Origin of the sequence: Mycobacterium celatum (assembly GCF_002101595.1) — a bacterium.
In the GTDB taxonomy this organism is placed as follows: Bacteria; Actinomycetota; Actinomycetes; order Mycobacteriales; family Mycobacteriaceae; genus Mycobacterium; species Mycobacterium celatum.
Window position 1 is genome coordinate 1 of sequence record NZ_LQOM01000048.1, and the last position, 55,910, is coordinate 55,910.

Sequence of the window (55,910 nt, forward strand, 5' to 3'; positions counted from 1 at the left end):
GGTCGTCGGGGTTGCACATGCCGGGGGCGGCGAAGCGGGCGAACCAGGCGTCGAGGTTGGCGCGCAGTTCGGGGGTGGCGGTCAGTTTGGCGATGCTCATGCCGTCGCGGCGTTGTGGTGCCCAGCTAAAGCCGCGGGCGCGGGCGCGGTCCTGGTCGGAGAATTTGCCGTCGGGGTTGATGGTGATGGCGTAGCGGTCGGCGACTTTGGCCAGCTGGTCGGGGCGCAGTTCGGTGGCTTGGTCGGCCAGAAACGCTTCGGCCTTGGCGATGATGGCCGCTGGGGTGTCGGCGGGCAGGTCGCGGATGAAGGTTTGGATGACGCGTAGGTGGTGGGTGTCGAGTTGGCCGTCGCGCCACATGAGCGCGGTGGCGGGTAGTTCGGGTGGCAGGGTTTGGCCGGTCAGGGTGGTGCGCGGGTTCAGTTGTGCGGCGTCGTGCAGGCGGCGGCGGGCTTGGGCGGGGCTGATGCGTAGCCAGTCGGCGATGACTTTGTGGACGGGCCCGCCGATGTCGGAGCGGTCCTCGTGGGCCAGCCCGGCGATGATGTCGTGGCCGGCCACGGCTTGGCGGCGGGCGGCGGTTTCCAGCCGTTGCAGGGCGCGCAACCGCGTCGCGGGCTCGTAGGTGCCGAAGTTGAGTTCACGGATGCGCGCCACCGCCGCGTCCAGCGCATCGAGCGCTGCAGCCAGCTGCGGCGGATCGGCCACGCATGTCGAACACATATTCGAAACACTACCCACGCCCACCGACACGATCGGGCCAGGAAGGAAGGGCTGTGGATGAAGGTCGAACTGTGGACAACTCGACAAGCGCGGCGCGGCCGTTAACGTCGCCGTGTGAGCGAATGGGATAGAGATTCAGTGAAAGCTCTTCGCGGCGCGGTGTTCAGGCACGACCGGTCCGTTGTGGTCGAATTGGTGTGCGGTCGGCTGGGCGATGACATTTTGCAGTTAGCGGGGTATGGGCTACTCGACGCTGTCGCCCAGGGCGTGGAAGATGCGGATCAACTTGCCGCGGAATGTGCAGCGGCTCTTAGACATCGCGGATGGTAAGGCGACGAGGAGCTCGCCGCCCAGCTTCTGGCAGCTAGCCGCCAAGGTGCGACGCCGCTGCTTCGTCCGCTCTCGGTTGATCTTGATGAGCTGGCGTCATTGCTGGAAGGCGACTTGCTGGGAGGAGGCGGCCGGATTGACCTCCGTACGGGCACCTGCTGGCCGGACAGCCTTGACCACGACAAGGATGACACCGAGGAAGACGAGGACCGCTGGCTTTACGTGGACTGCATCGGCTCGGATGAGGGTTACGGGGACATGGAGCTGTTCATCGGAACGGTCGGCGATCCTGGCATCGCCGACCGCCTTGAGATTGCGATCAGCGGGAAGGGAGCTTTCTGGCGTTGCAAAGACGTGCTGTCGCGGTGGCCCGACGAGCTGCAGCGCTACTTCCTGCTGTCCGACGAGCGCAAGCGGGGGCGCACCCGGGCCTGGCTCGCTGGCAAAGGCTATCGGCGGTCAGCGCAGCTACCCAGTGACATGCCGCGAGCGTGCGTTAAACACGGCTGCCAAGCGGCGTGTCTGGCGGGGACACGCACGCTCGCGGCGAGGGGGACCCCCGTTAGGCTGCACCCATGCGGGTAGGAGTGCTGGGGGCGAAGGGCAAAGTCGGGGCGACGATGGTGCAGGCGGTGCAGGCCGCCGAGGATCTGGTCCTGTCCGCCGAAGTGGACGTCGACGACCCGCTGACCCTCCTGACCGACAGCCAGACCGACGTCGTCATCGACTTCACCCACCCCGATGTCGTGATGGACAACCTGAAGTTCTTGATCGACCACGGGATTCACGCGGTCGTCGGAACCACCGGCTTCACCGACGAACGGCTGCAACAGGTCCGGTCGTGGCTGGCCGCCAAACCGGGCACCGCGGCGATCATCGCGCCCAACTTCGCGATCGGGGCGGTGCTGTGCATGCACTTCGCCAAACAGGCCGCACCATTCTACGAGTCGGTCGAAGTCATCGAACTGCACCATCCGCACAAGGCGGACGCCCCGTCGGGCACCGCGGCGCGCACCGCGCAGCTCATCGCCGAGGCTCGAAAAGACTTGCCGCCCAACCCTGATGCCACCAGCACCAGCCTGCCCGGAGCCCGCGGGGCCGACGTCGACGGCGTGCCGGTGCACTCGGTGCGGCTGGCGGGCTTGGTGGCCCACCAGGAAGTGTTGTTCGGCACCGCCGGCGAGACGTTGACCATCCGCCACGACAGCATCGACCGCAGCTCTTTCGTGCCGGGTGTGCTGTTGGCGGTCCGCCGGGTTGCCGACCACCCGGGTCTGACCGTCGGAATTGAATCCCTGCTCGACCTGCAATGACCAGCGCCGTACGTCTCCAGCTGCTGATCGCGTTCATGTGCGTGGCGCTGCTGGTGTACCTGGTGCTGCTCGGCCGTACCGCTGTGCTGCTGATCGGCTCGGGCCGTGCCGCGGGCGTCATGCTGGGCGCCGCGCTGCTGATATTGCCCGTCATCGGGTTGTGGGCGATGGTGGCGACACTGCGCGCCGGCTTCGCCCACCAGAAGCTCGCCCGGCTGATCGCCGACGACGGGATGGAACTCGACGTCAGCGCGCTGCCGCGGCGACCCTCCGGCCGCATCGACAAAGACGCCGCCGACGCGCTGTTCGACGCGGTCCGCAACGAACCGCACGACGACCCGGACAACTGGCGCCGCTGGTACCGGCTGGCCCGCGCCTACGACTATGCCGGTGACCGCGGCCGCGCACGGGAAGCCATGAAGAAAGCCGTCGAGCTGCAGGCGCACGAATGACCAAGAAACTCTTGGTGATTCACCATACCCCGTCGCCCGCCACGCGCGAGCTGCTCGAAGCCGTGCTCGCAGGGGCCAACGACCCCGAAATCGACGGAGTCGAAGTCGTGGTGCGACCGGCGCTGGCCGGAACCGTCCCGGACATGCTCGACGCCGACGGCTACCTGTTCGGCACGACGGCAAACCTCGGCTACATGTCCGGGGCGCTCAAGCACTTTTTCGACACGGTGTATTACCCGAGCCTGGATCACGTGGCGGGCCGGCCATATGGGCTATGGGTGCACGGAAACAACGACACGGTCGGCGCGACGAACGCGGTGGACAAGGTGGCCACCGGGTTGTCCTTGGCCAAAGCCGCCGACGTGCTCGAGGTCGTCGGCGGAATCGATGCCCCGATTCGCGAGCGGGCTTACGAACTGGGTGGGACCCTGGCTGCGACGCTGATGGAGTGATGTGGCATGACAGTGATCGAGATTCCGCGCAGCCATAACCCGTTCCCGACGACGGGTGTGACCCGGGACCGCAACGGCGTCCCGCACTACGACGAACTGCCGGCCACCCTGCTGGACATGCTCGCCCACCACGTCGAAACCCGGCCGGCCAGCGAGGCCGTGGTCGAACTGGGCAAAGGCCGCCTGACCTACCGCGAGTTGTGGGACGCCGCGGCGCGGGTGGCCGGCGGCCTGCGCGCGGACGGACTGCACCGAGGCGACCGCGTGGCGCTGCGCTACCCGGCCGGCCTCGACTGGGTGCTGGCGTTCTGGGGCACCGTCATGGCCGGCGGGGTAGCGGTCCCGGTGAACACCCGCTCGGCCGAACCGGAGGTCGCGTTCATCCTCTCCGACGCCGGTGCCCGGATTGACCTGGCCGCGGACACACCGCTGCCCGACGGCGAACCCTTTGTGGCACAGGGGCTCGACCTCACCGACGTGGCGGCGCTGTTCTACACCTCGGGCACCACCGGACGGCCCAAAGGCGTGCCCACCACCCACGAGGCGTTTCTGACCAACGCCGAAAACATGGTGCGCTGTGTGGGTCTCGGACGCGACATCGGTGACGAGTTCCGCACCCTCATATCGGTGCCGCTGTTCCATGTGACCGGCTGCAACTCGCAACTGCTTGCCGCCGCGTACGTCGGTGGGGCTTCGGTGATCATGCCCGCACTGGATCTCGCCCGACTGATACAGATATTGCCCGCCGAGCGGATCTCCTCCATGGTGACGGTCCCCGCCGTCTACGCTTTGCTGTTGCGGCACAACGACTTCAAAGACGCCGATGTCTCCAGCGTCCGATGGGTCGGCTACGGGGGCGCGCCCATCGCGCCGTCGTTGGTCAAGGCTGTGAAGAGCGCATTCCCGCAGGCCGAGGTGTTCAACGGGTACGGGATGACCGAAACCGCCTCGCTGATGACGACATTGCCCGACGCCGACGCCGTCGAGCACGCCGACTCGGTCGGATACGCAGTGCCCTCGGTGGACTTAGGCGTTGTCCCGTACGGCGACGACCCGGCGGTGGGGGAGTTGGTGACCCGCGGCGCCAACGTGGCGACGGGCTACTGGAACCGGCCGGAAGCCACTGCCGCCACCATCGTCGACGGCTGGCTGCACACCGGCGACGTGGTTCGGGTCGACGACGCCGGCCGGGTGCACATCGTCGACCGGCTCAAGGACATCATCAACCGCGGCGGCGAGAACGTCTCCAGCGTCGAGGTCGAGGCGGTGCTGCTGTCGGCGCCCGGTGTCGCGGACGCCTGCGTGCTGGCAGTGCCCGACGAAGTCATGGGCGAGAAGGTGGGCGCCGTGCTGTTCGGCGAGCAGATCGACGTGCAGGCGGTGCTGGACCATTGCCGAGGTCAACTCGCCGACTTCAAGATTCCCCAATACGTCACCGTGGTCAACGAAGCGCTGCCGCGTAACGCCGGGGGCAAACTGCTTAAAGGCCAACTGCGCGAACAGGTGCAGTGGGGTCCGGCGCTGCGATGACCCTGCTGGTCGCCAATCGCGGCGAAATCGCACTGCGGATCATCCGCACCGCAACCGAATTGGATATTGCCACCGTCGCGGTATACGCCGAGGACGACGCCGACAGCCCGCATGTGCATGCCGCCGACGAGGCCATCGGCTTGTCCGGTGCAGGCCCAGCCGCATACCTGGATCACGCGGCGATGCTGGCGGCCGCCAAGCAGTGCGGCGCCGAGCTGATTCACCCCGGCTACGGGTTCCTCAGCGAGAACGCGAAATTCGCGCGCGCCTGCGCCGCGGGCGGATACACATTCGTGGGACCGGAGCCCGACGCACTCGAGTTGTGCGGCAACAAGTCAGCCGCACGCCGGGCCGCAGCAGAGTCGGGAATTCCGGTACTGGCGGCCACCGACGGGCCGAGCAGCGTCGAGGACATCCGTGCATTTTTCGCCGAGCAACCGCACGGCGTCGTGATCAAAGCGCTGGCCGGGGGCGGCGGGCGCGGCATGCGTACAGTCCGCGATGCCAGCCAGATCGACGATGCGTACCGCCAGTGTGCCGCCGAGGCTCAACTCGGCTTCGGCGATGCTGCGGTGTTCGCCGAGGCCTTGTTCGACAACGCCCGGCACGTCGAGGTGCAGATCGTCGCGACGCCGGAACGTGCCCTTGCGCTGGGCGACCGGGACTGCAGCATCCAGCGCCGCTACCAGAAGCTTGTCGAAATCGCACCGGCGCAAGGAGTTTCGACGGCGCTACGTCGCGACCTGCACAGCGCCGCAGCGGTCTTGTGCGCCCGGGTTGGCTATCGCGGGCTGGCGACGGTCGAATTCCTGGTCGCGGGCGAGCAGTTCGTGTTCATGGAGGTGAACCCACGAATCCAGGTGGAGCACACAATCACCGAGGAGGTCACCGGGATCGACCTGGTGGCAGTGCAGCTGGGAATCGCTCGTGGTGCGTCGTTTCACCAGCTGCGGCTGCCCGCGGGCATCGTCGCCGACGGCACACGAGTCAGCGGTGCTCCTGCGGCGGTGCGCGGCATCGCGATCCAGACTCGGGTCAACATGGAGACCATCGATACCGACGGGTCGGTCGTGCCCGCGGCGGGCACGCTCACCGTGTTCTCGCCGCCGAGCGGCCCCGGAGTGCGCGTCGACACGTACGGACGGCCCGGGTCGACACCGAGCCCGCGCTACGACTCCCTGCTGGCAAAGGTGATCACCCACGTGCGCGGATCGTCGTTCCCCGCAGCGGTGCGCAAAGCGCAGACAGCGCTGGAGGAGTTCGGTATCGAGGGCATCCGCACCAACATCGGGTTCCTGCGGGAGGTGCTGTCGCACATCGGCGTTCAGTCAGGCGTGGTGACCACTGCATTCGTCGACGAGAACCTGCCTGCCCTGGCCGGGGCTGCGATGTCGCACCACTTCGAAGTTCGCGTCGCACCACTCGAGCTGTACCCAGATGAGGAGGTTCTGCGCGCGCAACTGGCCGGCACCGTCGTCGAGGTAGCGCCCGACGGTGCCGAATTGAGCGCGGGCCAGCAGGTCGTCGTGCTCGAGGCCATGAAGATGCAGCACGTGCTGGCCGCGCCTGATGCGCTGCGCACAGTGCGAAACCTGGTGACGCCGGGGCAGGTCGTCGGAACCGGCGACCCGCTGGTGGTTTTCACCCGCATCGGCGCCGGCGCAACCGCAGAGACCGCCGCCAAACTCGACCTCGACCGCAGCCGCGCCGACCTCGACGAGGTCCGTCGCCGGCACCTGCTCACCCTCGACGAGGGCCGACCGACTGCTGTTGCCAAGCGGCACAAGCAGAATCGCCGCACCGCCCGGGAGAACATCGCCGACCTGGTGGATGCCGGCAGTTTCGTCGAGTACGGCGCTTTGGCGGTCGCCGCGCAGCGCAGCCGGCGCTCCGAAGAGGACCTGATGGTCAACACGCCAGCAGACGGTCTGGTCGCCGGGCTGGCCCGGATCAACGGATTCGAGGCCGCGGTGCTGTCCTACGACTACACCGTGCTCGCCGGGACGCAGGGCATGCGCAACCACGCGAAAACCGACCGTGTCTTCGATCTGGCTGCGCGCAAACGCATTCCGGTGGTGCTGTTCGCCGAAGGCGGCGGCGGCCGGCCCGGCGACACTGACGTCGCAGGAGTTGCAGGCCTGGACGTACCGACCTTCCGCGCCCTGGGCGCGCTGAGCGGACGGGTGCCCCTGGTATCCATCGTCTCCGGACGCTGCTTCGCCGGCAATGCCGCGCTCGCCGGGACCTGCGATGTGATCATCGCGACGCCGGACGCGAACATCGGCATGGGCGGGCCGGCGATGATCGAGGGCGGCGGGCTGGGAGTTTACCGCCCGGAGGACATCGGGCCGATCGACGTGCAGCGGCGCAACGGGGTGGTCGGCCTGGCCGCGCGCGACGAGGCGCACGCCGTGTCGTTGGCCAAGCAGTACCTGTCCTACTTCCAGGGCGGCATCGACGACTGGGAGGCACCCGATCCGCGGCTGACCCGACATGTGGTGCCGGAGAACCGATTACGGGCCTATGACGTGCACCGCGCCATCGAATCGGTTGTCGACGTCGGCTCGGTGCTGGAGCTGCGTCCCGATTATGGCGTCGGCGTGGTCACCGCGCTGGTCCGCGTCGAAGGCATGCCGTACGGGCTGCTGGCCAACAGCAGCCATCATCTCGGCGGGGCTATCGACGCCGAGGCCGCCGACAAGATCGCCGACTTCCTGACCTTGTGCCAATCTTCTGGGCTGCCGATGATCTCGCTGTGCGACACTCCGGGATTCATGGTCGGACCGGATGTTGAAGTCGACGCCGCCGTGCGGCGGATGAGCCGGCTGTTCGTACACGGCGCACGCCTGACCGTGCCGTTCGGAATGATCATCCTGCGCAAGGGTTACGGGCTGGGAGCGATGGCGATGGCCGGCGGCTCCTTTCACGCCCCGGAGTTCACCGTGGCCTGGCCGACCGGGGAGATCGGCGGGATGGGCCTGGAAGGTGCTGTGCGGCTGGGGTTTTCCAAGGAGCTGGCCGCCGTGGCGGATCCCATCGAACGGCAGAAGCTGTTCGACAAGCTGGTCGAGGCCGCGTACCAGCACGGCAAGGCGCTCACCTCGGCCACCACGTTCGAGCTCGACGACGTGATCGACCCGGCCGACTCCCGCGCCTGGATCACCAGGCTGCTGACGAAAGGATCTCTGTGTGAAAGTTGACCAGAAGGTTGCCATCGTCACCGGCGGTGGCGGCGGCATCGGCGGCGCGCTGGCCGTGAAGCTGGCACACGAGGGGGCAAGGGTTGTCGTCGCCGACCTCGATAACGAGGCAGCGCAGGCGGTGGCCGACGAGACCAACGCCGCGCGGTCCGGCGCGGCCATCAGTGCGGGCGCTGACGTGTCAGACACCGCCGAGATCCGGCGGCTGATCGAACTGGCGAAAACCGAATTCGGCCCGGTCGTCCTGTATTTCGCGAACGCCGGCATCACCGGCGCGGCCGGCTTGGACGTCAGCGACGCGGAGTGGGACCGGTCCCTCGACGTCAACGTGCGAGCGCACATCCGGGCCGCGCAACTCCTGGTGCCCGGATGGGTCGAACGTGGCGAGGGTTATTTCGTCAGCACCGCCTCGGCGGCCGGCCTGCTCACCCAACTCGGTTCGGCCACCTACTCGGTCACCAAGCATGCCGCCGTCGGCTTCGCCGAATGGCTGAACATCACCTACGGCGATCAAGGAGTGCGGGTGAGCTGTCTGTGCCCGATGGGCGTCAACACCAAGCTGCTGTACGCCGGCGAGCAGTCCGGCGACCCGCTCGGCGATCTCGCCACGAGGGCCGTCACCGCCGCGGGTGACGTGCTGGAACCGGCCGCCGTCGCCGACGCCGTGCTGGCGGCGATCGACGAGGAGCGGTTCCTGATCCTTCCGCATCCCGAAGTGCTGGACATGTACCGGCAGAAGGGGATTGACTACGACCGCTGGTTGCGCGGCATGCGGCGCTACCAGCGCAGCCTGCAGGGAGAGACACGATGACTCGCGCTGGCGACGATATAACACGCAGCGATGAGGTGGGGGCACCTCCCGCTTGCGGGGAGAGCGGCGCTAATGACTGAAGATTTCACCGGCCGCACGGCGATCGTCACCGGCGCCTCGCGCGGGATCGGGCTGGCGATCGCGCAGCGGCTGGGCGAGGCGGGCGCCAACGTCGTGCTCACTTCCCGCAAACAGGACAGCGCGGACGCCGCGGCCGCACAGGTCGGCGGTAACGCGTTGGGCGTCGGCGCCCATGCGGTCGACGAGGAGGCCGCGCAGCGCTGCGTCGAACTCACCCTCGAGCGGTTCGGCAGCATCGACATCCTGGTCAACAACGCCGGAACCAATCCCGCCTACGGGCCGCTGATCGAGCAGGATCACGCACGTTTCGCCAAGACCTTCGACGTCAACCTGTGGGCGCCGCTGCTGTGGACGTCGCTGGTGGTCACGGCGTGGATGGGCGAGCATGGTGGCGCGGTGGTCAACACCGCCTCGATCGGCGGTCTGCATTTCGGGCCCTACATGGGGATGTACAACGCGACCAAGGCCGCGCTGATCCACGTGACCAAGCAACTGGCGCTGGAACTTTCGCCGAGGGTCCGGGTCAACGCCATCTGCCCGGGCGTGGTGCGCACCCGGCTCGCCGAGGCGCTGTGGAAGGACCACGAGGACCCGCTGTCGGCGTCGATCGCGCTGGGCCGCATCGGCGAACCGGTCGACGTGGCGGGCGCCGTGGCGTTCCTGGTATCCGATGCGGCGAGCTGGATCACCGGCGAAGCCATGGTGATCGACGGCGGGCAGGTGCTCGGCGACGCGTCGGCGTTCCGTAGCTGACGGGAGGCACGATGAGTCTGCAACTGGCACATGAATTTTCGCTGTGGGCAGCGTTGAAGCCACCGGTCGACTTCGGGGCGGGCCCGCTGGGGCGGCGCACCTATTTCGAGGTGACCGGCGGTGGGGCCAGCGGTGAACGCTTCAATGCCACCGCGTTCGGCGGGGGCGGCGACTGGATTCTGCTGGGCCCGGACAACTATGCCCGCCTCGACGTGCGTCTCCAGCTCAAGACCGACGACGGCGCGCTGGTGTTCGTGCAGTACTTCGGGCTGCTCGAGATCAACGCCAAGGTCGCCGAGGTGATGGCCCGCGGCGGCAGCACGGCCTACGAAGACCAGTACTTCCGCACGGCACCGCGACTGGAAACCGGCGACGAGCGCTACGAGTGGGTCAACCACAGCCTGTTCGTCGCCCGCGGTCATTTGCTCGAAGGCCCGAAGGTCGAATACGACGTGTACCGCGTGTTGTGAAAGACGGGGCCGCCGCCGTCACCACTGCAGCCGGCGGGCCACCTCGCCGTAGCGCTCGATCCGCTCCTGATTACCCAGGGCGTTGTAGAGCACCAGCCGGGTGGCGATCCCGGCGTATTTCTCGGTGAGCGCATCGGCCAGGCTGTCCCAGGTCGACTCGGTGGCGAACGCGGCGAGGTGCTCGTCGGTGATCTGGGCCGCCATGCCGGCGAGATCCCCGGCCTTCTGCTTTTCCCGGATCCGCGCGGTGGTGCCCTCGAAGCCGGCCTCGTCCCAGATGAACGCGTAATTGGGCGTGCTTCCGTAGAAGGCCAGGCCTGCTCGCGCGGTTTCTCGTTCTTTGTCGCGCTCCTCATCGCTGTCGCCGACGATCGTCAGCTCCGGCACGATCACGGCGATGTCCGACACGGCGCGCCCGGCCTTTGCCGCTCCCTCGCCGATGCTCGGCAACGCGTGGCGGGTCAGGTAGCCGGGGCCGGCGATCGGATGGATGTGCACACCGTCGGCCACTTCGCCGGCCATCCGCAGCATCCACGGATTCACCGCCGCGATATCCACTTTCGGGTCGGGGGCGTCGATGGGGCCCGGGCTCCATTGCGGAGTGATGAAGTCGAGATCGTAGAACTCGCCGTGGTGATCAAGCCGTCCGGTTCGAAACGCCGCGAAGCACGCCTTGACCGCCAGCACGTAGTCGCGCAGCCGCGGGCCGGGCCGCTCGAACGCCGCGCCGTAGCGCCGCTCGATGTGACGGCGTACCTGGGTGCCCAGCCCCAGCCGGAACTTCCCGCCGGTGGCTTGCTGAAGTTCCCACGCCGTGGTGGCCGTGACGAAGGGACTGCGCGGGAACGCCACCGCCACCCCGGTGGACAACTCGAGCCCGGGCGCGGCCTGCGAGGCCACCGCCGCGTTGAGGTAGGCCGTGCGACCCGTCTCGGTGAACAACAGACCGGAGAACCCGGCGGATTGGGTTCGCCGGGCAAGGTCACCGATCTGGCCCAGCGGCGCGGGGGTCGTCATCGCGTCGACGTGCATGGCGGCGGCTAGAGCTTGGCCCCGAAGAAGTCCCGCATCGCCGTCCAGTGCCGCTCGGCGGCGTCGGCGTCATAGGGCGGGTTGTCCGGCACGGCGAAACCGTGCTCGGCGGGATAGGTCTCGATCGTGTGCTCGACGCCGGCCGCGGTCAGCGCCTTGTCGAGCTGCTCGGCGTGCTCCGCGGTGAACGAGCCGTCGTTGCGCGCGCCGGCAACGTAGATGGCGGCCTGAATCTGATCGGCCAAGAGATGCGGGCTGTCGGCGCTGTCGGTGACCAGCCCGCCGCCGTGGAACGACGCCGCCGCCGCGACCCGCTCCGGCTGCCGACCCGCCACCACCAGCGAGGTCCGCCCACCCATGCAGTAGCCGCACACGCCGAACCGCTCACCCTTGACCTCCGGCCGGGCGGCCAGGTAGTCGAAGAACGCCTCGGCGTCGATCGCCATCTTGAGCGGGGTGACGGTGCCGATCATCGAGAACAGACGCTGACGCTCTTTCGGGTCGCTGAACGCGGTGGACATGTCGAACGGCTTCCAGTCGCCGGAGCGGTAGTACACGTCGGGCAGCAGCACGGCGTAACCGAAACCGGCCAGTTTGGCGGCCATCTCGTAGAAGGTGTCCCGCACCCCGCCGGCGTCGGGATACATGACCACGCCGGGCCAGGGACCCTCCCCGTCGGGGGTATACAGGCGGACCGTGCAGTCTCCGTCGGCAGTTGTGACGGTGTCGGTGATGTTCGGCATGGCTTACGTTTTACTCCCCGGCATCAGACGTAGGCTGGGGGCGTGCCGATCGCCACACCGTACGAGGATCTACTGCGGCTGGTGCTCGAGCGGGGAACGGCCAAATCCGACCGCACCGGCACCGGCACTCGCAGCCTGTTTGGCCACCAGATGCGCTACGACCTGTCGGCCGGCTTTCCGCTGATCACCACCAAGAAGGTGCACTACAAATCGGTGGTCTACGAGCTGTTGTGGTTCTTGCGCGGCGACTCCAACATCGGCTGGCTACACGAGCACGGCGTCACAATCTGGGACGAATGGGCTTCTGCCACAGGCGATCTCGGCCCAATCTACGGCGTGCAGTGGCGATCCTGGCCCACGCCGTCAGGCGAGCACGTCGACCAGATCAGTGCCGCGCTGGAGCTGCTGCGCACCGACCCGGACTCACGGCGCATCATCGTGTCCGCCTGGAACGTCGGCGACATCCCGCAGATGGCGCTGCCGCCATGCCATCTGCTCTTTCAGTTCTATGTGGCCGATCAGAAACTGAGCTGCCAGCTCTACCAGCGCAGCGCCGACCTGTTTCTCGGCGTGCCGTTCAACATCGCCAGCTACGCGCTGCTGACTCACATGATGGCCGCGCAATCCGGCCTGGGGGTGGGCGAGTTCATCTGGACCGGCGGGGACTGCCACATCTACGACAACCACGTCGAGCAGGTGACCGAGCAGTTGCGCCGCGAACCGCGCCCGTATCCGGAACTTGTTCTGGCGCAGAGGGCTTCGATTTTCGACTACACCTACGACGACATCGTCATCAAGAACTACGACCCACACCCGGCGATCAAAGCCCCTGTCGCCGTATGAGTCGGCGATGACGGTGAGTTTGATCTGGGCTCAGTCGACCTCGGGGATCATCGGCCGTGCTGGCGGCATTCCCTGGCGGCTCCCCGAAGATCAGGTCCGCTTCAAGGAACTCACGATGGGCCACACCGTGGTGATGGGCCGGCTGACGTGGGAGTCGCTGCCCGCCCGGTTCCGGCCGCTGCCGGGCCGCAGAAATGTCGTGCTGACCCGCCAGCCTGGGTACGCGGCCGACGGCGCGGAGGTTGCCGAAACCATCGAGCAAGCGCTCACCGAGCCGGAGACGTGGGTGATCGGCGGCCAGCAGATCTATGCGCTCGCAATGCCATGGGCCACCCGCTGCGAGGTCACCGAGGTCGAGATCGACCTTCTCCGCGACGACGGCGACGTGCTGGCTCCGGTTCTCGACGAGACCTGGACCGGCGCGACGGGGGAGTGGCTCACCAGCAGCACCGGGCTGCGCTACCGGCTACACAGTTATCGGCGTTGATAGCAGCCGCGGTTCGCGCGTGACATACTCGGCTTGGAGCGGTTTCACCGTTTCTGCCAGGCATTTCAGAAGGGAGAAAGTTCAGTGACAACTGGATCTCAACCCAAGTTCTCTCGCGTGGTGGTTGGCTACGATCCGGTGGCCGTCGATGCGTGCGTCGACGAGTTGATGGCCAGGCAGCAGCTGCTGCTCGACGACATCGAAACCCTAAGGGCCCGCCTGAAAGAATCTTGCGATGAAGTAGCGGCGTTGCGAAAAGAGGTCGCCTTCCTCAACGAGACCTCACCATCGCCACACGCGGTACCGCAGCGCATGGCAAAACTACTGCGGCATGCGATCGACGAGGTGTCTGAGATGCAGGCCGAGGCCAAGGCCGAGGTGCAGGCGCTGGTCGCGACAATCGAGTCTGAGGCTGAGACCGCGCACCGAAAGCACGAGGAGCTGTTGGCGGACATGTCCGCGCAGCGAAGCGCCCTCGAAGCCGAGTGCGCCGAAACCAGGAGCCAACTGGAAGCGGAACTGGCCGCCAAGCGCGCAGAGACGCAGTCGGAGATCGACGACGCGATGCAAAAAGCTCAGCAGGACCGGGACCAGCTGCTTGCCGAGGCCAGGCAGGAGGCTGAGCGTCTTCGCGAGGAAGCGCGCCGAGTGGTCGACGAGGCCAATCAGCAGCGGATCAAGGTCCTGGAGCAACTGATGGACGTCTACCGCGGGGTTGAAACGATTCCGGCCGCTCTGGAGTCGGCATACCAAGATCGTGACAAACCGCCGGAGGCCGGCGTCGTGGTGCCCTTCGAGCAGAAGAGAAGCACAGGCTAGGGTCGTCGGTGCCGTGTCGAGGCACCGGCTGACCGCGGCGCAGGCACGCAGGATAGCCGTTGCGGCACAGGGGTTTGGCGAGCAGCGTCCCGTCGGGAGAGTCGATCGCGCACACTTGCGGCGTTTGATATCCAGAATTCAAGTGCTGCAACTGGATTCGGCGTCGGTAGCGGTGCGCGCGCATAACTTGCCGATCGAAGCGGAGCGCAGCGCGAGGGTTAATGTAACTGCTCTGTTCTGCTCTCGGACAGGCGAATTCAATCGAATCTGCCGCGGCAACGAGCCGTAGGCGTTACCGTTCCGATACCTCATCTTGTTGCGGGAGGTAGCTGTGTTCGACGTCGAAAGCACGTTCGAGGTTCCGAGGGTGGAGCGCCCGAGCCGCCGGGAGTTCGAGGAGCGCTTCCTCTTCCCGCAGCGCCCGGTGATCGTCTGCGGCGCTATGGAGGGCTGGCCCGCGCGGGAGCAGTGGACCAACGACTACCTCAAGGAGAAAGTCGGCGCCCGCACCGTTCGCCCCTCCCAGGCCCACGCGGGCGTCCACCTCTACGACCCGAAGAAGCGGATCAACGACCAATCGCCGCCGATGAAGCTCGCCGAGTACATCGATCTGCTCGCGGGCGGCACCATCTCCGACGGCCAGCTCTACGTCACGCAACTCCCCATCAAGACCGCCCTCCCTGAGCTCTGGCCTGATGTCCGTTTTCCCGCCTTCGTCGACAAGGGCAAGTACGGCGCCGTGAGTCTCTGGTTCGGCCCCGGCAAAAACTTAACCCCTCTCCATTACGACGCCGCTAACAACCTCCTGACGCAGATCCGCGGCCGAAAGCAGCTGATCCTCTGCCCACCTCGGGAGATCACCCGCGTCTACCCCTTCCCCTTCACGTACGTTGGCAACCACATCTCCCGGGTCAACGTCGCCTCCCCGGACCTGACCCAGTTCCCCGCCTGGGCCCAGGCAGACCGTGCTCTCATCGAGCTCGACCCCGGCGAGATGCTCTTCATCCCCACGTACTGGTGGCACGCAGTTTGGGGCGTCGACCAGAACATGTCGATCAGCTACTGGGGGTGGCCCCGCCCCGCCAACTTGCTACAGCACCCCCGCCAGACGGCCCGCGGCCTCAGAAGCATGGTCCACGTGGGCCATCTCGTCGCCGCGAGCATGGTGCAGAGGGTCGCGCGGCGCGCTTGACTCCAAGCCTCGGCGGCCGCGGGCTGCCCGACGAACTGCGCGCGCTCAGCTAGGCCACACCTGTCGGGCAACCCGCTGAAAATTCCCGCCGAGCACCGCGGCCACGTCGGCGTCGGACCAGCCGCGGTCGCGGAGGTGCTCGCCGATCGTGGCGAAGGTTTCCGGCGGCATCCATTGGATGGGACCCCACCGCGTGTAGCTGTCGTCGAAGAACTGCGTGTTGGCGTCCAGTTCAATGACGAAGTCGGCGTAGTCGAACGAGAAGTCGGTACTGATCCCGACGTGGTCTATCCCGACCAGTTCGACGGCGTATTCGAGGTGGCGGGTCGTCGCCTCCAGGGTGGGGGTGTTGGGGCCGAGGAAGATCCCGACGCCGGTGATGCCCACGACGCCCCCGGTGGCCGCGCAGGCGCGGGCCTGGTCGTCGGTGATGTTGCGTGGGTGATCCCACACCGCCCGCATGCAGGAATGGCTGTAAATGACCGGGCCGCTGGAGATTTCGCACATATCAAGGCCGGTGCGGACGCTGCAGTGCGAGCCGTCGGGCACCATACCCGCGGGTGGGCAGCATCGTGCGCACACCGAGATCGACGAACACTGGCACGTTGTCCAGATCGCCCTCCAGCGGCCGCGAGTCTTCCAGGTCGAATGCCACCGCGATGCGGCCCGAGTGGGCGATTGTCGGGACATCCTCGGCTGCGCCGGCCAACACGAGGTCGGGGTGGGCGTCGATCGCATGCCGGAAATGGTTCAAGAGCGCCGACGCGTCGGCGAAGGAGTGCGGTGCATAGCCGGCGTTGACGGACACGAACGCCCCGCTCGGCCGCTGGTAACGGGTCAACTCCGAAATATCGGCGTCGAGCGGCAGCGGTAGGCAGGCGTGTTGATCCCATAGCAGTGGCGTCATGTTCAGCCATCCTTCGCGATCGGCGGGACTGCCGGTGAGAAATCGCTGTAGCAGGCGCCCGATAGGGTGAGCGCCGTGGCCGAGACAGCGCCGCTGCGCGTGCAATTGATCGCCAAGACCGAGTTCTTGGCGCCGCCCGACGTGCCGTGGAGCACCGACGCCGACGGCGGCCAGGCGCTGCTCGAGTTCGCCGGTCGCGCCTGCTACCAAAGCTGGTCCAAGCCCAACCCCAAGACCGCGACCAACGCCGACTACCTGCGGCACATCATCGACGTCGGGCACTTCTCGGTGCTCGAGCACGCCAGCGTGACGTTCTACATCACCGGTATCTCCCGGTCCTGTACCCACGAGCTGATCCGGCACCGGCACTTTTCGTACTCCCAGCTGTCGCAGCGCTACGTGCCGGAGAAGAATTCGCAGGTCGTGGTGCCGCCGGGGATGGAAAACGACCCCGAGCTGCAGCAGATCCTGACTGCCGCCGCCGACGCCAGCCGCGCCACCTACACCGAACTGCTGGCCAAACTGGAAGCCAAGTTCGCCGACCAGCCCAACGCTGTGCTGCGGCGCAAACAGGCCCGTCAGGCCGCCCGCGCCGTCCTGCCCAACGCCACCGAAACCCGCATCGTCGTCACCGGCAACTACCGCGCGTGGCGGCACTTCATCGCGATGCGGGCCAGCGAACACGCGGACGTGGAAATCCGGCGGCTGGCGATCGCGTGCCTGCGCCAGCTCGTCGATGTCGCACCCGCGGTCTTCGCCGATTTTCAGATCACCACGCTGGCCGACGGCAGCGAGGTCGCGACCAGTCCGCTCGCCACCGAAGCCTGAGGCGGCGCAGCCGGAGAAGGCTGGAGGTGGCCATTGGATCGGCGGGAGGCTTGAGGCGGCCAGGTAACCTTGGCACGTGACTACCGGCGGAATCGACGTCCACGCCCGCCTGGGCACCCTGCTGACCGCGATGGTGACGCCGTTCACGCCGGACGGTTCCCTGGACCTGCCTGCGGCCGCGCGGCTGGCGAACCACCTCGTCGACGCGGGCTGTGACGGGCTGGTGGTCTCCGGCACCACCGGTGAGTCGCCGACCACGACCGACGCGGAGAAACTCGCGCTGCTGGGGACGGTGCTGGAGGCGGTCGGGGACCGCGCCCGGGTCGTCGCCGGCGCCGGCACCTACGACACCGCGCACAGTGTGCACCTGGCCAAGGCATGCGCAGCCGAGGGCGCGCACGGACTGCTGGTCGTCACGCCGTACTATTCGAAGCCGCCGCAGAGCGGGTTGATCGCGCACTTCACGGCGGTCGCCGACGCCACCCCGTTGCCGGTGCTGCTCTACGACGTCCCGCCCCGCTCGGTGGTGCCGATTGCCCCCGAGACGATCCGCGCGCTGGCTTCGCACCCCAACATCGTCGGCGTCAAAGACGCCAAGGGCGCCCTGGACATCGGTGGGCAGCTGATCGCCGAAACCGGACTGGTCTACTACTCGGGCGACGACGCACTGAACCTGCCCTGGCTGGCGATGGGAGCGGTCGGTTTCATTAGCGTGTGGAGCCACGTGGCAGCGGGTCCACTGCGAGAGATGTTGTCGGCGTTCAATACCGGCGACATTGCGACGGCCCGCAAGATCAACGCCGCATTGGCGCCGCTCGGCGCGGCCCAAACCCGGCTCGGCGGGGTGACGATGTCGAAGGCCGGCCTGCGCTTGCAGGGCATCGAGGTCGGTGACCCGCGGCTGCCGCAAATGCCGGCGACCAGCGCGGAGGTGGACGCGTTGGCGGCCGACATGCGTGCGGCCTCGGTGCTGAGGTGAGTGCCAGGTGACCTTCAAGTGGACGTAGCCCTCTCCCCGCCGGGTTCCCTGACTCCTGGCGGGTTGCGGGTCACCGCGCTCGGCGGCGTCAGCGAAATCGGCCGCAATATGACGGTTTTCGAGCATCTGGGCCGGCTGCTGATCATCGACTGCGGGGTGATGTTCCCCACCCACGACGAGCCGTCCGTCGACCTGATCCTGCCGGATCTGCGTCACATCGAAGACCGGCTCGACGACGTCGAGGCGCTGGTGCTGACCCACGCCCACGAGGATCACATCGGCGCGATCCCGTTCCTGCTCAAGCTGCGGCCCGACATTCCGGTCGTCGGCTCGAAGTTCACCCTGGCGCTGGTCGCCGCGAAATGCCGTGAGCACCAACTCAAGCCGGTGTTCTTCGAGGTCTCCGAAGGCCAGCGCAGCACCCACGGGGTGTTCGAGTGCGAGTACTTCGCGGTCAACCACTCCATACCCGACGCGCTGGCGATCGCGGTGCGCACCGGCGCGGGAACCGTCTTGCACACCGGCGACATCAAGCTCGACCAGCTCCCGCTCGACGGGCGCCCCACCGACCTGCCCGGAATGTCGCGGCTCGGCGACGACGGCGTGGACCTGTTCCTGTGCGACTCGACCAACGCCGAGATTCCCGGTGTCGGACCCAGCGAAAGCGAGGTCGGCCCGACGCTGCACCGGCTGATCCGCGGCGCCGAAGGCCGGGTAATCGTGGCGTGTTTCGCCTCCAACGTCGATCGCGTGCAGCAGATCTGCGACGCCGCAGTGGCATTGGGCCGGCGGGTGTCGTTCGTCGGGCGATCGATGGTGCGCAACATGGGCATCGCCCGCGATCTCGGCTTTCTACGGGTGGACGATTCCGACCTGCTCGACATCGGCGCCGCGGAGATGATGCCGCCCGAGCGGGTGGTGCTGATCACCACCGGCACCCAGGGCGAGCCGATGTCGGCGTTGTCGCGGATGTCGCGCGGGGAGCATCGCAGCATCACGCTGAGCGCGGACGACCTGATCATCCTGTCGTCGTCGCTGATACCGGGCAACGAAGAAGCCGTCTACGGAGTGATCGACTCGCTGTCCAAGATCGGCGCCCGAGTTGTCACCAATCAGCAAGTGCGCGTGCATGTTTCGGGCCACGCCTATGCCGGCGAACTGCTTTTCCTCTACAACGGAGTGCGCCCGCGCAACGTCATGCCGGTGCATGGCACGTGGCGGATGCTGCGCGCCAACGCCAAGCTGGCCGCCCGCACCGGCGTGCCGGAGGAGTCGATCCTGTTGGCGGAAAACGGCGTCAGCGTCGACCTGGTTGCCGGCCGGGCCAGCATCGCCGGCGCAGTGCCGGTGGGCAAGATGTTCGTCGACGGTCTGATCACCGGTGACGTCGGCGATATCACGCTGGGCGAACGGCTCATCCTGTCATCGGGTTTCGTCGCAGTCACCGTCGTGGTACGGCGTGGCACCGGCCAGCCGGCGGCGCCGCCGCATCTCTATTCGCGCGGTTTCTCCGAAGACCCGAAGGCATTGGAGCCGGCTGTGCGCAAGGTGGAGGCGGAGCTGGAATCGCTACTGGCCGAGCGTGTCACCGATCCTGTTCGGATTGCCCAGGCGGTGCGCCGCACGGTCGGCAAGTGGGTGGGGGAGACGTATCGCCGCCAGCCGATGATCGTGCCGACGGTGCTGGAGATCTAGCCTGCGCGAGCAGACGCAGAATCGCGCCGAGGAGGCGGTTTTAGTGCGACTCTGCGTCTGCTCGCCGTGAGGCGTAGGCGGACCACTCGATCGGCGACGCGGTGAGGTCGCGGCCGGTCGGCTTGACGTACTGTTCGACGATCTGCTCCGGGCCGATCTGTTCGACCAGCCGCCAACCGAACCCGTCCAGGAACGCCGCGACCTCCTCAGGCTGTATTCCGAAGCGCCACAGCTGTTGTCGCTGGCGGACCTTGCGGTAAAGCGACCGCGCGCCATACAGGTTGACGCCGTCGATGAAATCGCGCCGGACATAGGTGAACACCAGCCTGCTGCCCGGCGCCACCGGCCTCAGCCCGTCCAGCGTGGAGCGGACCGCGTCGGCGGTGAGGTACTGGGTCACGCCTTCCCAGATGAAGAAGGTGCGGTACTCGGTTCGATAGCCCTGTTCGGCCAGCATGGTGAGCAGGTCGTCGTGTTCGAAGTCCACCGGCACCAACCGCACCGAGCGCGGCTGTTCGCCCAGCGCCCGCCGCACAGTCGCCGCCTTGCGGGCGATGTTGATCGGCTGGTCGACCTCGAAGACCGGGATGTGGCTGTGCTGAGCGAGATGGTAGGCGCGGGTGTCCAATCCGGCACCGAGAACGACGACCGCGTCGATGTCGTCGCGCGCTTCGGCGAGTTTGTCGGCGATGTAGTGCTTGCGGCAGGCGAGATTGGACCAGAGGCCCGGTCCGCCGCGGTCCATGCCGGCGACAAGCAGACGACGCACCAGCGCCGGCTGTGTCACGGCGACCAGCCATCGCATGCGGCCCGGCAGGAACTTCGCCGCCAGGTCGTCATCCACCAACCGCTGCCCGGGCGGCTCGTGCTGTTCGATGGCCGCGAGCACCATCGGGCCGAAAGCTGTTTGCGCCGCTGGGTTTCGGGCCATCGTCTACCGCTTGTTCAAAAAGCCCGCATCGACCGGCAAGGTGATGCCGGTGATGTAGCGCGCTTGATCGGATACCAGCCAAGCCACCGCGTTGGCGACGTCGTCGGGTGGCAGTACCTGCACCGGCAACGCGTTGCCCATGTCCGGCGGTGAGCCGGTTTCGGCAACCAGGTCCGCCAGCCACTGCCGGATGAACTCGTTGTTGATCATCGGCGTGTCGACACCTGCCGGATGGATCGAATTAACCCGAATACTATGCGGTGCAAGGTGATTAGCGTAGACCCGCATCAACCCGACCAGGCCGTGCTTGGCCGCCGCATACCCGATGGAGCCAGCGTCGGCGCTGCCGATACCGGATAGGCCGGCTGCCGAACTGATCAACACGATCGACCCGCCGTCACCCTGGGCGACCATCGGCGGGATCGCGACCTCGACGGTGTGATGCACGCCGGTCAGGTTGACGTCGATCACGTCGTGCCAGCCGTCGGCGCCGGCCTGCATTGGGGCGATGCCGGCGTTGGCCACCACGATGTCGAGCCGTCCGAACTCGTCGAGGCCGGCCTGCAGCGCATCGGCCAGCGAGTCGCGATCGCGCACATCGCCCTGGCGGGCCACAATGCGGGCACCGATGTCCTCGACGAGTTTGACGGTGGCGGCCAGATCGTCGGCCGTGGCCAGCGGGTAGGGCACGCTGGCGATCTGAGCGCACAGGTCGACGGCGATGATGTCGGCGCCGTCGGACGCCAACCGCAGCGCGTGGGCGCGGCCCTGCCCGCGGGCCGCCCCGGTGATCAGCGCGACTTTGCCTGCTAGCGGGCCGCCCATCAGGGGCGCAGCTGGCCCTTGGCCGGGTCGCCGGCGACCACCGGCTGGAGCATCTTGATGTCCGGGGCGCCGGCAAGATGCTCGCCGGCGTCTTTGAACATCGCCGCCATCGCGGGCGCAGTGCTGTGGGCCTTGAGCGCGTCGGCATCGGCCCACTGCTCGACGAACACGAACGTTTCACCGGATTCGTGCAGCGAGTAGAGCTGACAGCCCGGCTCGTCGTGCACGTCTTTGACCGCGCGCGTGAGGATCTCGCGGACGGTGTCGACCGACTCGGGCTTGACGGTCAGGGTGGCGACGACGACGACGGGCATGCGATGACTCCTCACTGAGTGCAAACCGGAACTGAGCGCAAACCGGACAGGCGTCAACCCTACCCACGTGTCCACCCAAACGGTCAGGGCAGTCACCACGATCGCGGCCGAAGTAGGCCGCGTTCTGACTCCAGGTCGCCACCAATGCGGCGAGCGGGATGACGGCGTCGACGGCGCAGAGAACCCTGCTGGCGGCCGGCACGCCCGCCTGCGGAGCTGGTGATTCGGTCATTTCGGGATGCCAGGACGCGGCGAACCCAGAAACTGACACAATTCTGTGACCCGTGTGGCACATGGTGAATCTGAGGCCAGTGCGACTAGGCTTGGGCTCATGTTGCGTCCTGCAAGTTGGACTGGACTAGCGGGTGAGAGTCCCGTCCCGGTAGGCACCGGAGCGCCGGGTAGCAGGCCCCGGTTCGTCGTCGAGAGGCGGCGGGCTAAGCGGGGTGTCGAAAGCCTCTTTGGAGGGAGCAAGTGCGCGGGCCGTAGTGCCGTTAGGTGCGAGTCCTGCAGCCTCGTCAAAGTCACAATGGAGGAGCCGAGCCGCTCATGTCACGGCGAAGGCCTATGTCTGTCGAGCCCTGGTCCGGGGTTAGCTCGGCGGGTCCTTCCGGGGTACGGGGAGCGGCACGTGCACATAGTTCAGTCGGGAACAGGAGAGACCCGTCTGCTCGGCCTGCGTCGGGCAAAGACCAGGGGTATAAGCCGATGGTGAAAACTCTTGGAGGGCAGCGGGAGTCCGAGGGGGTCGTAGTACCGCTGATCGGCGTGAGAGACACGTCGGGAGGGAAGGGCCCCTGCTTTGATCACGCGCGCGAAGCGGGTAAGCGTGAGGGCATGATCGGGTCTGCCCGGTCCAATTACCCCGGCAGGCCATCGCTTGCCGTAGCCGACGACGAGCCGTTGGTGATGTCGCCGGTGAAAGTGCGACAACTGCAACGTGCGCTATGGGCTGCGGCCAAGCAGTCTGAGGGTCGGCGTTTCCATGCCCTGTATGACCGTATCTACAGGGGTGACGTCCTGTGGGAGGCGTGGTTTGGCGTGTGCAAGAACAAGGGCGCGGCCGGGGTGGATCGGATCACCGTGGCCGCGGTGGAGGACTACGGCGTGGACCGCATGCTGCGTGAGTTGCGGCGTGACCTTCGCGAAGGTCGGTATCGCCCGGCGCCTGCGCGTCGGGTGGAGATCGACAAACCACAGGGCGGTAAGCGGCCGTTGGGGATTCCCACGGTGGGAGACCGGATAGTCCAGGCGGCGGCCAAGATCGTGCTGGAACCGATTTTCGAGGCGGACTTCCTGTCGTGCTCGTATGGGTTTCGGCCGAAACGGTCGGCAACGATGGCCAAGGAACGCTTGCGGACCGGGTTCATCGAGGGTTACCAGTTCGTGGTCGAGTTCGATATTGCCAATTTCTTCGGTGAGATCGACCACGACCGTTTACTCACCGAGGTGGGTAGGCGGGTCTCGGATCGGCGGGTGCTCAAACTGCTGCGCTTGTGGCTGCAAGCAGGGGTGATGGTCGAAGGTGTAGTCGAGCGGACGGTCGCGGGCACACCGCAGGGCGGGGTGATATCGCCGCTGTTGGCCAACATCTTCTTGCATGTGCTCGACACCGAACTGACCCACCGACAGGTGGGTGAGTTGGTGCGTTACGCCGATGACGGTGTGGTGTTGTGCCGCAGTGCGGCACAAGCCGAGCACGCCTTAGCGGCGATCGGGGAAATCCTGGCGTCGTTGGGGTTGCGGCTACATCCGGATAAAACGAAGGTGGTTGACCTGCGGGAGGGCCGGGAGGGCCGGGATTTTCTGGGCTGTCACTTCCGGGCTCGCATGTCGGGGCGGCTATGGGAACAGAAGCGGATCGTCCGCTACTACCTGCACCGTTGGCCGTCCCAGCGCGCCATGGCCCGATTACGGGCCAAGGTGCGTGACCGCACCGGCCGAAATCGGGTCGGGTTCGATATCCGTGACGTGATTGCGGATCTGAATCCGATTTTGCGTGGTTGGGGCAACTACTTTCGCACCGGCAATGCCGCCAACAAGTTCCGCCAGATCGACTGGTATGTGGTGCGTCGGTTGTTCCGTTTGATGGTTAAGAAGCGGGGCCGTAACCTGCGTGCCGGACAAGCCGATCAGTGGACTGAGGCGTGGTTCAACGGACACGGCCTGCACCGCTTGCGTGGCACCATCCACTACCCGAAGGCTGCGTAACCATGTCTAGAAGATCATCGGTCAGCCGTGTGCGGGAAAACCGCACGCACGGATGGAAAGGGGGATGGGGAACCAGGCCTGCATTGCAGGTACTGCGCCCCTGACTACCAATGGCTAGTAAGACCGCCGCGCGATCGCGTGCCCGAACGAGCAGGTCAAAGGCCGGTTCGCGGTCAGCAACCCGGCCTGCCCGCCCGGCGCCGCCGCGCCGCAAGCCGCCGAAGCGACGCCACCCGTCGCATGTCGCCGGCGTGGGCGCCACCGTCGGCCGGGGCGTGCGCGCGACGTGGCTGATGCTGGCCAAGGGCACCGGCACCGCCGCGCGGTCGGTCGGCCGGGCCCGCGACATCGACCCGGGACACCGCCGGGACGGGATCGCCCTGGCGCTGCTGGGGCTGGCGGTGGTGATCGCGGCCAGCTGCTGGTTCGACGCCGCCCGCCCCGTCGGGGCGTGGATCGACTCCGTGCTGCGGCTGTTCATCGGCTCGGGCGTCGTCGTGCTGCCGGTGGTCACCGCCGCGGTGGCGGTGCTGTTGATGCGCACCGAGCCGGATCCCGACGCGCGGCCGCGGCTGGTGCTCGGCGCGGCGATGGTGGCGCTGCCGGTACTGGGCCTGTGGCATTTGTGGGCCGGTTCGCCGGACACCCCGGACGGGCGCCGGCATGCCGCGGGTTTCATCGGTTTCGCGATCGGCGGCCCGCTCTCGGAGGGCCTGAGTGTGTGGATCGCCGCGCCGCTGCTGTTCATCGGTTCGCTGTTCGGGGTGCTGCTGTTGACCGGCACCACGATCCGCGAGGTGCCCGACACGGTGCGCGCCATGTTCGCAACCCGGATGTTCGACGACGGTTACCTCGACGAAACCGAGCCTGAATCCGAAGGCGTTGCGGCCGAAGACTTTTCCGACGGCTACTACGACGACGCGTCCAGCTATGGCGACGAGTCGCAACCCTGGCCGTCCGGCAACGACCCCGTCGCCCCCGACGAAACGCCGACCGTGCCCGAGCCCACCGTCTCGCGCAGCCGTCGTAAAGCCAAGCGGGACACCATGGTTGTCGACCGCGTGGTCGAGGGGCCCTACACGCTGCCGTCGCTTTCCCTGCTGGTCGCCGGAGACCCGCCAAAGCGGCGCAGCGCCGCCAACGAGGCGATGGTCGACGCGATCACGTCGGTGCTGCAGCAGTTCAAGGTCGACGCCGCGGTTACCGGCTGCACCCGCGGGCCCACCGTCACGCGCTACGAGGTCGAGTTGGGCCCGGGCGTCAAGGTGGAGAAAATCACTGCGCTGCAACGCAATATCGCCTACGCGGTGGCCACCGAAAGTGTTCGGATGCTGGCCCCGATCCCCGGCAAGTCCGCGGTCGGCATCGAGGTGCCCAACACCGACCGCGAGATGGTGCGGCTGGCCGACGTGCTCACCGCGCCCTCGACTCGGCGCGACCACCACCCGCTGGTGATCGGGCTGGGCAAAGACATTGAGGGCGACTTCATTTCGGCCAACCTGGCCAAGATGCCGCACCTGCTGGTCGCCGGCTCCACCGGCTCCGGTAAGTCCAGCTTCATCAACTCGATGCTGATTTCGCTGCTGGCCCGGGCCACGCCCGAGGAGGTCAGGATGATCCTGATCGACCCGAAGATGGTGGAACTGACGCCGTACGAAGGCATTCCGCATCTGATCACGCCGATCATCACCCAGCCGAAGAAGGCCGCCGCGGCGCTGGCCTGGCTGGTCGAGGAGATGGAGCAGCGCTACCAGGACATGCAGGCCTCGCGGGTGCGTCACATCGACGATTTCAACGCCAAGGTGCGCTCCGGTGAGATCACCGCGCCGCTGGGCAGCCAGCGCGAATACCGGCCCTACCCGTACGTGGTGGCCATTGTCGACGAGCTGGCCGACCTGATGATGACCGCGCCCCGCGACGTCGAGGACGCCGTCGTGCGGATCACCCAGAAGGCCCGCGCGGCGGGCATCCATCTGGTGCTGGCCACCCAGCGGCCGTCGGTCGACGTGGTCACCGGGCTGATCAAGACCAACGTGCCGTCGCGGCTGGCGTTCGCGACGTCCTCGCTCACCGATTCGAGGGTGATCCTCGACCAGGCCGGCGCGGAGAAGCTGATCGGGATGGGCGACGGACTGTTCCTGCCGATGGGCGCCGGCAAGCCGATCCGCCTGCAGGGGGCGTTCATCACCGATGAGGAGATCCACGCTGTCGTCTCCGCCTGCAAGGAGCAGGCCGAACCCGAATACACCGAGGGCGTCACCACCGCCAAGCCCACCGGCGAGCGCACCGACGTCGACCCCGACATCGGTGACGACATGGACGTGTTCCTGCAGGCCGTCGAGCTGGTGGTGTCCAGCCAGTTCGGCTCGACATCGATGCTGCAGCGCAAGCTGCGGGTCGGCTTCGCCAAGGCCGGCCGGCTGATGGACCTGATGGAGACCCGCGGCATCGTCGGGCCCAGCGAAGGCTCCAAAGCGCGTGAGGTGCTGGTCAAGCCCGACGAGCTGGCCGCCACGCTGGCGTCCATCCGGGGGCTGGGCGACGACGGCGAATCGGACGAGGACTAGGCAACATCTCACGCCAACACCCGGGACTGTGGCGCTCAACACACACGCACGGGGTGAATCCCGCCGAATAGCGTTTTAGTACAGTGCAACTGGAATATGGCACCTCCGACGCACCCACATTTCGTGACCGGTCTCTCGCACGTGCTCTGCATCGACGACACTCCGAACGTTGTCCTCAGCGGGCACCAGCGCTGCCGGTGACCGCTGACGATTCGACAGACCGCGAATGGTGGCCAGGGGCTCTGGCCGCGGGGAGTCGACTCTTTCGTGTGGCCGGATTGCGCAAGGAGACTGCCCCGGCCGACACGGAAGCGTCGCGAAGCGCAGCCGGCGCCGAGGCGGGCACGCAACTGACGGGCGCGGTGGTCATCGTCGCGCTCGTCGCGGCGATCTCAGGCATGCTCTACGGCTACGACACCGGCGTCATCTCCTGGGCTCTGTTGCAGCTCACCGAGGAATTCAGCCTCACCCCGGGCTTGAAGCAGATGGTCGCCGCCAGCATCTTGCTCGGCGCCGTCGTCGGGGCGCTGACGTGCAGCTGGCTTTCCGATCGGTGCGGCCGACGCGGCACATTGTTGATGCTGGCGGTGGTGTTCATCGTCGGCGGGCTGTGGTGCGCCGACGCGTCCGATTCCGCTGTGCTGTCGCTGGGACGGCTGGTCCTGGGCTTCGCGGTCGGCGGGGCGACGCAGACGGCACCGATGTACGTCGCCGAGCTCTCGCCGCCTGCCTACCGGGGACGGTTGGTGCTGTGCTTCCAAATCGCCATCGGGGTGGGCCTCCTCATCGCTACCCTGGGCGGGGTCTTCGACTCGATCTCCTGGCGAGGGGCGATCGGAATCGCGTGCGTACCCGCCGCGATCATGCTGTGGCTGTTGCTGCGCCTCCCGGAAAGTCCGCGCTGGCTGGTCAAGCATGATCATCGAAACGCTGCACGAGCCGTGTTGGAGCGTGTCCGGCCCGACGGCTACGACGTGGACGTCGAGCTGGACGAAGCGATCGAACTCGCGCGCGTCGAACGCACGGCGAGCACCCGCGGGTGGCGCGGGCTGCGCGACGCCTGGGTGCGCCCGGCCCTGGTCCTGGGTTGCGGCATCGCGGTGTTCACCCAGCTCAGCGGCATCGAGATGATCATCTACTACTCGCCGACCATATTGACCAACGACGGCGTGTACAGGTACGTGGCTCTGCAGGTGTCGGTGGGTTTGGGGGCGGCGTACCTGATCGCCCAGCTGGTCGGGTTGGCCATCATCGACCGGGTGGGTCGCCGCCGACTCACCCTCATCATGGTGCCGGGTGCGGCGCTGAGCCTGTTCGTGCTTGGCCTGCTCTTCGTCACCAGCGACAGCGTTCACGAGGTAATCCCGTACATCATGATCTGCCTGATCGCCTTCATGCTGTTCAATGGCGGCGGCCTGCAGCTGATGGGCTGGCTGACCGGCTCGGAGACCTATCCGCTGGCGGTGCGACCGGCCGCCACCGCCGTGCAGTCGGCGACGCTGTGGGCGACCAACCTGCTCATCACACTGACGATGTTGTCGCTGATCAATGCGATCGGGCCCGGGCTGTCGATGTGGCTCTACGCGTTGTTCAACGTGGCGGCGTGGATCTTCGTGTACTTCCGCATGCCCGACCTCACCGGTAAGAGCCTGGAGGAGATCGAGAACAAGCTGTTCGAGGGGAAATTCCGACCGTCGGACTTCACGCGCTGACGTATTCGTTCGGCGAGAGTGCGGCCATCCGCCCGTTCGACGTGTCAGAGGACCAGCAGCATGCGCGAGTTGCCCAGGATGTTCGGTTTGACGTAGCTCAGGTCGAGGAACTCGGCGACACCGATGTCGTAGGAGCGGCACATCTCCTCGAAGACTTCGGCGGTCACCGGGGTGCCCTCGATTTCGGTGAAGCCGTGCTTGCCGAAGAACTCGGTCTCGAAGGTCAATACGAACAGCCGCTTCAGCTCGAGGTCGCGCGCCACGTCGAGCAGCCGGTCGACGATGGCATGCCCGATGCCGCGGCCGGTCATGGCGGGGTCGACGGCGACAGTGCGCACCTCGCCGAGATCGGACCACAGCACGTGCAACGCCCCGCAGCCGACGACCTCGCCCTCGTGCTCGGCCACCCAGAACTCCTGAACGGACTCATACAGCGTCACCAGGTTCTTTTCCAGCAAGATCTTGCCGGCATAGGTGTCCACGAGCCGCTTGATCGCAGGGACGTCGGAGGTTCGCGCGCGACGAACCACCGCCCGTTGGGCCTGCGGATCGCCCACTGCGTTCACGGGTTGCAGAGTATCGGTTTCGGCCCTTCGGCTGATCAACCGATATTCTGATGGCCGTGTCGGGACAGCCTCAAACCGGTCCGCTGGTCCGGCGTGTCCGCGTCACCAATCTTGCGAACATGCTGACGCTACTGCGATTGGTGCTGGTTCCGATCTTCCTGCTGGCGCTGTTCGCCGGCGACGGGCACCAAACCCCAAGTCGCATCGTGGCTTTCGTGATTTTTGTGGTGGCCGTGGTCACCGATCGGTTCGACGGCGCGCTGGCCCGCAACTACGGGATGGTCACCGAATTCGGCGCGTTGGCCGACCCGATTGCGGACAAGACGTTGATCGGCGCGGCGCTGATCGGGCTGTCGATGCTCGGCGACCTGCCGTGGTGGGTCACCGTGCTGATCCTGGTCCGCGAGGTCGGTATCACCACGTTGCGGTTCGCCGTGCTGCGTCGCGGCGTGATTCCGGCCAGCCGGGGCGGCAAGCTCAAAACCCTGGTGCAGGCGATCGCGATCGGGCTATTCGTGCTGCCGCTGTCCGGATCGTGGCATGTGACGGCGTCGGTGGTGATGGCGGCGGCCATCGTGCTGACCGTGGTCACCGGTGTGGACTACGTCGCATCCGCGGTGCGGGACGTTCGCGGACGATCAACGGCCCCGTAGATGGGGAACCAATCCGCGGCCCGGTGGCGTTGACCTAGTTGACCACTGTCAAGCCGGACCGAGGGGAGCACAATGCCGTCACTGCTGCGAGAGGTCATCGGCGACGTGCTGCGCCGGGCCCGGACTTCGCAAGGCCGCACCCTTCGTGAGGTGTCCGACGCGGCACGCGTCAGCCTCGGATACCTGTCCGAGGTGGAGCGGGGCCGCAAGGAGGCGTCCAGCGAGCTGCTGAACGCGATCTGCGACGCCCTGGACGTCTCGCTCTCGGAGCTGCTGGTCGACGCCGGCGAGCAGCTGGCTCGTCAGGAGCCCGCCAAGGCCTCCGCGCTCAGCGCGGCCAACATCGATCCCGACACCAAGGTCGTTATCCCGCCGGTGGTCTCGCTGGCTATTGCCTGACGCACGCTCAACAAGGGTGCGGCGATCGACGCAGACCCGATAAATTGGCGGCAGTAGTCCATCAATCCGAAGGCGGAGCTCACTTATGGCCAATCCGTTCGTCAAAGGGTGGAAGTACCTCATGGCGTTGTTCAACGCCAAGATCGATGAGCACGCCGACCCCAAGGTGCAGATCCAGCAGGCCATCGAGGAAGCCCAGCGCACCCATCAGGCGCTGACGCAGCAGGCTGCGCAGGTGATCGGCAACCAGCGTCAGCTCGAGATGCGGTTGAACCGGCAGCTGGCCGACATCGAAAAGCTTCAGGTCAATGTGCGCCAGGCGCTGACGTTGGCGGACCAGGCCACGGCCGCCGGAGACACCACGAAGGCCACCGAGTACAACAACGCCGCCGAGGCGTTCGCGGCCCAGCTCGTGACCGCCGAGCAGAGCGTCGAAGACCTCAAGGGCTTACATGACCAGGCGCTGCAGGCCGCGGCGCAAGCCAAGAAGGCCGTCGAGCAGAACGCGATGGTGCTCCAGCAGAAGATCGCCGAGCGCACCAAGCTGCTCAGCCAGCTCGAGCAGGCCAAGATGCAGGAGCAGGTCAGCGCGTCGCTGCGGTCGATGAGCGAGCTGGCCGCCCCGGGCAACACGCCGAGCCTCGACGAGGTGCGCGACAAGATCGAACGCCGCTACGCCAATGCGATGGGCGAGGCCGAATTGGCGCAGAACTCGGTTCAGGGCCGCATGCTCGAGGTCGAGCAGGCCAGCGTGCAGATGGCCGGGCACTCGCGGCTGGAGCAGATCCGCGCGTCGATGCGAGGTGAGGCGCTGCCGGCCGGTGGTTCCGGCAATGCGGCCACACCGGCCACTCCGGCGACCGCCGCCGACGCCGCTGCGGCCGAGAAACCCCTCGGTCAGCAGTAGCGATGGCGGTGAAATCGGGTCAGAGCGCCGCCGGGTCGTGGCGCTCGGTCTTGCAGCATTGGTTCGATGTCGCCACCGACCTGTCCGACTTGGTGGCGCGAAAGATCAACGCCGCCACCGATCCTCGAGCCCGGCTGCTGCGCCGACGCCGTCGCGCGTTGCGGTGGGGGCTGATCTTCGCCGGCGCATGCGTGTTCTGGGCGGTGGTGACGGTGTTGCTGGCGGCCTGGGGATGGTTCGCGCTGCTGCTGGTCATCACCGGCTCGATTGCGGTGGGTGCGGCGATTCCGGCGACGCTGTTGCTGCTGCGCTACCGGTGGCTGCGGTCGGTGCCGGTACCGACCCAGCGGCCAGCGAGTAGCCGCCGGCTGCCGCCACCGGGTTCGGCGGCGCGACCCGCGATGTTCGCGCTCGGCGCGTCCGAACGCGGACTGTTTTCGCTGCTGGGTGTGATGGAACGCGGAAACATGTTGCCGGTGGCCGAGATTCGGGATCTCACTGCCGCGGCCAACCGGACCGCCGCAGCCATGGCGGCCACCGCGGCGGAGGTGGTGTCGATGGAGCGGGCGGTGCAGTCCGCTCCGCAGTCCCGATCCCATTTGGTGCCGACGATCAACGCGTTCACCACGCAGTTGAGCACTGGGGTGCGCCAGTACAACGAAATGGTCACCGCCGCAGCGCAATTGGTGTCCGCGGCGAACGGCGACTCCGGTGTGACGACGCCGATGTCACAGCAGCGTTATCGCGACGAGCTGGTGGGTGCGACGGATCGGCTGCTCGGTTGGGCGCAGGCCTTCGACGAACTCGGCGGGCTGCCGCGAGCTTAGACGTCGTGGCTGCGGTACTCGGCTGAATCGGGGCGAGGGCCGAAGCGCTCGGCATAGCGCCGGTGCATGTCGGCGTCGCGTTCCCGGCGGCGCTCGTCGACCAGATCCGGGTCCAGGCCGTGCATCCGCAGCATGTGGCGGCGCCACACCTTGTTCAGCGCATGCGAGAAGTACACGAACGGGATCAGAATCGGCAGCGTCATGCCCAGGTGGACGTCCAGCGTCGTCGGGATCAGCCAGAACGGGGCGAGCACCAACACCGCCGGGACCGCGACCCGAACCATCATCCGGACGGTGGCGCCCTTGCCGGCCAGGTCGTTGCGAACCCAGTCCCGCATCGAGTCGGGCAGCGGATGCCCGTAGCAGTACCGGATGTACTGGATGACGCCCGGCCGGTTGTCGCTCATCGGTGTCCTTAGAAAGATGCCCGCAGCGACGGGACCACCAACGCGGCCAGGCCGCGCGCCGTCGCCTTGAACATGTCGAAGAAGTCGAAGTAGTCGCGCCAGAGGGTGATTTGGCCGTCGTGCACTTCGAACACGCCGCAGACCCAGAACTGCAGCCGCAATGGCCCGAAGGTCAGCGCATCGGTGCGCTCGGTCAGCACCGCAGCGCCGTCGGCGGCGATCCGGTGGATCTTCACGTCGAAGCCGGCTCGGCCCTCCATCCGCCGGAACAGCTTCATTGCGCGGTGCCGGCCGTAGATGGTCGGAAGCCCGACGTTCTGATACACCAGGTCGTCGGCCAATGCGGCGTTCGCGGTGTCGAAGTCCTCGTCGGCCAGCGCGTTCAGGAAGACCTCGACCGTGCGGGTGTTCTCAAGGGTTTGCTCGGTCATGGTTGCCAGCGTAGCTGTGGCACGGTAGGTCCATGCGCGTCGCCGTCGTCGCCGGGCCGGACCCGGGGCACTCGTTTCCCGCGATCGCGTTGTGCCAACGGCTCATTGCCGCTGGCGACACGCCGGTACTGCTCACCGGAACCGAATGGCTCGACGCCGCCCGCGCCGCCGGCGTGCAGGCCGTCGAGCTGGCCGGGCTCGACCCCACCGACGCCGACGACGACCGCGACGCCGGCGCCAAGATCCACCAGCGCGCCGCGCGAATGGCCGTGCTCAACATCGGCCCGCTGCGCGACCTGGCTCCGGACCTGGTGGTGTCCGACGTGATCACGGCCTGCGGCGGGATGGCCGCCGAACTGTTGGGCATCCCGTGGATCGAACTCAACCCGCATCCCCTGTATTTGCCGTCGAAGGGCCTGCCGCCGTTGGGCAGCGGCCTGGCGCCGGGCACCGGAATCCGCGGCCGGCTGCGCGATTCGGTGATGCGGGCGCTGACCGCGCGGTCCTGGCGCGCCGGTTTGAAGCAGCGCGCGGCGGTCCGCGTCGAAATCGGCCTGCCGGCCCGGGACCCGGGACCGCTGCGGCGGCTGATCGCCACCCTGCCCGCGCTGGAGGTGCCCCGCCCGGACTGGCCGGCCGAAGCCGTCCTGGTCGGGCCGCTGCACTTCGAGCCGACCGACCAGGTGCTGCCGATCCCGCCCGGATCCGGGCCGGTCGTGGTGGTGGCACCGTCGACGGCGTTGACGGGGACGCGCGGGATGGCGCAAACCGCGCTGGACTGCCTGGTGCCCGGAGCGGGCCTGCCCGCGGACGCGCGGGTGGTGGTGTCGCGGCTCAACGGCCCCGAGCTGAGTGTGCCGGACTGGGCCGTCGTCGGGCTCGGACGCCAGGACGCGCTGCTGGCACACGCCGACCTGGTGGTGTGCGGCGGCGGGCACGGGATGGTGGCCAAGACGCTGCTCGCCGGCGTGCCGCTGGTGGTGGTCCCCGGTGGCGGCGACCAGTGGGAGATGGCCAATCGGGTGGCGCGGCAGGGCAGCGGGAAACTGATCCGGCCGCTGACCGCCGAGGCGCTGGTCGCCGCGGTCGGTGAGGTGTTGTCGACGCCCGGCTACCGCGAGGCCGCCCGACGGGCCGCGGCCAGCATTGCCGAGGTTGCCGATCCGGTGCAGGTGTGTCGCCAAGCGCTCGCTGGGTAATTTGTAGCGGGTGCGGCTGACGGAGTTTCACGAGCGGGTCACCTTGCGATTCGGCGCCGCCTACGGCGCCTCGGTGCTGACCGATCATGTGCTGAGCGGGTTCGGCGGGCGCACCGCCGCGCAGGCGATCGAGGACGGGGTGGACCCGCGCGACGTGTGGCGGGCACTGTGCGTCGACTTCGACGTTCCCCGCGAGCAGTGGTGAGGGCTTGCCGGCACCCGTTAAAAATCCGTAAGGATTGGCATCCCTTCCGTCAAGAACCCGTATCGGTTAACTCCGCTGTCACAATCGCCTGCTAGCGCGGCCTAACCTCTGAATCGGGTTGGTACCCAACATCATTGAGGAGGAGCGTTATGCCTTTGGCAACTATTCAGCCGAAAACCCTGGCAGCGGCGGCTGTCAATTTGCAGGGGATCGGCTCGGCACTGGCCGCTGGGAACGCGGCCGCCGCCGTCCCGACAACCAGGCTGATTCCGGCCGCCGCCGACGAGGTGTCGGCCCTGACCGCAACGCAATTCGCCGTGCACGGCGCGACGTATCAGGAGGTCAGCGCGCAGGCGGCCGCGATCCATCACATGTTCACGGCTCTCATGTCGGCGGGTGCAGCTATGAGTGAGAAGAAGTCATGTCTTTCGTGACGACCGCGCCCGAAGCGCTGACCGCTGCCGCGGGCAAACTGGAAGGTATCGGCTCGGGGGTCGCCGCCCAGAACGCGTCTGCTGCGGCCCCGACCACGGGCGTGATCCCCGCCGCGGCCGATGAGGTGTCGGCGCTGCAGGCGACGCAGTTCGCGGCATACGGCACGCTCTACCAGTCCGTCAGCGCACAAGCCCAAGCGATCCACGAGATGTTCGTGAACACCCTGGCGACGAGCGCCGGTTCGTACGGTGCCACGGAGGCCGCCAACGCGGCCGCGGCGGCCGCACCGGGTTCGGGGATTCTCGGCTTTTTCACCGGGGAGGGTCAGTACGGGCTCCTGCCCGCTGCGGCGAGCAACGGCGCCATTCTCGGGGCCATGCAGGTGGGCAATTTCGGCTCCGCGGCGTCGGACCTGCTGCAGCTGGGCAGCTCCGGCTTCCTCGCTCCCGGGGCACTGAGTTCCCCCGAGGCGTCAGGTGCCGGGGCCGCCGCTTCGGGCGTCGGTGCACCGGCGGCAGGAGCGGTCGGGTCGCCGGCTCCGGCCGGCGTCGGTGCTGCGCCGGTGCTGGCGGCTGCGGGCCGGGCCTCCTCGGTCGGCGCCATGTCGGTGCCGCCGAGTTGGGCCGGGGAAGCCGCGGCGGCGGCCGGCCCTGCCCCGGCGACGGTGGCGGGGGCCGGCTGGACCGCACCCGCCCCACAAGGCACGCCAGTGGCCACCATGCCGGCCGGGATGCCGGCGGTGGCGTCGGCCGAGCGTGGCGGCTTCGGCTTCGGGGCGCCCCGCTACGGCGTCAAGCCGACCGTGATGCCCAAGCCGGCAGTCGTCTAGCGCTTGCCGACAACCAAATCGCTTGTCAAAGAATGGGATTGAACAGATGGATTTTGCAGCATTGCCCCCTGAGATCAACTCCGCACGGATGTACGCTGGCGCGGGGGCGGGGCCGATGATGGCCGCCGCGGCCGCATGGAACAGCCTGGCCGCCGAATTGGGTTCTGCGGCGTCGTCGTATCAGGCGGTGATCACCGGGCTGACCGGCGGACAGTGGCTGGGCCGGGCGTCGGCGTCGATGGCCGCCGCCGCGGCGCCCTATGTCGCGTGGATGAGTTCCACAGCGGCGGCCGCAGAGCACGCGGCCGGCCAGGCGATGGCGTCGGCAGCCGCCTTCGAAGCGGCCTTCGCGATGACGGTGCCTCCGCCGGTGATCGCGGCCAACCGCGCTCAGTGGGCGGCACTGGTCGCGACCAACTTTCTGGGGCAGAACACGCCGGCGATCATGGCCACCGAGGCCCACTACGCCGAAATGTGGGCCCAAGACGCGGCCGCGATGTACGGCTACGCGGCAGCCTCGGCCAGCGCTGGAATGCTTCAACCGCTGACGGCCCCGACCCCGAACACGAACCCGGCAGGGCTGGCCGGCCAGGCTGCCGCGGTCTCGGGCGCGGGCACACAGTCCGGCCTGTCGCAGCTGGTCTCCACGTTACCCAGCGCGGTGGGAGGGCTGGCCTCCCCGCTGCAGGCATCGGCCGCTTCGCCGGGCGGCTTCTTTTCTGATTTCATCAACTCGACGCAGAACATCGGAATCTGGAACTCGATCCAGACCTACTCGCAGGTGGCCGGCAACATCGCGGCGTGGAACATGTTCGCCGGCATCTCGGCCGGGGTCGGCCTGGCAAATGCCGAGGGTGCGGGACTCGGTCCTGTCGGCGGCGCAGCGGGTATGGCGCCACCCGCGGCGGCCGCGCCGGCGGCCTCGGCCGGTTTCGGTGCGGCGCCGGTATCGGCCGGCTTGGCCGGGGCGCCGGTGTCGGCGGGACTGGGTCAGGCTTCCTCGGTCGGCAGGTTGTCGGTGCCGGCCAGTTGGTCGGCGGCGACGCCGGCAGGCACCGGTTCGCCAACGCTGGCGGGCACCGGGTGGACGGCTGCGGCAGAAGAAGCCGCCCCGGTAGCCACCGTTCCGGCCGGGATGCCGGCGGTGGCCTCGGCCGGTCGCGGCGGCTTCGGCTTCGGCGCGCCGCGTTACGGCTTCAAGCCCACGGTCATGCCTAAGTCGGTCGTGGTCTGATCCGCAACCCTTTATGCCCGGCATGGGCATGATGGGTGAATGTTCGAGCGATTCACCGATGCGGCACGTCGCGCAGTTGTTCTCGCCCAGGAGGCGGCACGCGAACTGCAACACGACCACATCGGCACCGAACATTTCCTGCTGGGGTTGCTGGCCCGTCCCGACACGGTGGCTGCACATGCGCTGGCCGCGTTAGGCGTTTCGGCGGATTCGGTTCGCCGAGCGGTCATCGACCGGGTCGGTGCCGGCACTGAGCAGGCCAGCGGGCACATCCCGTTCACGCCGCGCGGCAAGGGCACGTTGGAGAACTCGCTGCGCGAGGCCCTCGCGTTGGATCACCCGTACATCGGGACCGAGCACATCCTGCTCGGATTGCTCGACGCGCCCGACGGGCTTGGCGCGCAAGTCCTCGCCGAGCGGGTAGGGGACTTGTCGAGGGTCCGCGCGGCCGTCCTCGACGTCCTTCGGGAGGCGCCGCCGGCCGAGCACGGGCCTGCGGAGGAGGGGCGTCGCGCCATGACCATCCGCGTTGCCGACGACCGGCTCACGCTCGAGGTCACCGACCCGGCGCTGGTCGAGCTGGCCCGCGCTGCCGTCGCCGCGCTTGGTGACCAGCTCGACGAGCCGGGTGCGATTCCGGGTGAGCTGCCGGCTGCTTTCAGTCTGGTCACGGTGTGGCAAGCGCTGCGCGACAGCCTCAATGACATCGTGCGCCGCGCGGCACCCCCGCCGTCGGAAGCCGACGCCTGACGCGCATTCGGCGCGCCTCCTTGCTCTCGAACACACGTTCGTTACTCTGGGGCTTGTTCGAACGCTGCGACGCTGGTCAGGCCGTCTTGTCGGTGCCCTTCTCTAGCGTCATGGCCAATTGACCGATACCGGTCAACCGAACACCGACTACAGGAGAAGCACATGGCACAGGTCCCTGACCGCGAGAAGGCTCTCGAGCTGGCGATGGCTCAGATCGAGAAGAATTATGGCAAAGGTTCGGTGATGCGCCTCGGCGACGAGGTACGTCAGCCGATCTCGGTCATCCCGACCGGGTCGATTGCACTGGACGTTGCCCTGGGTCTCGGCGGCCTGCCCCGCGGCCGGATCATCGAGATCTACGGCCCGGAATCCTCGGGTAAGACCACCGTCGCCCTGCACGCGGTGGCCAATGCCCAGGCCGCCGGTGGCATCGCGGCGTTCATCGACGCCGAGCATGCGCTGGACCCCGAGTACGCCAAGAAGCTCGGCGTGGACACCGACTCGCTGCTGGTCAGCCAGCCCGACACCGGTGAGCAGGCGTTGGAGATCGCCGACATGCTGGTCCGCTCCGGCGCGCTGGACATCCTGGTCATCGACTCGGTGGCCGCACTGGTGCCTCGTGCCGAGATCGAAGGCGAGATGGGCGACAGCCACGTCGGACTGCAAGCCCGACTGATGAGCCAGGCGCTGCGGAAAATGACTGGCGCGCTGAACAATTCGGGAACTACGGCGATCTTCATCAACCAGCTACGAGAAAAAATCGGTGTGATGTTCGGCTCGCCCGAAACAACAACGGGCGGAAAGGCTTTGAAGTTCTACGCTTCAGTTCGCCTGGACGTCAGGCGAATTGAGACCCTCAAGGACGGCACCGACGCGGTCGGTAATCGCACTCGGGTCAAGGTGGTAAAGAACAAGTGCCTCGCCGAAGGCACTCGGATCTTCGATCCTGTCACCGGTACGACGCATCGAATCGAAGATGTTGTAGACGGCCGCAAGCAGATCCACGTCGTGTCTGCGGCCAAGGATGGAACGCTGCACGCGCGGCCCGTGGTGTCCTGGTTCGACCAGGGAACGCAGGATGTGATCGGGTTACGGATCGCCGGTGGCACAACCGTGTGGGCGACACCCGATCACAAGGTGCTGACAGAGTACGGCTGGCGTCAGGCCGGGGAGCTCCGCAAGGGAGACCGGGTGGCGCAACCGCGGCGTTTCGATGGATTCGGTGACGGTGCGCCAATTTCGGCGGACCATGCACGGCTGCTCGGCTATCTGATCGGGGATGGCTACGTGGGAGTTAAGACTCCAGTCAACTTCATCAATGTTCAGCAGGCACTCATTGACGACGTGGCGCGAATCGCTGCGACGCTCGGTTGTGCGGCCCATCCGCAGGGGCGTATATCACTTGCGATCGCTCATCGGCCCGGCGAACGCAACGGTGTCCTAGAGCTTTGTCGGCAGGCCGGTATCTACGGGAAGCTCGCATGGGAGAAGACAATTCCGAACTGGTTCTTCGAGAAGGATATAGCCGCCGATATCGCTGGGAATCTGCTCTTCGGCCTGTTCGAAAGTGACGGCTGGGTGAGCTGGGAACAGACCGGAGCGATTCGAGTCGGTTACACGACGACCTCTGAACAGCTTGCGCACCAGATTCATTGGCTGCTACTGCGGTTCGGAATCGTGAGCACTGTTCGAGATTACGACCCGACTCAGAGGCGGCCTAGCATCGTCAACGGGCGACGAGTCCAGAGCAAGCGCCAAGTGTTCGAAGTCCGGATCGCAGGTATGGAGAACGTCGCAGCTTTCGCCGAGGCAGTTCCCATGTGGGGGCCGCGTGGTATGGCTCTTACAAAGGCCATTCCGGAAGCCATGCAGGGACGGCGGCGTGGATCACAGGCGACATATCTGTCGGCGGAGACGGCCGATGCCGTGATCAACTACCTTGGTGAACGCGGTGTAACCGCGCAAGAGGCCGCGGCCATGATCGGTGAAGGTGCTGGGGATCCTCGTGGCGGTATGAAGCAGGTCCTCGGTGCCAGCCGTCTCCGCAGGGACCGTGTGCAGGCGCTCGCGGATGCTTTGGATGACAAGTTTTTGCATGATGTGCTGGCGGAAGAACTCCGGTACTCGGTGATCCGGGAAGTGCTGCCAACGCGGCGAGTACGGACGTTCGACCTCGAGGTCGAGGAACTCCATAACCTTGTCGCGGAAGGGGTTGTCGTGCACAACTGCTCGCCCCCCTTCAAACAGGCGGAGTTTGACATCCTCTATGGGAAGGGCATCAGCCGCGAAGGTTCGCTGATCGACATGGGTGTGGATCAAGGCTTCATCCGAAAGTCCGGCTCCTGGTTCACCTACGAGGGGGAGCAGCTCGGTCAGGGCAAGGAGAACGCCCGAAACTTCCTGATGGAAAACACCGACGTGGCCCTCGAGATCGAGAAGAAGATCAAGGAAAAGCTCGGCATTGGCGCCGTGGTTACCGATGACGAAGTCCTGCCCGCCCCCGTCGACTTCTGACGGGGCGCCGGCCCGCGAGGAGCAGGCGCGGGCGCTATGCCTGCGCCTGCTCACCGCGCGGTCGCGCACCCGCGCCGAACTCGAAGGCCAGCTGGCCAAACGCGGATACCCCGACGACGTCAGCGCTCGGGTACTGGACCGGCTGGCCGCCGTCGGCCTGGTCGACGACGTCGACTTCGCCGAACAATGGGTGCACTCGCGACGGGTAAACGCGGGAAAAGGCAAGCGGGCGTTGGCCGCTGAGCTCCGCACCAAGGGCGTCGACAATGACGTGATCACCGCGGTGCTCGACGGCATCAAACCCGCCGCCGAGCGGGAGCGGGCCGAGCAGCTGGTGCGGGCCCGGCTGCGTCGTGAGCAGCTGAACAACGACGACGATGCACGGGTCAGCCGCAGGCTAGTGGCGATGCTGGCGCGCCGTGGTTACGGCCAGAACATGGCCTACGACGTGGTGAGCACGGAGTTGGCCGCCGAACGGGAGCGCCGCCGGGTCTAGTTCGGCACTCGTGCTCGAAGACGTTGCTGCACAAACCATCAGCCGATGATCGCTGCGACAAAAGATGCATTCGCACAGGTGATCTCGAGAAGAAAGTAGAGCCACACGGGAAACAGTGGCGTAGAAGCATCGACCAAGCGTGACAGGATACGTCCCGCTGCCATTCCGGCGAGTGCGGATCCGACGGTCACCAGGACTCCGGGCCGAAGGTGCGCATCGGACAAGGCGACGAGAAGCGCGGTGCCCATTGCGATACCGAATCCGCCGTAGACGGCCCTGACCTCGGAGCGGGTCTGGGGCGATCACCCCGCAGATGTGCGCATTTTCGCAGCGATGCAACGACTGCAAGAGCAGACGAATCCGCCATTCTCCGCGAGCGCGCTCGCCGTGGAAACCGGGCTGTCCGTCTCTCGGTTCCTGCACCTGTTTCGCTTGGAAACGGGGACAAGTTTCCGCAGATATCGGATGTGGGCGAGGATGCTCCGTGCTGCGTTGTTGTACCTCGAACTTCGAGACCTCACTAGTGCCGCCATGGATGCGGGCTTCGCTAGTCCGTCGCACTTCACTGACACCTTCCACGACATGTTTGGCTTGACGCCGAGCAAATTGCTGGCGGCCGGGGCGGACGTACGCAGTCTCAACTTGCATGCGTCACAAGTGGATTCTTCGCAATCGAACGTCCTCAGGCGCGGCCGATAAGTACTTCGCTGGCCACTTTGTTGGCATCGGTGAAGAACACCCGGGTTGGTGTCCGCCCGGTCTCCCACGTTGGCTATATATGCTTGCTTGACGCGTACATCACCAGCATGGGAGGTGGTCGTGTCGGTGATACAGATCGACCTCGATGGCGAAGTGCTGGCCGCGGTTATGCGGATCGCTGGCGTGCACAGCAAGGAGGAAGCGGTGAACCTCGCGGTGCGCGACTATGTCGAGCGGTTCCAGCGCATCGAGGCGCTGACGCATTCGCGGGAGCACGCGAAGCACTGGGACTACGAGGGCTGGCTCGCGGCGCGCGCCGACGAGAAGTCTGCCCAGACTTGATTCACTCCGCGGCCTGACCGCTCTAGCCTGCCGCCTGCACCACCGGAGCACCCGGCGCACCCTCCGGCTCGATGGTCGCCGCCTCCAGCGGCGGCCGGCGGGTGCGGCGCAGGCGTTGTTCGATTGCGAATGCGACACCCGACAGTGCCATGTTCACCGCGATCATCAATGCGGCGATAACCACAAGTGCGGGAAGGAAATTGCCGTATTGCGAGCCCACCACGGTCCCCTGGCGCACCATCTCGACGAACGTGATCTGGTACCCGATCGCGGTGTCCTTGAGGACCACCACCAGTTGCGACACCAGCACCGGCAGCATCGCAGTGATTGCCTGGGGGAGTAGGACCAGACGCATGGTCTGGGTCCAGCGCAAACCGAGCGCCGCCGCAGCCTCCGACTGGCCGCGCGGCAGCGTGTTCACCCCGGCGCGCACGGTCTCGGCGATCACCGCGCCGTTGTACAGCGTCAAGCCGGTGACCACGCCGGCGAGCGCCAGTTGCCGGCCCGGAACGACGTCGTAAGCTGCGTAGCAAAAGTAGGCGAAGATCATCAGGATCAGCACCGGAATGGCGCGGAAGAACTCCACCACGACCGCGCACGGCCACCGGATCGCCGCGAGCGTCGACAACCGGCCCACGCCGAGCACGACGCCGAGGCCAAGTGCGAGCACGATCGACCAGCCCGCCGCCGTCAGCGTGCCCCGAACCCCTGGCAGCACATACGTTTTCCAGAGGTTAGCGGTGAGGAACGGTGTCCACTTCTCGGCGTCGAACTGCCCCTTGGCGTCCAGCCGCGAATACACCAGCCAAACCAGCAGCGCCCCAACAGCAACCGTGACAGCTGACGCGATCCGGTTGCGGAGCCGTCCGCGCGGGCCGGGTGCATCGAACAGCACCGACGCGCCCGTCACCGCCCCACCGCCCACCGTCGGCCCAGCCAACCGAACAGCAGTCCCAGCGGGAGCGTCAGGACGACGAACCCGATCGCGAAGATGGCGCCCACGCTGATCAGCGCGGCGGTGTTCTCGATCATCGATTTCATCAGCAGCGCCGCCTCGCCGACCCCGATCGCCGAGGCGATCGTCGTGTTCTTGGTCAATGCGATCAGCACCGACCCCAGTGGGACGATGACCGCACGAAAAGCCTGTGGCAACAAAATGATTCGCAGATTCTGGCCGAACGTCAACCCCAGCGATCGCGCCGCTTCGGCCTGGCCCAACGGCACCGCAATAACCCCGGAACGCACCGACTCGCACACGAACGATGCGGTGTACACGGTGAATCCGAGTACCGCCAACCGGAAATTGCTGTCGTCGATCGACGTCGGCGACGCCGAATCGGCCAGCGTTACACCGAGGGTCTGGGACAGCCCGAACGAGCAGAACAGGATGATCAGCGTCAGCGGGGTGTTGCGGACCAGGTTGACGTACACAGCGCCGATGCAGTTCAGTACCGGCACCGGCGCGAGCCGCATGGCGGCCAGCGTCGTCCCGAGTATCAGTGCGCCGACAGCCGACAGCAGACTCAATTCCACAGTGACCCCGAACGCCGTGAAGATCTGCTCGCGATACTCGTTGAACACGGTCAGTACCGATCGACCCTGGGTGGTTTCGGTATCGCAAGACCGGACGCCCCAAAGTTCTTCTCGAAGGCCGCTTTCCACGACCCGTCGCGCTCCATCTTCTCGATCGCGTCGTCGATCTTGTTGCGCAGCGCCGTGTTGTCCTTCTTCAACCCGATTCCGTACTTCTCGGTGGAGAACGGCTTCCCGACAAGCTTGAAGGCGCCAGGGTTCTGCGCGGCGTAGCCGGCCAAGATCACGTCGTCGGTGCTCACCGCGTCGACCGCACCGTTCTTCAGCGCTTCGATGCAGGCCGAATAAGTGTCGTAGCGCTGCAACTGAACACCGGGATACCGGTCCCTGATCAGCTGCGCCGCTGTGGAACCCGCGACCGAGCACAGCTTCTTGTTGCGCTGCAGCGACTGTGGACCGGTGATGCCGGCTTCGCCGGCGCGCACCAGCAAGCTCTGTCCGGCGATCAGATACGGCCCAGCGAAGCTGACCTTTTTCTTGCGAGCATCGGTGATCGAATAGTTGGCGACGACGTAGTCGACCTGGCCATTGCGGATCAGCATCTCGCGTTGCCTGGCCGGGGCCTCGACCCACACGATGTCGCCCGTCGAGTAGCCGAGTTGGCGAGCGACGTAGCGCGCCACGTCGACATCGAACCCGCTCATCGTGCCGTCGGGGTTCTTCATCCCCAGCCCGGGCTGGTCGAACTTCACGCCGACGACGATCTTGCCGCCGTTGCCACCACCGCACCCTGCGGCCAGCGCCACCACCGCGAGCGCAATGACGACAAGCCGCAGCATGGTGACCTTCTAGTGGTTGAGGATCTTCCCGAGGAAGTCTCTCGCACGGGTCGTCTGCGGGTGCTCGAAAAAGGCAGCCGGTTCGCCGTCCTCCAGGATCGCCCCGTCCGCCATGAACACGACGCGGTCGGCGGCGTGCCGCGCAAAACCCATCTCGTGGGTGACGACCAGCATCGTCATACCGTCGGCGGCCAGCGAAGTCATCACTGCCAGCACCTCGCTGATCATCTCCGGATCCAGCGCGCTGGTCGGCTCGTCGAACAGCATCACCTTGGGGTTCATCACCAGCGACCGCGCGATCGCCACCCGCTGCTGCTGACCACCCGACAGCTGCGCGGGGTGCTTGCCGGCCTGGTCGGCCACGCCGACGCGCTCCAGCAGCGCCATCGCAGTGTCGCGGGCCTCGGCCTTGGACAGCTTGCGCACCTTCATCGGCGCCAGCATCACGTTCTGCAGCACCGTCTTGTGCGCGAACAGGTTGAACGACTGGAACACCATGCCCACCTCGGAGCGCAGCCGGGCCAGCGCGCGACCTTCGGGGGGCAGCTCGACGCCGTCGATCACGATGGTGCCGGAGTCGACGGTCTCCAGCCGGTTGATGACGCGGCACAGGGTCGACTTGCCGGACCCGGACGGCCCCAGCACCACGACCACCTGGCCGCGACCGACGTCGAGGTCGATGTCCGAGAGCACATGCTGACCGCCGAAATACTTGTTGACCCCGCGCAACGAGATCATCGGCCCGGTGGCCTCCATGCGCTGTGACCTTACTGGTCGCCGTACCATGGCCCCGTGACTTCGACGGCGCTAGCAGGCCGGACCTACCAGGTCCGCACCTACGGCTGCCAGATGAACGTGCACGATTCCGAGCGGCTGGCCGGGCTGCTGGAGGCGGCCGGCTACCAGCGCGCGCCCGACGGCGCCGACGCCGACGTCGTCGTCTTCAACACCTGCGCGGTGCGGGAGAACGCCGACAACAAGCTCTACGGCAACCTCAGCCACCTGGCGCCGCGCAAGCGGACCAACCCGGACATGCAGATCGCGGTGGGCGGCTGCCTGGCGCAAAAGGACCGCGACACCGTATTGCGCAAGGCGCCGTGGGTGGACGTCGTCTTCGGCACCCACAACATCGGCTCGCTGCCCACGCTGCTGGACCGGGCGCGGCACAACCGCGTCGCGCAGGTGGAGATCGCCGAGGCGCTGCAGGAGTTCCCGTCGAATCTGCCCACCGCGCGCGAATCTGCTTATGCCGCTTGGGTTTCCATCTCAGTAGGATGCAACAACAGCTGCACGTTCTGCATCGTGCCGTCGCTGCGCGGCAAGGAGGTCGACCGCAGCCCGGCCGACATCCTGGCCGAAATCCGGTCCTTGGTCGCCGACGGTGTGCTGGAGATCACCCTGCTGGGCCAGAACGTCAACGCCTACGGCGTCTCGTTCGCCGACCCGGCCCTGCCGCGTAACCGGGGTGCGTTTGCCGAGCTGCTGCGCGAGTGCGGACGCGTCGACGGGTTGGAACGGGTGCGGTTCACCTCACCGCATCCGGCCGAGTTCACCAACGACGTCATCGAGGCGATGGCGGAAACCCCGAACGTCTGCCCGGCCCTGCACATGCCGCTGCAATCCGGTTCGGACCGCATCCTGCGAGCCATGCGCCGGTCGTACCGCGCGGAGCGCTACCTCGGCATCATCGACCGGGTCCGGGCGGCCATGCCGCACGCCGCGATCACCACCGACCTGATCGTCGGCTTTCCCGGCGAGACCGAGGAGGACTTCGCCGCCACGCTCGACGTCGTAAAGCAGGCCCGGTTCTCCGCCGCGTTCACCTTCCAGTACTCCAAGCGCCCCGGCACCCCGGCCGCCGAACTCGACGGACAGCTGCCCAAAGCCGTTGTGCAGGAACGTTACGAGCGACTGGTCGCGCTGCAGGAGAAGATCTCGCTCAAGGAGAACCGCGCCCAGATCGGGCGCACCGTCGAGCTGCTGGTCGCCACCGGCGAGGGCCGCAAGGACGCCCGCACCGCACGGATGAGCGGACGCGCCCGCGACGGCCGGCTAGTGCACTTCGCGCCCGGCGCCAACCAGGTGCGTCCGGGCGATATCGTCACCACAGTGGTCACCGACGCCGCGCCGCATCACCTGATCGCCGACGGCCAGATCCTGAACCACCGCCGCACCCGCGCCGGCGACGCTCACGAAAGCGCCCCGCGCGGAGTAAGTTTGGGAATGCCTGCGGTGCGACGATGAACGCCAAGAACAACGGCGACTTCGACGCGTTCCGCGGCGACATCGAGGCGGCCGAACGCCGCATCGCCCGCGAAATCGAGCCGGGCGCAAGGGCTTTGGTGGTATCAATCCTGGTCTTCGTCCTGCTGGCGTCGTTCATCCTGCCGCACACCGGCGACGTGCGCGGCTGGGACGTGCTGTTCGGCAGTCACGGCTCCGCTGACGCCGCGGTGGCGCTGCCGTCGCGGGTATTCACCTGGCTCACGCTGGTGTTCGGTGTCGGCTTTTCGATGCTGGCGCTGCTGACCCGGCGCTGGGCGCTGGCCTGGGTGGCGCTGGCCGGCTCCGCGCTGGCCAGCGGTGTCGGCCTCCTGGCGGTGTGGTCTCGGCAGACGGTGGCGGCGGGGCATCCCGGTCCGGGCATCGGCCTGATCGTGGCGTGGATCACCGTGATGGCGTTGACGTTTCACTGGACCCGGGTGGTGTGGTCACGCACGATCGTGCAACTCGCCGCCGAAGAGCAGCGCCGCCGCGCCGCGGCACAAAAGCAATCCCGGACGCTGCTGGAAACCCTCGACGACGAGGAGACCGAGTAGCGCCTAGGACTTCAGCGCCTCGGCTGCCGCTTCGGCCCACTGCCGCCACTGTTCGGCGTTGGCTTTGGCTTCCTGGGCTTCCTTGTCGCGCCCAGCGGCCTCGGCTTTGGCGGCCTGGCGCTCGAACTGCTCGGCGCGGGCCTTGAACTGCTCGGCGCGGGCCTGCGCCTGCGGATCGGCCCAGTCCGACTCGCCGGCCTCACGCACCTTCTTCTCGACAGCGCGCAGCCGTCGCTCCAGTTCCGCCGAGCGCTCCCGCGGCACTTTGCCGATCGCATCCCACTTCTCCGCGATCGTCCGCAGCGCCGCCCGGGCGGCCTCCAGATTGCTGGTGTCGATCTTTTCCGCCTCCGCCAGCAGCGCCTCTTTGGCGGCGGCGTTGGCCCGCAACTCGGCGTCCCGTTCGGCCGTCGCGGCGTTGCGCGCCTTGAAGAACGTGTCCTGGGCGGCTTTGAAGCGATGCCACAGCGCGTCGTCGACGTCGCGGGGCGCCCTGCCCGCGCCCTTCCACTCGGTGAGCAGTTTGCGGAACTCGGCGCTGGTGGCGCTCCACTCGGTGGACTCGGACAGCTCTTCGGCCCGCTCGCACAGCCGCTCTTTGACCTCGCGGGCGCCCGCGCGCTCCCGGTCCAGCTCGGCGAAATGCGATCCGCGCCGCCGGTTGAACGTTTCCCGAGCCGCCGAATAGCGCTTCCACAGCGCGTCGTCGGTTTTGCGGTCCAGCCCGCCGATCGTCTTCCACTCGTCGAGAATCGCGCGCAGCCGGTCCCCGGCGGCTTTCCATTGCGTCGAGTTGGCGGCCAGCTCCTCGGCTTCGGCGGCGAGCTCCTCCTTGCGGGCGGTCTGGGCGGCGCGGTGCTCCTCGCGCCGGGCGCGTTCCGCGGCGGCAACCGCGTCGGCGTGTTCGGCGATGGCGGCCAGCCGGGCGGCCAGCGCGTCGACGTCACCAAGCACGCTTGCCGTCGGCAACGTCTCGGCCAGCGCCGCGGCGTGGGCTTTGATCTTGCGGGCATCGCCGGTGCCCGACGCCAGTCGCTCCTCCATCAGCGCGACCTCGGTGCTCAGGTCGTCGAATCGCCGGCCGAAGTGGGCGAATGCGGCCTCCGGGTCACCCGCCTGCCAGGAACCGATCACCCGCTCACCGGAGGAGCTGATCAGCCACACGGTGCCGTCGGGGTCGACGCGGCCGAACCGGCGTGGATCGGTGGCCAGCGGCGCTATCACGGGGTGGGGGGTGGGTCGAGGGCCGGGACGCGGCCCGGGCCGGGGCACCGGCCTGGATTCGTTGCTGCGGGACTCGTCAGCCATCTACACCGTCACCTACCCTTCGCGCGGGTTCATCCCGCGCACCTGCCGCGCATTGCGGCGCCGCCTGCCATGCCTCCCGGAGACATCCCCAGGGTTCCCCACCAGTATTGAAGCAGCTCGGCGGGCGGCGCGCCGCCACCTTTTTGTTGCCAACCTTGGCTAGGACGCCATGTGACAGTGGGTATCTACCCGCCACCGTGACCGGATATCGACGAGGAGAGACCCATGGCAGACGCGGATATCGCCAGTCTGCTTGCCCTGGGTGCGGCGCTGTTCATCGCAATCGGCGATGTCCTTCATCAGCGCTCGGCGCACGAGGTCACCGACGAACCCGTCGGCAACATCGGCCTGTTCGCCAAGCTGCTGCGCGATCGGCGCTGGTGGCTTGGCAGCCTGATATCCGCGGGCGGCTTCGCTTTGCAGGCGGCCGCCCTGGGTCTGGGCTCGGTGCTGTTGGTGCAGGCGCTGCTGGTCAGCTCCCTGCCGTTCGCGCTGCTGGTCAGCGCACGGCTGTCCCGTCGCGCGGTGACTCGCTGGGAGTGGGTGTGGGCGGCGCTGCTGGCAGCGGGAGTGGCGGTGATCGTCACGGTCGGCAACCCACAGGCCGGGCAGTCGCGGGCGACGTGGGAGACCTGGGCGTGGGTGGCCGCCGTGCTGGGGCCGGCGCTGGTGGCCTGTGTGATCGGCGCCCGAATGATCGGTGGCCGGGTGGCGGCGGTCCTGCTGGCGGTGGTGTCGGGTTCGCTGTGGGGCCTGTTCGCGGTGCTCACCAAGGGCGTCGTCGGCCAGATTCCGCACGGCGTCGGCGAGCTGCTGCGCACACCCGAGCTCTACGCCTTGGGGCTGGTCGCCCTGGCCGGCACCAGCTGGCAGCAGTCGGCGTTCCGGGCGGGCGCACTGACGGCGTCGCTGCCGACGATGACGGTCACCGAACCGGTCACGGGGGCCGTGCTCGGCGTCGTCGTGCTCGGCGAGACGCTGCACACCGGCGGGGCCGCGTTCGTCGCGCTGGCAGCAGCGGTCGTGGTGATGGCGGCGGCCACCGTTGCACTGGCCTACAGCGAGGCTGCAGCCACAGCACCCGAGCAACAACCCGCGTAGTTATCAAGGCGCACAACGGATTTCAGTCAGACGACACGCCCGGGCCGCGAATGCACCCCAGTTCCGGCAACCTTTTGTGACACTGGCAGACAACAGCAACCCGCACACCGCGAGGGGGTCCACCCATCACGTACGTCGATATCGCGGCGGTGCTCGCGCTTCTCGCAGCGCTGATCTCCGGGATCGGGGACGTGATCCGTCAGCGCTCCGCGCAGGAGATCACCGACGAACCCGTCGGCCACCTCGAGCTGTTCCGCATGTCGTTGCGCGACACCCGGTGGTGGGTGGGCGGCGTGGCGGCCGCCGCCAGTTTCGGTCTGCAGGCCGTGGCACTGGGCCTGGGATCGGTGGTGCTGGTGCAGGCACTGCAGGTGACCGCGCTGCTGTTCGCGCTTCCGGTCAACGCGCGGCTGACCGGTCAACCGGTGACGCGGCGGGAGTGGATGTGGGCGGTTCTGCTGGCCGGCGCAGTCGCCGTCTTCGTCACCGTCGGGGACCCGGCGGCGGGCTACCAGCGGGCCTCGTTGGGAAGTTGGGCCGTGGCGGCCGCGGTACTGGGCCCCGCGCTGGTGCTGTGTGTGCTGGCGGCGCGGATCTGGGCCGGCCCGGTCGCCGCGGTGCTGCTGGCACTGGTGTCCGCGTCGTCGTGGGCGTTGTTCGCGGTGCTGACCAAGGGCGTCGTCGACGTCTTGCCGGACGGCTTCGGGACCCTGTTGCGCGCGCCGGAGCTGTACGCCTGGGTCGCGGTCGCGTTGATCGGCACGGTGTTTCAGCAGTCGTCGTTTCGGGCCAGCGCCTTGACCGCCTCATTGCCGACGATGACGGTGGTCGAGCCGGCGGTGGCTTCGGTACTCGGGGTCACGCTGCTCGGCGAGACGTTGGACGCCGACGGCCCGGAGATGCTTGCCCTGGCGGCGTCGGTGCTTGTGGTGGTCGTCGCGACGGTCGCGCTGGCCCGCGGGGAGGCAGCGACGATGGCGGGCGGCGATTCGCAGCCGACCGCGACGGGGAGCGCTTACCGACCGGTGGGGGCGGGCACGGCCGGTACCCCGCTTGGCTCGGCGCAATAGAGTGGCAGCAATGTGGAGAACCGATCTTGCAGCGCTGATCGCGCTGTGCGCCGCGCTGGCATCTGCGTTCGGGGATGTCATTCGTCAGCGCTCCGCACAGGAGATCACCGACAAACAGGTCGGCCACCTCGAGCTGTTCGGCATGTCGTTGCGCGATCCCCGATGGTGGTTGGGCGGTGCGGGCGCCGTCGCCAACTACGCGCTGCAGGCCGGGGCGCTGGCGCTGGCGTCGGTCATGTTGGTGACGTCTTTGCAGGTGACGGCGCTGCTGTTCGCCCTGCCGATCTACGCGCGGTTTACCCATCACCGGGTGACGCGCTGGGAATGGACGTGGGCGGCGTTGCTGGCGGTGGCGCTGGCCGTGGTCGTCCTCGTCGGGGACCCGACCGCCGGCCAGTCGCGGGCGTCGCTGGAAACCTGGATTGTGGTGGCCATCGTGATGGGCCCGGCTTTGGTGTTGTGCGTGCTGGGAGCGCGGATCTGGTCGGGCGGTCCTGCGTCGGCGGTGCTGCTGGCAGTGGTGGCGGGTTCGTCGCTGGCGCTGTTCGCGGTGCTGACCAAGGGAGTCGTCGAGGTGCTCGAAGGCGGCTTCGGGGCGGTGCTGCGGGCGCCGGAGTTCTACGCCTGGATACCGGCTGCGCTGGCCGGGATGATCTTTCAGCAGTCGGCGTTTCGGGCGGGCGCGCTGACCGCCTCGTTGCCGACGATCACCGTGGCCAAGCCCGTTGTGGCCTCGGCGCTCGGTGTCACCGTGCTCGGCGAGTCGCTGCGGATCGACGGCGCCGAAGGCTTCGTGCTGACCGCGGCCGTCGCCATGGTCATCGTCGCGACGGTGGCGTTGGCCCGCGGCGAGGCCGCCACCATCGCCGCCGGCACCGGCCGCGACGTGCCGAGCACGCCCGAGCCCACGGCGCCCCTGGGGCGCTAGCGTGCTGGGCGCCATTGCGATCGTCCCGTCGGCGCCGGTGCTGGTTCCCCAGCTGGCCGGGACGGCCGCCGACGAGGTCGCCGACGTTCGGACTGCCGTGATCGCGGCAGCAGCTGCGCTGCCCCCGCAGTGGGTCGCGGTCGGCGTTGGCGGGGCGGAAGTCGTCTTCGGACCGGACAGCGTGGGCACGTTCGCAGGTTTCGGCGTCGACGTGCCGGTGCGACTCTCACCCGAAGCGCAGGGCACACCAACCGAACTGCCGCTGTGCGCGTTGTTCACCGGCTGGGTGCGCGGGCAGGCCCAGCCCGACGCGCGCGCGCAAGTGCGGGTCTACGCCGCCGGCCTCGGCGCCGAAGCGGCACGGGCCTGCGGGCGCCAACTGCGGGCCGAGCTGGAGCAGCACGCCGACCCGATCGGCGTGCTTGTCCTCGCCGATGGCGCCAATACCCTGACCCCCGCCGCGCCCGGCGGCCACCACCCCGAAGACGTCGACGTCCAGCGTGGGCTCGACGAGGCGCTGGCCACCGGCGACCTCGCCGCGCTGGCCCAGCTGCCCGACCGGGCCGTCGGCCGGGTGGCGTTCCAGGTGCTGGCGGGGCTCGCCGAGCCGGCGCCGCGATCGGCCAAGGAGCTCTACCGCGGAGCGCCCTACGGGGTGGGCTACTTCGCCGGCGTCTGGCAGCCGTGAGGCCGCTGGCGATCGTCGGGCCGACCGGCACCGGCAAGTCGCAGTTGGCGCTCGACGTCGCCGAGCAGCTCGGCGGTGAGATCGTGAACGCCGACGCGATGCAGCTCTACCGCGGGATGGACATCGGCACCGCGAAACTGCCTGTGGCGCAACGCCGCGGCGTCCCGCACCACCAGCTCGACGTCCTCGACGTCACCGAAACCGCGTCCGTCGCCCGCTATCAGCAGGCGGCCGCCGCCGACGTCGAGGAGATCGCGGCCCGCTCAGCGGTGCCGGTCATCGTCGGCGGGTCGATGCTGTACGTCCAGTCGTTGCTCGACGACTGGACGTTCCCGGCGACCGATCCGGCGGTGCGGGCCAAATGGGAGCGGCGGCTGGCCGAAGAAGGCCCCGCCGGATTGCACGCCGAGCTGGCCCGCCGCGATCCGGCTGCGGCGGCGTCGATCCTGCCGTCGGACGGTCGCCGCATCGTGCGGGCGCTGGAGGTGGTGGAGCTCACCGGGCAGCCCTTCGCGGCGTCGGCGCCGGACATCGGGACACCCCGATGGGACACTGCAATCGTCGGATTAGATTGCGACACAAAGCTTCTCGATGAGCGGCTGGCCCGGCGCACCGACGCGATGTTCGCGTCCGGCCTGGTCGACGAGGTCGTCGGGTTGCTGGGCCGCGGGCTGCGCGACGGCGTGACCGCCTCCCGGGCGTTGGGCTACGCCCAGGTGGTCGCCGACCTCGACGCGGGCGGCACCGGCGACGCCGCCCGGGAGCCCACGTTTATTGCCACCCGCCGCTATGTGCGACGGCAGCGCTCGTGGTTTCGCCGGGACCACCGCATCCACTGGCTCGACGCGGCCGCCTGCACCGTCGACGACGCGGTACGGGCCTGGCGGCACGTATCCTGAGCTGGTGAATTTCGCCAAGGGCCACGGCACGCAGAACGATTTCGTGCTGTTGCCCGACATGCACGCCGAGCTGCCGCTGACCCCGGCGGCCGTCGCCGCCTTGTGCGACCGGCGCCGCGGACTGGGCGCCGACGGCGTGCTGCGCGTCACCACCGCCGGCGCCGTCCTGGCGGCCGGGGTGCTCGATCGGCTGCCCGACGGGGTCGGCCCCGGCGACTGGTACATGGACTACCGCAACGCCGACGGGTCGGTTGCTCAGATGTGCGGCAACGGCGTCCGGGTGTTCGCGCACTACCTGCGGGCCAGCGGTATGGAGTCGCGCGACGAGTTCGTCGTCGGATCACTGGCCGGCCCGCGGCTCGTGAGCATGCACCACGTCGGCCCGGCCTACGCCGACGTCACCGTCGACATGGGCAAGACCAACGAGCTCGGGGTCGGCGAGGCGATCGTCGCCGGCCGGCCGTTCGCAGGGTTGGCGATCGACGTCGGCAACCCGCACCTGGCGTGCGTGGACGCCGACCTGACCGACGAGGACCTGGCCGCCCTGGACGTCGCCGCGCCGGTCTCGTTCGACCGCGAGCAGTTTCCCGACGGGGTGAACGTGGAAATCCTGACCGCGCCGCACGAGGGTGCGGTCTCCATGCGGGTACACGAGCGGGGCGTCGGCGAAACCCGGTCCTGCGGCACCGGAACCGTCGCCGCTGCCGTCGCCGCGCTGGCGTTCACCGGCGCGACCACCGGCACACTCACCGTGCGGGTGCCCGGCGGCGAGGTCGTCGTCACCATCACCGAGGGCACCAGCTACCTGCGCGGGCCGTCGGTGCTGGTGGCCCGCGGCGAACTCAGCGAGGAATGGTGGCGTGCCGAGCAGCGTTAATTCGGATGCGCGCCGCCGTCGCAGCGGGCACCATCGTAATTGCCTATGACTGAATTTCCCGAACTCACGCCCAGCACCGGCGAATTGGCGCTCGACGACCGCTCGGCGCTGCGCCGCGTCGCCGGGCTGTCCACCGAACTCGCCGACATCTCCGAGGTCGAGTACCGGCAACTACGTCTCGAGCGGGTCGTGCTCGTCGGCGTGTGGACCGAAGGCAGCGCCGCCGACGCCGAGGCCAGCCTCGCCGAACTCGCCGCGCTGGCCGAGACCGCCGGCTCCCAGGTGCTTGAAGGCATGATCCAGCGCCGCGACAAACCTGACGCCTCGACCTACATCGGCTCGGGCAAGGCCCAGGAGCTGCGCGAGGTGGTGCTGGCCACCGGCGCCGACACCGTGATCTGCGACGGCGAGCTGTCCCCGGCGCAGCTGACCGCGCTGGAAAAGGCCGTGCGGGTCAAGGTCGTCGACCGCACCGCGCTGATCCTCGACATCTTCGCCCAGCACGCCACCAGTCGCGAAGGCAAAGCCCAGGTGTCATTGGCGCAGATGGAATACATGCTGCCCCGGCTGCGTGGCTGGGGTGAGTCGATGTCGCGGCAGGCCGGTGGGCGCGCCGGCGGCAGCGGCGGCGGCGTCGGTCTGCGTGGCCCCGGTGAGACCAAGATCGAAACCGACCGGCGCCGCATCCGCGAACGAATGTCCAAGCTGCGCCGCGACATCAAGGCGATGAAGCAGGTCCGCGACACCCAGCGCAGCCGCCGGCTGCACAGCGACGTGCCGTCCATCGCGATCGTCGGCTACACCAACGCCGGCAAGTCCAGCCTGCTCAACGCGCTCACCGGCGCCGGGGTGCTGGTGCAGGACGCGCTGTTCGCCACCCTGGAGCCCACCACCCGGCGCGGCGAATTCGACGACGGACGGCCCTTCGTGGTCAGCGACACCGTCGGCTTCGTGCGTCATCTGCCCACCCAGCTGGTCGAGGCGTTCCGCTCGACGCTGGAAGAGGTCGTCGACGCCGACCTGCTGGTCCATGTCGTCGACGGCTCCGACGTCAACCCGCTGGCTCAGATCAACGCGGTGCGCCAGGTGATCTCCGAGGTGATCGCCGATCATCACGGCGACCCCGCGCCGGAGCTGATCGTGGTCAACAAGGTCGACGCCGCAAGCGATTTGGCGCTGGCCAAGCTGCGACGTGCACTGCCGGGCGCGCTGTTGGTGTCCGCGCGCACGGGCGAGGGCATCGGCGCGCTACGCCGGCGGATGGCCGAGCTCGCCGCCCCCACCGATACCGCCGTCGACGTGGTGATCCCTTACGACCGTGGCGATTTGGTGTCGCGTGTGCATGCTGACGGCCGGGTGCAGCAGACCGAGCACAACAGCGACGGCACCCGGATCAAGGCCCGCGTACCGGTGGCGCTGGCCGCCAGCCTGCGTGAGTTCTCCGCATCCTAGGAAAGTTCCCGTCGAGCGCGTAGGGTGAGGGAGTCGACGGTATCTCGCGCGCGGCGCTAGCCGCGTCGTCGTCGATTCGAATGATTGGCCGGTTCGCGGCCGAGGCAGGAGCGTCGCCATGACGCTACAAATGCGCCCAACTCCAGGCGATCGGCACCCGGTGCCCCCGTACCAGACACCGCGGCTGCGGTTGAAGCCGAAGGCGCGTCCGAGCGGCTACGTCGACGGCGCCTGGTGGCCGCGCAGTAATGAGCTCACCGCCGAGCTTCCGGACCTGCTTGCCGTGCTGTCGGTGCGACTCGGCGCCATCGGCCGGGTGCTCTACAACCTCGATGAATGGCCCAAAGCGCCAGTGAAATTCGCGACAGGCGGTGGCCTGGTGCGACTGGACGGCTTCCAAAACCAGCCGGCACACACGCTGGAAGTGCTTGGCGTCAACCGCAGCAACGTCGTCCTTCTGGTCGTCTCCCCGAACGCCGACACTGATCATGCACACAGCACGATGATGGCCGCCGCTGCGCCGGACGACGACACGAGTGTCGCTGGGCTGCTTGGTATCAGCGCAGGCGACGGCGCGGACCGGTTACGGATCCACGCCGGGCATCTGCGACGCCGGGGCCGCTAGCACCGAAACGATGAGTGCCGAATCCTGATCGTGGGCGTAGGCTCTGTTAACCGGGACCGAAAATGGCCCCAATGTGAAGGGGCTAACAATGGCTGACAAGTCTCCTCGGCAAACGATGTCGAAGAAATCCGGTAAGTCTCTGAAAGAGAAGCGTGCCGACAAGCGGGCCAAGGCAGACCACAGCTCTGCGGTCGAAGTCTCGCTGCATGGCAAGAAGCATTGAGGAACAAGAACTTTCGCTGACATGTCCGCCGGGCCGGGGCTCGGCCGACGGCAGATCCACGCCGTGAGGTATGGTTGCGCCGAACGTTGGTGTCACGAGGAATGACGCCAATACGTCGTGGAACGCTTTATCCGTCGCCCAGGCGCCGGCCGTAGACCGAAAGGTTGCGGCCCGATCCGCCGATTCCGGCGATCAGTGCACCCGCACAAGCTCTTCTTGCGGCGATCGATTTTGCCGACCGGCAATCTCGCCACCGTGTGCGCCAGCGCCGCTTGACGTCTCCGTCGCGGCAGCTCGCACAACCGATGCCCGAAAGGCACTCAACACATGACGACATCCTTTGCTGACCTCGGCGTGCCCAAACCACTTGTCAGGGTGCTCGCCGCCCGTGGTGTCAGCACGCCTTTTCCGATTCAGGTCAGCACGCTGCCCGACACCCTCTCCGGCCGCGACG

Annotated in this window: 58 protein-coding genes and 5 pseudogenes (1 of these 63 running past the window's edge); 47 read left to right on the forward strand and 16 right to left on the reverse strand. The window is 67.6% G+C overall.

What is annotated here, in order from left to right; translation table 11 throughout:
• A partial coding sequence (locus AWB95_RS20415) for a DUF222 domain-containing protein (protein WP_139818530.1) occupies nt 1–724 on the reverse strand: 724 nt, incomplete at its 3' end.
• A gap of 429 nt (nt 725–1,153) precedes the next feature.
• Between AWB95_RS20415 and AWB95_RS20420 the strand changes: the two genes are divergently transcribed.
• From AWB95_RS20420 to AWB95_RS20460, 9 genes are all read left to right on the forward strand, one after another.
• The gene (locus tag AWB95_RS20420) at nt 1,154–1,639 is read left to right on the forward strand and encodes a UPF0158 family protein (protein ID WP_062541026.1); all 486 of its coding nucleotides are present in this window, start codon (nt 1,154–1,156) and stop codon (nt 1,637–1,639) included.
• Nucleotides 1,630–2,367, forward strand: coding sequence for a 4-hydroxy-tetrahydrodipicolinate reductase (gene dapB, locus AWB95_RS20425; protein ID WP_062541025.1), 738 nt, complete (start codon nt 1,630–1,632; stop codon nt 2,365–2,367). Before AWB95_RS20420 ends, dapB begins: the two co-directional genes overlap by 10 nt.
• Entirely contained in the window at nt 2,364–2,819 is a 456-nt protein-coding gene (locus AWB95_RS20430; RefSeq protein WP_062541024.1) for a hypothetical protein, read from the forward strand. Before dapB ends, AWB95_RS20430 begins: the two co-directional genes overlap by 4 nt.
• A complete protein-coding gene (locus AWB95_RS20435; protein WP_062541023.1) occupies nt 2,816–3,271 on the forward strand; it encodes a flavodoxin family protein in 456 nt (151 codons plus the stop codon). The genes AWB95_RS20430 and AWB95_RS20435 overlap by 4 nt, the downstream gene beginning before the upstream one ends.
• 12 nt (nt 3,272–3,283) lie before the next feature.
• The gene (locus tag AWB95_RS20440; protein ID WP_085168612.1) at nt 3,284–4,801 is read left to right on the forward strand and encodes a class I adenylate-forming enzyme family protein; all 1,518 of its coding nucleotides are present in this window, start codon (nt 3,284–3,286) and stop codon (nt 4,799–4,801) included.
• Nucleotides 4,798–8,001, forward strand: coding sequence for an acetyl-CoA carboxylase family protein (locus AWB95_RS20445; protein ID WP_062541650.1), 3,204 nt, complete (start codon nt 4,798–4,800; stop codon nt 7,999–8,001). Before AWB95_RS20440 ends, AWB95_RS20445 begins: the two co-directional genes overlap by 4 nt.
• The gene (locus AWB95_RS20450) at nt 7,991–8,812 is read left to right on the forward strand and encodes an SDR family oxidoreductase (protein WP_062541648.1); all 822 of its coding nucleotides are present in this window, start codon (nt 7,991–7,993) and stop codon (nt 8,810–8,812) included. Before AWB95_RS20445 ends, AWB95_RS20450 begins: the two co-directional genes overlap by 11 nt.
• 72 nt (nt 8,813–8,884) lie before the next feature.
• The gene (locus tag AWB95_RS20455; protein ID WP_062540505.1) at nt 8,885–9,646 is read left to right on the forward strand and encodes an SDR family oxidoreductase; all 762 of its coding nucleotides are present in this window, start codon (nt 8,885–8,887) and stop codon (nt 9,644–9,646) included.
• Nucleotides 9,647–9,657: 11 nt separating this feature from the next.
• The gene (locus AWB95_RS20460; protein WP_062540506.1) at nt 9,658–10,116 is read left to right on the forward strand and encodes a DUF3237 domain-containing protein; all 459 of its coding nucleotides are present in this window, start codon (nt 9,658–9,660) and stop codon (nt 10,114–10,116) included.
• An 18-nt stretch (nt 10,117–10,134) separates the two neighbouring features.
• On the opposite strand, the gene AWB95_RS20465 is transcribed toward AWB95_RS20460, so the two are convergent.
• Entirely contained in the window at nt 10,135–11,148 is a 1,014-nt protein-coding gene (locus AWB95_RS20465) for a TIGR03617 family F420-dependent LLM class oxidoreductase (RefSeq protein ID WP_062540507.1), read from the reverse strand.
• An 8-nt stretch (nt 11,149–11,156) separates the two neighbouring features.
• Nucleotides 11,157–11,891: a dienelactone hydrolase family protein gene (locus AWB95_RS20470; RefSeq protein ID WP_062540508.1), complete on the reverse strand. Its 735-nt coding sequence runs from the start codon at nt 11,889–11,891 to the stop codon at nt 11,157–11,159.
• A gap of 42 nt (nt 11,892–11,933) precedes the next feature.
• Here AWB95_RS20470 and AWB95_RS20475 point away from each other — a divergent pair, with 42 nt between their 5' ends.
• The 5 genes and pseudogenes from AWB95_RS20475 (at nt 11,934) to AWB95_RS20495 (ending at nt 15,232) form a co-directional block, all read left to right on the forward strand.
• Nucleotides 11,934–12,734, forward strand: coding sequence for a thymidylate synthase (locus AWB95_RS20475; RefSeq protein ID WP_062540509.1), 801 nt, complete (start codon nt 11,934–11,936; stop codon nt 12,732–12,734).
• Nucleotides 12,735–12,741: 7 nt separating this feature from the next.
• Entirely contained in the window at nt 12,742–13,221 is a 480-nt protein-coding gene (locus AWB95_RS20480; RefSeq protein ID WP_062540510.1) for a dihydrofolate reductase, read from the forward strand.
• 84 nt (nt 13,222–13,305) lie between these two features.
• A complete protein-coding gene (locus tag AWB95_RS20485) occupies nt 13,306–14,040 on the forward strand; it encodes a F0F1 ATP synthase subunit B (protein ID WP_062540511.1) in 735 nt (244 codons plus the stop codon).
• Between the two features lie 13 nt (nt 14,041–14,053).
• Nucleotides 14,054–14,236, forward strand: a pseudogene (locus tag AWB95_RS20490) (winged helix-turn-helix domain-containing protein); the annotation flags it as partial.
• Nucleotides 14,237–14,371: 135 nt separating this feature from the next.
• Nucleotides 14,372–15,232, forward strand: a complete 861-nt coding sequence (locus tag AWB95_RS20495; RefSeq protein ID WP_062540512.1) for a cupin-like domain-containing protein — start codon at nt 14,372–14,374, stop codon at nt 15,230–15,232.
• A gap of 45 nt (nt 15,233–15,277) precedes the next feature.
• On the opposite strand, the pseudogene AWB95_RS20500 reads toward AWB95_RS20495, so the two are convergent.
• Nucleotides 15,278–16,139 (reverse strand): annotated as a pseudogene (locus tag AWB95_RS20500) (dipeptidase).
• Nucleotides 16,140–16,214: 75 nt separating this feature from the next.
• Between AWB95_RS20500 and thyX the strand changes: the two are divergent.
• From thyX to AWB95_RS20515, 3 genes are all read left to right on the forward strand, one after another.
• Entirely contained in the window at nt 16,215–16,967 is a 753-nt protein-coding gene (gene thyX, locus AWB95_RS20505; protein ID WP_062540519.1) for an FAD-dependent thymidylate synthase, read from the forward strand.
• 76 nt (nt 16,968–17,043) lie between these two features.
• Entirely contained in the window at nt 17,044–17,946 is a 903-nt protein-coding gene (dapA, locus tag AWB95_RS20510; protein ID WP_062540513.1) for a 4-hydroxy-tetrahydrodipicolinate synthase, read from the forward strand.
• 18 nt (nt 17,947–17,964) lie between these two features.
• Nucleotides 17,965–19,641 (forward strand): ribonuclease J, encoded by a 1,677-nt coding sequence (locus tag AWB95_RS20515; protein WP_062540514.1) that lies wholly within the window; start codon nt 17,965–17,967, stop codon nt 19,639–19,641.
• A gap of 40 nt (nt 19,642–19,681) precedes the next feature.
• On the opposite strand, the gene AWB95_RS20520 is transcribed toward AWB95_RS20515, so the two are convergent.
• The 3 genes from AWB95_RS20520 to AWB95_RS20530 are packed head-to-tail and all read right to left on the reverse strand — an operon-like array spanning nt 19,682 to nt 21,711.
• Nucleotides 19,682–20,572, reverse strand: a complete 891-nt coding sequence (locus AWB95_RS20520) for an SAM-dependent methyltransferase (RefSeq protein ID WP_062540515.1) — start codon at nt 20,570–20,572, stop codon at nt 19,682–19,684.
• A 3-nt stretch (nt 20,573–20,575) separates the two neighbouring features.
• Nucleotides 20,576–21,397, reverse strand: coding sequence for a mycofactocin-coupled SDR family oxidoreductase (locus AWB95_RS20525; RefSeq protein ID WP_062540516.1), 822 nt, complete (start codon nt 21,395–21,397; stop codon nt 20,576–20,578).
• On the reverse strand, nt 21,397–21,711 hold the full coding sequence (locus AWB95_RS20530; RefSeq protein ID WP_062540517.1) for a putative quinol monooxygenase: 315 nt from the start codon (nt 21,709–21,711) through the stop codon (nt 21,397–21,399). The genes AWB95_RS20525 and AWB95_RS20530 overlap by 1 nt, the downstream gene beginning before the upstream one ends.
• Nucleotides 21,712–22,548: 837 nt before the next feature.
• Here AWB95_RS20530 and ltrA point away from each other — a divergent pair.
• From ltrA to AWB95_RS20545, 3 genes are all read left to right on the forward strand, one after another.
• Nucleotides 22,549–23,922, forward strand: a complete 1,374-nt coding sequence (gene ltrA / locus AWB95_RS20535; protein WP_062540518.1) for a group II intron reverse transcriptase/maturase — start codon at nt 22,549–22,551, stop codon at nt 23,920–23,922.
• A gap of 110 nt (nt 23,923–24,032) precedes the next feature.
• Entirely contained in the window at nt 24,033–26,489 is a 2,457-nt protein-coding gene (locus AWB95_RS20540) for an FtsK/SpoIIIE family DNA translocase (protein WP_085168580.1), read from the forward strand.
• 362 nt (nt 26,490–26,851) lie between these two features.
• The gene (locus AWB95_RS20545) at nt 26,852–28,201 is read left to right on the forward strand and encodes a sugar porter family MFS transporter (RefSeq protein WP_085168613.1); all 1,350 of its coding nucleotides are present in this window, start codon (nt 26,852–26,854) and stop codon (nt 28,199–28,201) included.
• A 44-nt stretch (nt 28,202–28,245) separates the two neighbouring features.
• Here the strand turns inward: AWB95_RS20545 and AWB95_RS20550 are convergent, their stop codons facing one another.
• A complete protein-coding gene (locus AWB95_RS20550; protein WP_099539753.1) occupies nt 28,246–28,758 on the reverse strand; it encodes an amino-acid N-acetyltransferase in 513 nt (170 codons plus the stop codon).
• Nucleotides 28,759–28,823: 65 nt separating this feature from the next.
• On the opposite strand from AWB95_RS20550, the gene pgsA reads away from it, so the two are divergent.
• The 4 genes from pgsA to pspM all read left to right on the forward strand — a co-directional run bounded on the left by pgsA (nt 28,824) and on the right by pspM (nt 31,553).
• Nucleotides 28,824–29,420 carry a CDP-diacylglycerol--glycerol-3-phosphate 3-phosphatidyltransferase gene (gene pgsA, locus AWB95_RS20555; protein WP_193830652.1) on the forward strand — a complete coding sequence of 199 codons (597 nt, stop codon included), beginning with the start codon at nt 28,824–28,826 and terminating at the stop codon, nt 29,418–29,420.
• Between the two features lie 72 nt (nt 29,421–29,492).
• Nucleotides 29,493–29,819, forward strand: coding sequence for a transcriptional regulator ClgR (gene clgR / locus AWB95_RS20560; protein WP_062541173.1), 327 nt, complete (start codon nt 29,493–29,495; stop codon nt 29,817–29,819).
• 85 nt (nt 29,820–29,904) lie between these two features.
• Nucleotides 29,905–30,726, forward strand: coding sequence for a phage shock protein PspA (pspA, locus tag AWB95_RS20565; RefSeq protein ID WP_062541174.1), 822 nt, complete (start codon nt 29,905–29,907; stop codon nt 30,724–30,726).
• Between the two features lie 2 nt (nt 30,727–30,728).
• Entirely contained in the window at nt 30,729–31,553 is an 825-nt protein-coding gene (gene pspM, locus AWB95_RS20570; RefSeq protein ID WP_062541175.1) for a phage shock envelope stress response protein PspM, read from the forward strand.
• Here pspM and AWB95_RS20575 read toward each other — a convergent pair.
• Nucleotides 31,550–31,960, reverse strand: coding sequence for a DUF5313 domain-containing protein (locus AWB95_RS20575; RefSeq protein WP_062541176.1), 411 nt, complete (start codon nt 31,958–31,960; stop codon nt 31,550–31,552). The two genes, pspM and AWB95_RS20575, sit on opposite strands and share 4 nt — an antisense overlap.
• Nucleotides 31,961–31,968: 8 nt before the next feature.
• Complete coding sequence (locus AWB95_RS20580) at nt 31,969–32,391, reverse strand: limonene-1,2-epoxide hydrolase (protein WP_085168581.1); 423 nt, start codon at nt 32,389–32,391, stop codon at nt 31,969–31,971.
• Between the two features lie 32 nt (nt 32,392–32,423).
• On the opposite strand from AWB95_RS20580, the gene AWB95_RS20585 reads away from it, so the two are divergent.
• The 9 genes and pseudogenes from AWB95_RS20585 (at nt 32,424) to recX (ending at nt 40,053) form a co-directional block, all read left to right on the forward strand.
• Entirely contained in the window at nt 32,424–33,590 is a 1,167-nt protein-coding gene (locus tag AWB95_RS20585; protein ID WP_085168582.1) for a glycosyltransferase, read from the forward strand.
• Between the two features lie 10 nt (nt 33,591–33,600).
• A complete protein-coding gene (locus tag AWB95_RS20590) occupies nt 33,601–33,795 on the forward strand; it encodes a DUF3046 domain-containing protein (RefSeq protein ID WP_085168583.1) in 195 nt (64 codons plus the stop codon).
• 149 nt (nt 33,796–33,944) lie between these two features.
• Nucleotides 33,945–34,229, forward strand: coding sequence for a PE family protein (locus AWB95_RS20595; protein ID WP_085168584.1), 285 nt, complete (start codon nt 33,945–33,947; stop codon nt 34,227–34,229).
• A pseudogene (locus AWB95_RS23885) lies at nt 34,217–34,510 on the forward strand (PE family protein); the annotation flags it as partial. The gene AWB95_RS20595 and the pseudogene AWB95_RS23885, both read left to right, overlap by 13 nt.
• Nucleotides 34,511–34,528: 18 nt before the next feature.
• A complete protein-coding gene (locus AWB95_RS23990; protein ID WP_346223239.1) occupies nt 34,529–35,059 on the forward strand; it encodes a PE/PPE C-terminal domain-containing protein in 531 nt (176 codons plus the stop codon).
• A 46-nt stretch (nt 35,060–35,105) separates the two neighbouring features.
• Nucleotides 35,106–36,293, forward strand: a complete 1,188-nt coding sequence (locus AWB95_RS20605) for a PPE family protein (protein ID WP_085168586.1) — start codon at nt 35,106–35,108, stop codon at nt 36,291–36,293.
• A gap of 39 nt (nt 36,294–36,332) precedes the next feature.
• Nucleotides 36,333–37,043 (forward strand): Clp protease N-terminal domain-containing protein, encoded by a 711-nt coding sequence (locus tag AWB95_RS20610; RefSeq protein WP_085168587.1) that lies wholly within the window; start codon nt 36,333–36,335, stop codon nt 37,041–37,043.
• A gap of 162 nt (nt 37,044–37,205) precedes the next feature.
• Nucleotides 37,206–39,557, forward strand: a complete 2,352-nt coding sequence (gene recA, locus AWB95_RS20615; RefSeq protein WP_062540013.1) for an intein-containing recombinase RecA — start codon at nt 37,206–37,208, stop codon at nt 39,555–39,557.
• A complete protein-coding gene (gene recX / locus AWB95_RS20620) occupies nt 39,523–40,053 on the forward strand; it encodes a recombination regulator RecX (RefSeq protein WP_062540012.1) in 531 nt (176 codons plus the stop codon). The genes recA and recX overlap by 35 nt, the downstream gene beginning before the upstream one ends.
• A gap of 38 nt (nt 40,054–40,091) precedes the next feature.
• Here the strand turns inward: recX and AWB95_RS20625 are convergent.
• Nucleotides 40,092–40,340 (reverse strand): annotated as a pseudogene (locus AWB95_RS20625) (DUF4345 family protein); the annotation flags it as partial.
• A 46-nt stretch (nt 40,341–40,386) separates the two neighbouring features.
• On the opposite strand from AWB95_RS20625, the gene AWB95_RS20630 reads away from it, so the two are divergent.
• Both AWB95_RS20630 and AWB95_RS20635 read left to right on the forward strand, forming a co-directional pair.
• A complete protein-coding gene (locus AWB95_RS20630; protein WP_062540010.1) occupies nt 40,387–40,752 on the forward strand; it encodes a helix-turn-helix domain-containing protein in 366 nt (121 codons plus the stop codon).
• Nucleotides 40,753–40,872: 120 nt separating this feature from the next.
• A pseudogene (locus tag AWB95_RS20635) lies at nt 40,873–41,025 on the forward strand (type II toxin-antitoxin system VapB family antitoxin); the annotation flags it as partial.
• A gap of 91 nt (nt 41,026–41,116) precedes the next feature.
• Here the strand turns inward: AWB95_RS20635 and AWB95_RS20640 are convergent.
• The 4 genes from AWB95_RS20640 to AWB95_RS20655 are packed head-to-tail and all read right to left on the reverse strand — an operon-like array spanning nt 41,117 to nt 44,204.
• Entirely contained in the window at nt 41,117–42,004 is an 888-nt protein-coding gene (locus AWB95_RS20640) for an amino acid ABC transporter permease (RefSeq protein ID WP_062540015.1), read from the reverse strand.
• Nucleotides 42,001–42,681, reverse strand: a complete 681-nt coding sequence (locus tag AWB95_RS20645; protein ID WP_062540014.1) for an amino acid ABC transporter permease — start codon at nt 42,679–42,681, stop codon at nt 42,001–42,003. Before AWB95_RS20645 ends, AWB95_RS20640 begins: the two co-directional genes overlap by 4 nt.
• Nucleotides 42,678–43,466, reverse strand: coding sequence for a glutamate ABC transporter substrate-binding protein (locus tag AWB95_RS20650; protein ID WP_062540009.1), 789 nt, complete (start codon nt 43,464–43,466; stop codon nt 42,678–42,680). The genes AWB95_RS20645 and AWB95_RS20650 overlap by 4 nt, the downstream gene beginning before the upstream one ends.
• 9 nt (nt 43,467–43,475) lie before the next feature.
• Complete coding sequence (locus AWB95_RS20655; protein WP_169714723.1) at nt 43,476–44,204, reverse strand: amino acid ABC transporter ATP-binding protein; 729 nt, start codon at nt 44,202–44,204, stop codon at nt 43,476–43,478.
• A gap of 54 nt (nt 44,205–44,258) precedes the next feature.
• Between AWB95_RS20655 and miaB the strand changes: the two genes are divergently transcribed.
• Both miaB and AWB95_RS20665 read left to right on the forward strand, forming a co-directional pair.
• On the forward strand, nt 44,259–45,710 hold the full coding sequence (miaB, locus tag AWB95_RS20660) for a tRNA (N6-isopentenyl adenosine(37)-C2)-methylthiotransferase MiaB (protein WP_062540007.1): 1,452 nt from the start codon (nt 44,259–44,261) through the stop codon (nt 45,708–45,710).
• Nucleotides 45,707–46,285 (forward strand): Rv2732c family membrane protein, encoded by a 579-nt coding sequence (locus tag AWB95_RS20665; protein ID WP_062540006.1) that lies wholly within the window; start codon nt 45,707–45,709, stop codon nt 46,283–46,285. The genes miaB and AWB95_RS20665 overlap by 4 nt, the downstream gene beginning before the upstream one ends.
• Before the next feature lie 3 nt (nt 46,286–46,288).
• Here the strand turns inward: AWB95_RS20665 and AWB95_RS20670 are convergent, their stop codons facing one another.
• Nucleotides 46,289–47,593, reverse strand: a complete 1,305-nt coding sequence (locus AWB95_RS20670; protein ID WP_085168588.1) for a DUF349 domain-containing protein — start codon at nt 47,591–47,593, stop codon at nt 46,289–46,291.
• A gap of 225 nt (nt 47,594–47,818) precedes the next feature.
• On the opposite strand from AWB95_RS20670, the gene AWB95_RS20675 reads away from it, so the two are divergent.
• The 10 genes from AWB95_RS20675 to AWB95_RS20715 all read left to right on the forward strand — a co-directional run.
• Nucleotides 47,819–48,694: a DMT family transporter gene (locus AWB95_RS20675; RefSeq protein ID WP_062540018.1), complete on the forward strand. Its 876-nt coding sequence runs from the start codon at nt 47,819–47,821 to the stop codon at nt 48,692–48,694.
• A 125-nt stretch (nt 48,695–48,819) separates the two neighbouring features.
• On the forward strand, nt 48,820–49,764 hold the full coding sequence (locus AWB95_RS20680; protein WP_169714724.1) for a DMT family transporter: 945 nt from the start codon (nt 48,820–48,822) through the stop codon (nt 49,762–49,764).
• A gap of 10 nt (nt 49,765–49,774) precedes the next feature.
• Nucleotides 49,775–50,692 (forward strand): DMT family transporter, encoded by a 918-nt coding sequence (locus AWB95_RS20685; protein ID WP_085168589.1) that lies wholly within the window; start codon nt 49,775–49,777, stop codon nt 50,690–50,692.
• 1 nt (nt 50,693) lies between these two features.
• Nucleotides 50,694–51,380: a class III extradiol ring-cleavage dioxygenase family protein gene (locus AWB95_RS20690; RefSeq protein WP_085168590.1), complete on the forward strand. Its 687-nt coding sequence runs from the start codon at nt 50,694–50,696 to the stop codon at nt 51,378–51,380.
• On the forward strand, nt 51,377–52,279 hold the full coding sequence (gene miaA / locus AWB95_RS20695; RefSeq protein ID WP_062541605.1) for a tRNA (adenosine(37)-N6)-dimethylallyltransferase MiaA: 903 nt from the start codon (nt 51,377–51,379) through the stop codon (nt 52,277–52,279). The genes AWB95_RS20690 and miaA overlap by 4 nt, the downstream gene beginning before the upstream one ends.
• Before the next feature lie 4 nt (nt 52,280–52,283).
• A complete protein-coding gene (dapF, locus tag AWB95_RS20700) occupies nt 52,284–53,156 on the forward strand; it encodes a diaminopimelate epimerase (protein ID WP_085168591.1) in 873 nt (290 codons plus the stop codon).
• A 45-nt stretch (nt 53,157–53,201) separates the two neighbouring features.
• Nucleotides 53,202–54,608: a GTPase HflX gene (gene hflX / locus AWB95_RS20705; protein ID WP_062541656.1), complete on the forward strand. Its 1,407-nt coding sequence runs from the start codon at nt 53,202–53,204 to the stop codon at nt 54,606–54,608.
• A 118-nt stretch (nt 54,609–54,726) separates the two neighbouring features.
• Nucleotides 54,727–55,233: a DUF5994 family protein gene (locus AWB95_RS20710; protein ID WP_099539759.1), complete on the forward strand. Its 507-nt coding sequence runs from the start codon at nt 54,727–54,729 to the stop codon at nt 55,231–55,233.
• An 88-nt stretch (nt 55,234–55,321) separates the two neighbouring features.
• Nucleotides 55,322–55,456 (forward strand): hypothetical protein, encoded by a 135-nt coding sequence (locus AWB95_RS23995; protein ID WP_099539760.1) that lies wholly within the window; start codon nt 55,322–55,324, stop codon nt 55,454–55,456.
• 327 nt (nt 55,457–55,783) lie between these two features.
• Nucleotides 55,784–55,910, forward strand: the 5' end (the start) of a protein-coding gene (locus AWB95_RS20715) for a DEAD/DEAH box helicase (protein WP_062541657.1). The gene runs 1,217 nt beyond the window's last position; 127 of the gene's 1,344 nt are visible here — the first part of the coding sequence; the start codon lies at nt 55,784–55,786; its stop codon lies beyond the right edge, outside the window.

Bases quoted from the DNA above. Each gene is read 5' to 3' on its own strand.
- dapB (WP_062541025.1), top strand. From the start codon at position 1,630: ATGCGGGTAGGAGTGCTGGGGGCGAAGGGCAAAGTCGGGGCGACGATG.
- AWB95_RS20430 (WP_062541024.1), top strand. From the start codon at position 2,364: ATGACCAGCGCCGTACGTCTCCAGCTGCTGATCGCGTTCATGTGCGTG.
- AWB95_RS20435 (WP_062541023.1), top strand. From the start codon at position 2,816: ATGACCAAGAAACTCTTGGTGATTCACCATACCCCGTCGCCCGCCACG.
- AWB95_RS20445 (WP_062541650.1), top strand. From the start codon at position 4,798: ATGACCCTGCTGGTCGCCAATCGCGGCGAAATCGCACTGCGGATCATC.
- AWB95_RS20455 (WP_062540505.1), top strand. From the start codon at position 8,885: ATGACTGAAGATTTCACCGGCCGCACGGCGATCGTCACCGGCGCCTCG.
- AWB95_RS20460 (WP_062540506.1), top strand. From the start codon at position 9,658: ATGAGTCTGCAACTGGCACATGAATTTTCGCTGTGGGCAGCGTTGAAG.
- AWB95_RS20465 (WP_062540507.1), bottom strand. From the start codon at position 11,148: ATGCACGTCGACGCGATGACGACCCCCGCGCCGCTGGGCCAGATCGGT.
- AWB95_RS20470 (WP_062540508.1), bottom strand. From the start codon at position 11,891: ATGCCGAACATCACCGACACCGTCACAACTGCCGACGGAGACTGCACG.
- AWB95_RS20480 (WP_062540510.1), top strand. From the start codon at position 12,742: ATGACGGTGAGTTTGATCTGGGCTCAGTCGACCTCGGGGATCATCGGC.
- AWB95_RS20520 (WP_062540515.1), bottom strand. From the start codon at position 20,572: ATGGCCCGAAACCCAGCGGCGCAAACAGCTTTCGGCCCGATGGTGCTC.
- AWB95_RS20525 (WP_062540516.1), bottom strand. From the start codon at position 21,397: ATGGGCGGCCCGCTAGCAGGCAAAGTCGCGCTGATCACCGGGGCGGCC.
- AWB95_RS20530 (WP_062540517.1), bottom strand. From the start codon at position 21,711: ATGCCCGTCGTCGTCGTCGCCACCCTGACCGTCAAGCCCGAGTCGGTC.
- ltrA (WP_062540518.1), top strand. From the start codon at position 22,549: ATGATCGGGTCTGCCCGGTCCAATTACCCCGGCAGGCCATCGCTTGCC.
- AWB95_RS20540 (WP_085168580.1), top strand. From the start codon at position 24,033: ATGGCTAGTAAGACCGCCGCGCGATCGCGTGCCCGAACGAGCAGGTCA.
- clgR (WP_062541173.1), top strand. From the start codon at position 29,493: ATGCCGTCACTGCTGCGAGAGGTCATCGGCGACGTGCTGCGCCGGGCC.
- pspA (WP_062541174.1), top strand. From the start codon at position 29,905: ATGGCCAATCCGTTCGTCAAAGGGTGGAAGTACCTCATGGCGTTGTTC.
- pspM (WP_062541175.1), top strand. From the start codon at position 30,729: ATGGCGGTGAAATCGGGTCAGAGCGCCGCCGGGTCGTGGCGCTCGGTC.
- AWB95_RS20575 (WP_062541176.1), bottom strand. From the start codon at position 31,960: ATGAGCGACAACCGGCCGGGCGTCATCCAGTACATCCGGTACTGCTAC.
- AWB95_RS20580 (WP_085168581.1), bottom strand. From the start codon at position 32,391: ATGACCGAGCAAACCCTTGAGAACACCCGCACGGTCGAGGTCTTCCTG.
- AWB95_RS20585 (WP_085168582.1), top strand. From the start codon at position 32,424: ATGCGCGTCGCCGTCGTCGCCGGGCCGGACCCGGGGCACTCGTTTCCC.
- AWB95_RS20595 (WP_085168584.1), top strand. From the start codon at position 33,945: ATGCCTTTGGCAACTATTCAGCCGAAAACCCTGGCAGCGGCGGCTGTC.
- AWB95_RS20605 (WP_085168586.1), top strand. From the start codon at position 35,106: ATGGATTTTGCAGCATTGCCCCCTGAGATCAACTCCGCACGGATGTAC.
- AWB95_RS20610 (WP_085168587.1), top strand. From the start codon at position 36,333: ATGTTCGAGCGATTCACCGATGCGGCACGTCGCGCAGTTGTTCTCGCC.
- recA (WP_062540013.1), top strand. From the start codon at position 37,206: ATGGCACAGGTCCCTGACCGCGAGAAGGCTCTCGAGCTGGCGATGGCT.
- recX (WP_062540012.1), top strand. From the start codon at position 39,523: ATGACGAAGTCCTGCCCGCCCCCGTCGACTTCTGACGGGGCGCCGGCC.
- AWB95_RS20630 (WP_062540010.1), top strand. From the start codon at position 40,387: ATGCAACGACTGCAAGAGCAGACGAATCCGCCATTCTCCGCGAGCGCG.
- AWB95_RS20650 (WP_062540009.1), bottom strand. From the start codon at position 43,466: ATGCTGCGGCTTGTCGTCATTGCGCTCGCGGTGGTGGCGCTGGCCGCA.
- AWB95_RS20655 (WP_169714723.1), bottom strand. From the start codon at position 44,204: ATGATCTCGTTGCGCGGGGTCAACAAGTATTTCGGCGGTCAGCATGTG.
- AWB95_RS20665 (WP_062540006.1), top strand. From the start codon at position 45,707: ATGAACGCCAAGAACAACGGCGACTTCGACGCGTTCCGCGGCGACATC.
- AWB95_RS20670 (WP_085168588.1), bottom strand. From the start codon at position 47,593: ATGGCTGACGAGTCCCGCAGCAACGAATCCAGGCCGGTGCCCCGGCCC.
- AWB95_RS20675 (WP_062540018.1), top strand. From the start codon at position 47,819: ATGGCAGACGCGGATATCGCCAGTCTGCTTGCCCTGGGTGCGGCGCTG.
- AWB95_RS20685 (WP_085168589.1), top strand. From the start codon at position 49,775: ATGTGGAGAACCGATCTTGCAGCGCTGATCGCGCTGTGCGCCGCGCTG.
- hflX (WP_062541656.1), top strand. From the start codon at position 53,202: ATGACTGAATTTCCCGAACTCACGCCCAGCACCGGCGAATTGGCGCTC.
- AWB95_RS20710 (WP_099539759.1), top strand. From the start codon at position 54,727: ATGACGCTACAAATGCGCCCAACTCCAGGCGATCGGCACCCGGTGCCC.
- AWB95_RS23995 (WP_099539760.1), top strand. From the start codon at position 55,322: ATGGCTGACAAGTCTCCTCGGCAAACGATGTCGAAGAAATCCGGTAAG.